This is a genomic window from Dactylosporangium sp. NPDC006015, from assembly GCF_040614215.1.
GTDB classification, from domain to species: Bacteria; Actinomycetota; Actinomycetes; order Mycobacteriales; family Micromonosporaceae; genus Dactylosporangium; species Dactylosporangium maewongense.
Genome location: NZ_JBEXUD010000048.1, coordinates 1 through 55,395, shown reverse-complemented (window position 1 = coordinate 55,395; position 55,395 = coordinate 1). Strand labels below are relative to the sequence as shown.

The following is a 55,395-nucleotide window of genomic DNA, read 5'->3' as shown; positions in this document are numbered from 1 at the left end:
GCGGTGGAAGTCGCCGTTGAGCACGGTGAGCTCGTCGGCGGCGGCCGCGCCCTTGCGGCTCAACGAGGTCATCCGGGCCGCGATCTGCGCGATGGTGTCGAGCTCATCGTCGGTGATGCGCTCCGCGGCCAGCCGGGCACCGTAGCTCTCCAGCATCGCGCGGAGCTCGTAGTTGTCCTCGAGCTCCTGCTCGGACCAGGCGACCACCCGCGCGCCCCGGTTCGGCGTGAACTCGACGAGGCCCTCCGCGTCCAACCGGCGCAGCGCCTCGCGGACAGGTGTGCGCGACACCCCGGCCCGCAGCGCGAGCTCCTCCTCGCGCAGCCGCTGTCCGCGGGCGAACTCGCCGGACAGGATGCCGGCGCGGACGGCCTCATACGCCGTTTCGGCCGCCTTGGCCATCGGCACTCCCCGGTCACTCGTCAGCATGAATCCGGCCGAGTCTAATGCGATAGAGCGACAGATCTCTGCCGTACACCCAGACCGCCACGCCCGCTGATGGGCGCGAGATGGAGCCCGGGAAACTGCGGTGCGCCGGCCGACCACTGACACTAAGGTCGCGCCATGGAGATCCGAAATGTGATGCCGGCCGAAGAGCTGGCTGCCGAGGCGGTCGTCTCGGCGGCATTCGGCGAGCCCCGGGACGGGCGCGTTGTGCAGATGATGCGAGCTCTGCAGACCAGCGGAGCAGCTCGGGCGAGTTTGGTCGCTGTTGTCGACGAGGAGCTGGTCGGGCACGTTGGTCTCTCACGCGGCTGGGTGGACGCTCGACGCGAGCTGGTCGAGGTGGTGGTGCTCTCCCCGCTGTCGGTACGTCCCGACTTCCAAGGCCGCGGCGTCGGCACCGCGTTGGTCGCGGCGGCGCTGGAGACCGCCGGAGATCGTGGCGCGCCAGCCGTTTTCCTTGAGGGCAGCCCGGACTACTACGGACGCCGCGGGTTCAGCTCCGCGTCCGCCTGTGGGTTCGGCCGGCCCTCGACGCGCATCCCGGACCCGGGGTTCCAGGTGGCGCTTCTTTCGTCGTACCAGCCGTGGATGGTCGGCCAGCTGGTCTATCCCGAGGCGTTCTGGACCACTGGCACGGTCGGTCTGCGTGACCCCGAGCTGGAGCAGGTGGAAGCTCAGATCGCGTCGTGGCGTGCGGGCGAACGAGCGCCGGGAGCGGACCAGTAACTCGGGTGTGACCGTGTTCGGCGGTTCCGGTGTCCGGCAGGATGGCGACCGCCCGGTCGTAGATGCGTGGGCCCTTCACGCCCTCGCCGCAGCTGCGCCGCTTCCATGCTGGAGTATCAGATGGCGGACAGGCCGCCGTCGACGACGAGGGTCGTGCCGGTGACGTAGGACGACGCCGGGCTCGCCAGGAACAGCAGCGCCCCGTCGATCTCGGACTGCTCGCCGAAGCGGCCCAGCAGGCTGTGCTCGGCGACCATGGCGCGGAGCTTGTCCTCACCCGTCGCCGTCATCTCGGTGGCGACGTAGCCGGGGCACAGGGCGTTGACCCTGATGCCCTTGCGGCGGGACCACTGCTGCGCGAGATCGCGGGTCAGCCCGATCACGCCCGCCTTGCTCGCGGCGTAGGAGGCCCCCGGGAACCGCGAGGCCACGACGCCGTGGACGCTCGCGACGTTGACGATGGAGGAGCCCGCCGGCATCACCCGGGCGCAGGCCTGCGCCATCCAGAACGAGCCGTTGAGGTTCACGTCGATGACCTGGCGGAAGGAGTCTGGGGTGTCCTTCGAGGCCGGCACGGAGACGGCGAGGCCGGCGTTGTTGACGAGCACGTCGACGCGCCCGAACTCCGCCGTCGCCGCGGCCACCAGGGCCTGGCACTGCTCGGGCACCGCGACGTCCGCCGCCTGGACGAGCACGGTCGCGCCCTGCGCCCGCAGCTCGTCCGCGGCCGCCCGCAGCCGGTCCAGGCGCCGGGCGCCGAGCACGAGGTGGCCGCCGACGGCCGCGACCGCCCGGGCGAAACCCAGCCCGAGCCCGGAGCTGGCGCCGGTGATGACGACCACCCGCCCGTCGAGCCGGAACGCGTCGAGAGGTCCGCTCATCGTCCTGTCCCTTTCTGGTGCTGCACGGTGGCGAGCGCGAGGTCGGCGTACCGGCGGGCCATGGTGGCCTCGTCGACCGGACCACCCGGCCGGAACCAGCCGGCGACGCCCTGGCACATCGACAGGATCGCCCGGCCGCACTCGTCCGGGTGCGGGGTGCGGAAGACGCCCTGCGCCACTCCCCCGCGGATCGCGTCGCGCAGTTCGCCCTCGAGCTCGTCGCGCTGGGCGACGTAGTGCGCCCGGTTCTCCGGGGTGAGGCTGCGCCGTTCGGAGTCGAGGAACGCCAGGTCGCGATGGTGGGCGGTGTACAGGACGATGGCCTCGACCAGCGCGCTGAGCCGGGCCGTGCAGTCGGCGCCGGCCTCGTCGAGCGCGGCCCGGGCGTGGGTGAGCACGATCCGCATCGCGTGGTCGAGCAGCTCCCGGAGCATCGCCTGCTTGTTCTCGAAGTGGTAGTAGAGCGCCGGCACGGTGACGCCCGCCCGGTTGGCTATCTTGCGGACCGACGTGCCGTCGTAGCCGTGCTCGACGATCTCGTCCAATGCCAGCGCCAGCAGCGGATGCAGCTCGAGTGGTGGGTACTCCCGCCAGCCGGACGCGTCGTCGCTCACTGTCATCCCCGCCTCTGTCCCGCTCGCCAAATCCGTCACGAGTGATTGCCTTCGCAGGCCCTCGAAGGCTAGCTTAGCGATCGCTAACTAAGTAGACCAGATACGGAGGTCGTGGCATGGATGTCCGGGGCAAGCAGGCGCTGGTGACCGGAGGCGCGTCCGGGCTCGGCCTGGCGACGGTGGAGACCCTCGCGGCCGCGGGGGCCCGGGTGGTGGCCCTCGACCTGCCGGGCGCCGACCGCGGCCGGCTCGACGCGCTGGGCGACGCGGTCCGGTTCGCCGGCGCCGACGTGACCGACGAAGCGGCGGTGCAGTCGGCGGTCGCGCTCGCCAACGACGACGGCGGCCTCGCCGTCCTGGTCAACTGCGCGGGCATCGGCAACGCGATCCGGACCGTCGGCAAGCAAGGCCCGTTCCCGCTCGCCGACTTCGAGCGGGTCATCCGGGTGAATCTGCTCGGGACCTTCAACGTGCTGCGCCTGGCCGCCGCGGCGATGGCGGAGAACGAGGTGACCGGCGAGGAGCGCGGGGTCATCGTCAACACCGCGTCGGTGGCCGCGTTCGACGGCCAGATCGGGCAGGCCGCCTACTCGGCGTCCAAGGGCGCCATCGTCGGCATGACCCTGCCGATCGCCCGCGACCTGGCGACACTGAAGATCCGCGTCGTCACCATCGCCCCGGGCACCTTCGAGACCCCGCTGCTGGGCCAGCTGGCGCAGGAGGTCCGCGACTCGCTGGGCGCCCAGGTGCCGCATCCGAGCCGGCTCGGCCGCCCGGCGGAGTACGCGCAGCTGGTCGCGGCGATCGTCGCCAACCCGATGCTCAACGGCGAGACCATCCGCCTCGACGGCGCCATCCGCATGGCCCCGCGCTGAGCAGTGCTCACCGACGGGCCCACCGACGGGCCCACCCGACTGCCTCACCGACGGAAGGAAGACATCATGCGTCAAGCGGTCATCGTCGACATCGTCCGGACGGCCTCCGGTAAGGGCAAGCCGGGCGGAGCGCTGTCCGGCGTGCACCCGGTCGACCTCTACGCCACCGTGCTCCGCGCCCTCGCCGAGCGCAACGACCTGGACCCGGGGCGGGTCGAGGACGTCATCACCGGCTGCGTCGGCCAGGCCGGCCAGCAGGCGATGAACATCGGCCGCAACGCGGTGCTCGCCGCGGGCTGGCCGGAGTCGGTGCCGGCCACGACCATCGACCGGCAGTGCGGATCCAGCCAGCAGGCGATGCACTTCGCCGCGCAGGGCGTGATGGCGGGGGCCTACGACATCGTCGTCGCCGGTGGTGTGGAGTCGATGAGCCGGGTGCCGATGGGGGTCAGCACGCTGGGTCAGGACCCGCAGGGGCCCGGGGTCGCCCGGCGCTACCCGCAGGGGCTCGTCGGCCAGGGCGTCTCGGCCGAGCTCATCGCCCAGAGGTGGGGGCTCTCGCGGGAGCGGCTCGACGAGTACTCCGCCCGGTCGCACCGCCTCGCGGCCGAGACCGCGAACGCCGGCGGGTTCGACCACGAGATCGTGCCGGTGCGGGTCGGCGAGGACGGCGACGGCCGGTTCGCGGCGGACGAGACGATCCGCCCGGCGACGAGCCCCGAGGGCCTGGCCGCGCTCCGGCCGTCCTTCGACGCCCCCGAGATGCGCGAGCGGTTCCCGGACCTGGACTGGCGGATCACCGCGGGCAACTCCTCGCCGCTGACCGACGGCGCCGCCGCCACCCTGATCATGGGCGAGGAAGTGGCCGCGAAGCTCGGCCTCCGCGCGCGGGCCCGCTTCCACGCGTTCGCGGTGGCCGGCGACGACCCGCTGCTGATGCTGACGGCGCCGATCCCGGCCACGCGGCAGGTGCTGGCACGGGCCGGCCTGGGCATCGACGCGATCGACGCCTACGAGGTGAACGAGGCCTTCGCCCCGGTACCGCTGGCCTGGCTGGCCGAGCTCGGCGGTGACCTCGAGCGGCTCAACTGCCGGGGCGGCGCCATCGCACTGGGCCATCCGCTCGGCGCCTCCGGCATCCGGCTCATGGCCACGATGCTGCACCACCTCGAGGCCACCGGCGGCCGTTACGGGTTGCAGACCATGTGCGAGGGCGGCGGCCTGGCCAACGCCACCGTCATCGAACGCCTCTGATCGGAAGACATGACCAAGGACCTGTGGGCGCGGCGCCCGTTCTTCACCGGCGACCACGAGGCGTTCCGCGCCACCGTCGCCGCGTTCCTCAGCCGGCACGTCACCGCGCACGTCGAGTCCTGGGACGAGGCGGGCATCATCCCGCGCGAGCCGTGGCTCGAAGCCGGCCGGCAGGGGCTGCTCGGCATCAACGCACCCGAGGAGCACGGCGGCGGTGGGGCCATCTCCGACTTCGGCTTCCGGTGCGCGATGATGGAGGAGTTCGCCAAGGTCGGCGCCACGTCCCTCGGCTCGGGGTTCTCCGCCCACGCCGACATCGTGCTTCCGTACTTCTTCGACCTGGCCACCCCGGAGCAGGCCGCACGGTGGGTGCCGGACCTCTGCTCGGGCCGGCGCATCGGCGCGATCGCCATGACCGAGCCCGGCACCGGCTCGGACCTGCAGGGCATCCGGACGACGGCCCGGCGCGACGGCGACGGCTGGGTCCTCGACGGCGCCAAGACGTTCATCACCAACGGCATCCTGAGCGACCTCGTGATCGTGGTCGCCCGGACCGATCCGGCCCCCGACGCCGGGAGCCGCGCGTTCAGCCTGCTGGTCGTGGAGCGCGGGATGCCCGGCTTCGAACGCGGCCGCAAGCTCGCCAAGGTCGGCCTGAAGTCACAGGACACCGCGGAGCTGTTCTTCGACAACGTGATCGTCCCCGCCGGCAACGTGCTCGGCGAGGTGGGCCGGGGGCTGCATCACCTGATGAGCCACCTGCCGCTGGAGCGGCTGGGGATCGCGGTCGCCGCATGCGCCGGGGCCCGGGCGGCGCTCGGCTGGACCGTCGAACACGTCACGCAGCGGCAGGCGTTCGGCCAGCGCATCGCGTCGTTCCAGAACACCCGGTTCGCCATCGCCGAGATGCTGACCGAGCTGGAGGTGTCCCAGGCGTACGTGGACGACGCCGTGCTGCGGTTCAACCGCGGCGAGCTGAACGCGGTGGACGCGGCCAAGGCGAAGTGGTGGGCGACGGAGATGCACAAGCGCCTCGTCGACCGCTGCGTCCAGCTGTTCGGCGGCTACGGATACATGCTCGAGTACCCCATCGCCCGTGCGTACGCCGACACCCGCGTCACCACCATCTACGGCGGCACCACCGAGATCATGAAACACATCATCGCGCGCGACGTCCTGGAGACACGATGACAGACACGAAGACGACCGTCGAAACCGAACCGGCCGCGTTGTATGAGCGGGCCGGGCACATCGCCGTGATCCGGCTGAACCGGCCCGCGTCACTGAACGCCGTCAACGCGGCACTGTCCACCGCGGCCGGGGAGGCGCTGGAGCGGGCGGCGGCCGACCCCGAGGTGCGGGTCGTGGTCGTGACCGGCAACGGCCGGGCCTTCTGCGCCGGCGCCGACCTCAAGGAGCTGGCGGCCGGACGGTCGATCACCGCGCCGGAGCACCCGGAGTGGGGCTTCGCCGGTATCGCCCGGCACTGGATCGACAAGCCGCTGATCGCGGCCGTCAACGGGTTCGCCATGGGCGGCGGCACCGAGATCGCCCTCGCCTGTGACCTGGTGGTCGCGGCCGAGGACGCCCGGCTCGGCCTGCCCGAGGTCAAGCGGGGCCTGGTCGCCGCCGCGGGCGGGGTGGTGCGGCTCCAGCGGCAGATCCCGCTCAAGCGCGCGTTGCAGATGGCGCTCACCGGTGACGCCGTCGACGTGCAGGAGGCGGCCGAGTGGGGCCTGGTCAACGTGGTCGCCCGGCCCGGAGCCGCGCTCGATGAGGCGATGGTGCTGGCCGAGCGCGTCGCCGCGAACGCGCCGCTGTCGGTGCAGTACACCAAGCGGGTCATGCATCAGGTGGCCGAGTCCGGCTCGGCCTGGGACCCGGAGTGGTCGCGCCGTGAGCCGTGGGCCGTCAACGACGAGGCGGCCGCGCTGGTGTTCGGCAGCCGGGACGCCGTCGAGGGGCCGATCGCCTTCGCCGAGAAGCGGGCGCCGGTCTGGGAAGGCCGGTAGGTCCGTACGGCAGCTGGTGCGCCCGGGTCGGCGTCGCGGAGGCCCGCCTCGGGCCGGGCCGGGCCGTCACGCGATGCGGGCCGCGGCCGGCCTGGCCGAGCGGGCGCCGACCCTCACCATGGGCGGCGCGAAGTCGCGGGTCCGGCGCATCGCCCGCGAAGCACTCCGCCGCGAACGCTCCTACGCGGGAAAGGCTGGCGGTCGTCGCTCCCGCAGCGCGGCCATACCCTCCGCGTAGTCGGGCCCGTCCAGCAGCTCGCCCTGGTCCTCGAGCTCGCGGCGCATGGCCGCCTCGAGCTCGTCGGCCGCCGCCCGCCGGAGGGCCAGTTTGGCGCGCCGGAGCGCCTCGCGTGACGCGCCGGCGGTCCCGGCCGCCAGTGTGCGGGCGGTGTCGAGCAGGTCGGCGGCCGGGACGACGTCCGAGACCAGGCCCCACGCCAGCGCGGCCGGCGCCGGCACGCGCTCAGCGAACAGCGCCATCCGGTTCGCCCGCATCCGCCCGATCGCCGCCGGGAGCAGGTGGCTCGCTCCCCCGTCGGGCACCAGCCCGATGTTGACGAACGGCAGTTGGAACCAGCTCGTGTCGGCCGCCACGACCGCGTCGCAGGCGAGGGTGAACGAGACGCCGACGCCGACCGCCGGCCCGTTCACCGCGGCGACGACCGGGACGTCGGCGCGGATCACGGCGAGGACCGCGTCGTTGGCCGCGGCGACGATCGCGCGGCCGTCCGCGCCGCCGGTCGCCGCGCCGGACGGGGAGACGTCGGCGCCGGCGCAGAAGGCGCGCCCTTCCCCGGTGAGCAGGACGCAGCGCACGCCGGGCCGGCCGGCCGCTTCGCGCAGCCGGCTCCCCAGCAGTCGCATACCCGCGAGGTCGAGGGCGTTGAGCCGGTCGGGGCGGCTCAGGGTGACGGTCGCGACCGGGCCGTCGGTCGTGACCAGGACGGCGTCGTCCGTCATCGTCCCTCCGCCGACACCAGCGGGGAGAGACGGGTGGTGATGAGGTCTTCGGCCTCGGCGACGATGCGCGCGACCAGTTCGGCCACCGTCGGGATGTCGTCGATCAGCGCCTGCGACTGCCCCACGGTCCAGAGCCCTCGCTCCATGTCGCCCGTCTCGTAGACCTCGCGGCCGCGGACCCCGGCGACGAGGTCGCGCACGTCGGCGAACTCACCGCCGGCCCGCAGGATCTCGACGACCTCACGGCTGACGGTGTTCGTCGCGACGCGGGCGGTGTTGTGCAGGGTCCGGAAGATCAGGGTGGTGTCGCGCTCGTTCGCCTCGACGATCTTCCGCTTCACGTTCTCGTGCACCGGGGCCTCCACGGTACAGAGGAAACGGGTGCCCATGTTCACCGCGTCGGCTCCCAGCGCCAGCGCGGCGATCAGGCCGCGGGCGTCGGCGATCCCGCCCGACGCGACGATCGGCACGGAGACCCGGCGGGCCGCGGCCGCGATGAGTATGAGCCCGGGCACGTCGTCCTCCCCCGGATGACCGGCGCACTCGAAGCCGTCGATGCTCACGGCGTCCACCCCGAGCGACTCGGCCTTGACCGCGTGCCGCACGCTCGTGCACTTGTGGATCACCTTGATGCCCGCGGCTTTGAAGGCGGGCATGTGCTCCGCCGGGCTGAACCCGGCCGTTTCGACGGTCCGGATCCCCGACTCGATGATCGCGGCCCGGTATTCGGCGTACGGGGGCGGCGAGATCGCCGGCAGGATCGTGAGGTTGACGCCGAACTCCTGGTCGGTCAGCTCCCGGCAGCGGGCGATCTCCTTGACGAGCGCCTCGGGCGTCGGCTGGGTGAGCGCGGTGAGGAATCCGAGCGCGCCGGCGTCCGCCACCGGGGCCACCAGCTCGGCTCGGCCGACCCATTGCATCCCGCCCTGCACGATGGGGTGCCTGACGTTGAACTCGCGGGTGAAGCGGGTCTCGATCATGCCGGTTGTCTCCTGTCGCACGCCCCGAATTCGGGCGCAAAACTTGATGTTAATATCACTTTTAGTTCTCAAAGCTGGGTGTCGGACGGGGGCAGGGGCGATGCCACGCCAGTACTCCAAAGGGGCGCGCACGGCGGCCACGTTCCTCGAGGCGGCCCGCAAGGAGTTCGCGACCCGCGGTTACCTGTCGACGAAGGTCGAGGACATCGCGCGCACCGCGGGCCGGTCGTCGGCGAGCTTCTACAACTACTTCACCGACAAGGCCGACGTGCTCGCCGCCCTCGCCCAGGCCTTCCACGAGGACACCCGCGCCCAGATCGCGGTGCCGTACCAGGAGGGCCGTCCGCCCAAGGAAGCCATCCGGATGGCGATCACCATCTTCTGGGAGACCTACCGCGACCGGCTCGGCGCGCTCAGCGGCGTGTTCCAGGCGTCGATGGCGGACCCGGCCTTCCTGGAGAGCTGGCGGGACATCCGGCGGTCGGCCATCGACTTCATCGCCCACGGCGTCGAACACGCCCAGAAGGAGGGCTACTGCCCGGGCATCGACGTGCGGATGACCTCGTCCGCGCTGTCCTCGATGCTCGAGCTCTCCTGCTACGTGTGGCTGGCTCAGGGCGGTGACAACGGCGACTCCGTCGTCGACGAAGAGGCGGCGATCGACTCGCTCGCCGGCATCTGGTATCACGCCATCTACTGGCGCCCGGAGGACCAAAGCCCGGCCTAACGATCGGCGCGGCCGAGGACGCGCAGCTCGACCTCGGTGCGCGGGCCCAGCGCCGCGAGGATCGCGGCGAACCGGTCCGGGGCGAGGCCGGCCCTGATCTCGGCGACCAGGGCCCGTTCGTCCGGCACGCCGAGCTCCGCGAAGACCGCCCCGTCGACCTGGCGGCGCTCGGTCCCGGCGGTCAGGTCTCGCTGCACCACTTCCAGCGCGGCGGCACACGCCTTGAGCAGGTATCGGGAGCGCCCGCTGACCTGCGGCAGGAGCTCCGTGCGCAATGTCTCCACGACGGCCGTCAGCAGCTCGTTGTGGTCAGGAACCGCGGCGTGCGATGGCATGTGTACTCCCGTTGTCACCGGAGCAGCCCGAGCAGGTCGTGCTCCACCTCGACCACCCGCCGGCCGACCAGCGCCAGGTCGATCGAGCGGGTCGTCCCGGACAGGTGCCGGTCGGCCTGCTGCAGGCAGCCGACCGCCCAGATCCACGTGCCCAGCACGACCGCCCACGCGAAGTCGGCGTCGGACACGTCCACGCCCGCCGACGCCCGGTATCCGTCGAGGAAGTCCTGGACGTCGCCGAAGCCGCCGACCACGCCCGGCCCGCGGAACCGCCAGCTGCGCACCGCGATCCAGCCCAGATCCTCGAGGGGATCGCCGCGGTGGGCCGACTCCCAGTCGAGGACCCCGACGAGACCGTCGCCGTCGACCACGAAGTTCCCGAGCCGGAAGTCACCGTGGGTCAGGGTCGTCCGGCGGCACGGCGGCCGGCGCTCCAGCAGCCACCCGTAGGCCAGCTCGAGCACCGGCCGGTCGGGGTCAAGCCGGTCGAGGGTCGCCCGGTATTCGACGAGCCGGTCCTCGTCCGGCAGGGCCGCGACGGCGCCCGGATCGACGGTGTGCAGCCGGCCGAGGGCGTCGCCGCACTGACGGGCCAGCCGTGGTCCGGCGGAGCCGGTCGTCAGCACGTCGAGGATCCGCCGCGGCACCGTCTCGCCGTCGAGCCGTTGCAGGACGAGTCCGCCGGGCACGACCGCGATCACTTCGGGCGCCGCGACGCCGGCCGAGCGGGCGGCCCGGATGACGCTCGCCTCGAAGGTGGCGCCACCGCCGCGGCGCTCACCGGGCGGATCGGCCAGGAGGATGAGTTTGCGGCCCGCGGCCTCCAAGGCCCAGACCTCGCGGGACGATCCGCCGGTCAGCCGCTCCAATCCGGTCACCGGCTCGCCGAGGGCAGCGGTGAGGGCTGTCTCGTTCATCGAGCGGCCATCCGGTCCCACGTGCCCGCGGTGAACGGGTCGCGTTTGAGCTCCACCTTGCGCACCTTGCTGGTCGGGGTCTTCGGCAGCTCGTCGAGGAACTCGATGTAGCGGGGGACCATGAACCGGGGCATCGTGGCCGCGAGGAACTCCGACAGCGCCGGGGCATCGAGGTGCGCGTCCGGCATCGGTACGACACAGATCTTGATCTCCTGCTCCCCGTCGTCGGACGGCACGCCGATGGCGGCGCACTCCAGGACGTCGGGGTGGGCGGTGACCATCGACTCGACCTCGAACGACGAGATGTTCTCCGACCGCCGCCGCACCGCGTCCTTCACCCGGTCGACGAGGTAGTAGTTGCCTGTCTCGTCCCGGCGGAAGGCGTCCCCGGTGTGGTACCAGCCGTTGCGCCACGCCCGCGCGGTGTCCGCGGGCCGGCCCAGGTAGCCCTGGTTCATCGTCCACGGCCGGTCGGAGCGCACGATCAGCTCACCGATGTGGCCGGCCGGGACCTCGGCGTCGAAGTCGTCGACGATGCGCAGCTCGTATCCGTCCCGGGCGCGGCCGCAGCTGCGGTGGTCGACGACGTGATCGCCGGTCGCGATCGGCCAGCCGGCCTCGGTCATCCCGTAGTTGGTCCGCATCCGCAGCCCGAACCGCTGCTCGAACGCGGCGTAGTCGGGCAGCAGCGGGCCGCCGGTGATGCTCTCGACCGGGTTGTCGCGGTCGTCCGGGCGGGGCGGCTGCTGCCAGAGGAAGTTCGCCATCGCGTAGAAGGCCCAGGCCCGGTTGCAGGCGTGCGCGCGGACGTCCGGCCAGAAGCGGTCGGTCTTGAAGCCGTCGCGGAAGACGAATGTCCCGCCCCAGTGCGCGACGATCTGCAGCGGCACCTTGCCACCCAGGTGGAACGCGGCGAACGGTGCGTAGAGCACGTCGCCGGGGCCGACGTCGTCGAAGGTGTCGATGCCGGTGATGAGCTGGCCCCACGGCGTAAGCACGCCCTTGGACGGCCCGGTGGTGCCGGAGGTGTAGATGATGGCGGCGGTGTCCCACGGCTTCGGATCGCCGAGCCCGGCCAGCACCGGCGGGCCGTACACCAGCGGCTGCCCGATCTCCAGGACGAAGACCGCGGCGTCGGCGTCCGCGGCCTGCCGGAGCTCGTCGGCGCGGGCCCCGACCGTGACGATCAGGCGGGGCCCGGAGTCGTGCAGCACGTGCCGGAGCATGTCGCCGCGGTAGGCCGGGTTGATCGGCACCTGCACGGCGCGCAGCCACCCGCACGCGATCCACAACGCCTGTTCGTCGACGCACGTGGGCAGCAGGACCGCGACCCGGTCCGACGGCTGCACACCCTGCTGCAGCAGGAGCCCGGCGAACTGCTCGACCCGCCGCTGGAACGCGCCGTAGGTGACCCGGCCCCGTTCGACGTCGATCAGGAAGTCCTGGTCCGCCAGCTCGGTCGCCCGCCGGCGGAGCAGGCCGGGCAGCACGCGGGCCGGGTCCAGCTCCTGAGGCGCGGTCTCACCCACTCGCGACCTCGCTCAGGTAGCTGCGTTCCAGCTTCGACCAGTCCCTGGACAGCTCGGCCGAGGCCCCTTCGGTGATCACCCGGCCGCGCCGCAGCACGTACGCCCGGTCGGCCACCTCCAGTGCCCGCGCCGCCTGCTGTTCGACGAGCAGGACGCCCAGCCCTTCGTCGGCGGCCTGCCGGATGGCCCGCAGCAGCCGGTCGACGACCAGCGGCGCCAGGCCGAGCGAGAGCTCGTCGGCGAGCAGCAGGGCGGGCCGTCCGGCGAGCGCCCGGGCCAGGGTCAGGATCTGCTGCTCGCCACCGGACAGCAGGCCGGCCCGGCGGTCGAGCAGCGGGGTCAGTTCGGGGAACGCGTCGAGCGCGAGGGAGCGTGGCCCGCGGCCGAGGCGCAGGTTCTCGGCCGCGCTCAGCTGCATGAACACCGAGCGTTCCTCGGGCACGAAGGCCATGCCCTCGCGGGCTCGCCGGTGCAGCCGGGCCGAGGCCGGCCTGCCGCGCCACCGCACGGTGCCGGCCAGCGGCTTCAGCTCGCCGGCCAGGGTCAGCAGCGTCGTGGTCTTGCCCGCGCCGTTGGGTCCGAGCAGCGCCACGATCTCGCCGGGCCGCACCACCAGGTCGAGGTCGCGCAGCGCGGCCAGGTCCCCGTATCCGGCGCTGAGCCCGCGGGCCTCGATGAGCGGCTCGCCGTCCGCGGCCGCCGCCCTGGTCGCGGGCGCCGGTTCGCGCTCGATCACCTCGACCGGACCGGTCTGTGCGGCAGCCTCGTCGGCAGTGCCGTCAGCGGTGTCCTGGGTGCCGAGGTACGCGGTGATGACGGCCGGGTCGGATCGGATCTCCGCCGGCGTCCCGGTCGCGATCACCTTGCCGAAGTTGAGGACCGAGACCTGGTCGCTCACGTCCAGCACGACGGAGACGTTGTGCTCCACGAGCAGCACCGCCATCCGCAGCTCGGTGGCGAGCCTGCGGATGAGGTGGCCGAGCTCGGCGGTCTCGGTGTCGTCCAGGCCGGCGGCCGGCTCGTCGAGCAGCAGGACCGAGGCGCCGGTGGCGACGGAGCGGGCGATGGCCAGCAGCCGGCGGCGGCCGTACGGCAGCTCGTCGGGTTTGCGTTCGAGGTCGTCCTCCAGGTGGAACTCGCGGATGGCGGCGAGCGCGGCCGGCGAGTACCGGTCCCGGCCCGGGAGGACGAGGTTGGACAGGAACGCGGGCCAGTCCTGGCGGTCGCCCGCGGCGAGCAGGTTCTCCCGGACCGTCATCGTCTCGAACAGTTCGAGGCTCTGGAAGGAGCGGCTGATGCCGGCCGCGGCCCGGCGCTGGGCCGGCCAGCGGCCGATGTCCTGGCCGTCGAGGGTCATCGTGGCGCCCGGGCCGTCGACGAACCCGGTCAACGCGTCGATCAGGGTCGTCTTGCCCGCCCCGTTCGGCCCGATGAGCCCGTGGACCTGCCCCGGCACGAGGTTGAGTGCCACGTCGTCGAGCGCGGTCACGCCGCCGAAGCGCACCGTCAGCCCGCTCACCTCCACCGGCCGCTCGACGACGCTGAACGCCGTCTCCCCCTCCAGCTCCGCGACGTCGCGCCGGCGCGTCCGGCGGCCGCTGCGCGCCGTGATCCACTTGGGGATCAGCCCGGCGGGCAGCCGCTGCGTGGCCAGGCCGTTGGGCAGCTGCGGCAGCACGATGAGCAGGGTCAGGCCGAGGATCATCTGCCCGACCTCGTTGCGCGAGATGAACTGCGCGAAGGCGGTGCCGGGGAAGAGCTGCGAGATCACCCCGGAGAGCAGTCCGGCCGGGGCGTACATGGCGCCGATGACGGCACCGACGAGGTAGCCGATGCCGCCGATGATCGAGAACACGACCGCGAAGATGGACTGGAAGGCGGTGTACGTCGGCACGAAGGTCACGTTCGGCTGCCGGAACGACAGCAGGACGCCGCCGGCAGCGGCCAGGGCGGCCGAGATGCCGAAGGCGAAGATCTTGGCGCGGGCCACGCTGATGCCGATGCTGGCCGCGGCGCGCTCGTTGGACCGGACGGCCACCAGGCGGCGGCCGGCCCGGCCGCGCCGGAGGTTCGCGACCATCAGGGCGGCCAGGATGAACAGCACCAGGCAGAAGATCGCGTAGCGGCTGGGCCAGAAGTACGTGTCCATGTCGATGCCGAAGATCTTCGGCGAGCCCACGTTGATGCCCGTGAACCCACCGGTGCGCTCGGTCGAGGAGAAGATCTGGTGCTCCAGCACCACGGCCAGGCACAGCGTCACCACGGCCAGGTTCATGCCCCGGGTCCGCAGCGCGGGCAGGCCGACGATGATGCCGACCGGGACCGCGCCCACGACGCCGATCAGCAGCGCGGCCCAGAACGGCACGCCGTGATCGGCGACCAGGCGGGCGGCGATCCAGGCGCCCATACCGGCGAGCGCCATCTGCGCCAGCGACAACTGTCCCGTGTAGCCGGTGACGACCACGAGGGACAGCACGACGAGGCCGAGCGCCAGGGTGATCTCGGTGGCGCTGAGCAGGGCCGGCGGGAACACGAAGTACAGCAGCCCGAGGGCGACGAGCCCGGTGCCGAGCAGCACCGGGGGGCGCACGATGCCGGTGCCGAGCTGGGGCGGGCGCTGGATCGCCTCACCCCGCAGCGGCAGGGAACGCCCGGAGATGACGAGGACGAGGATGATGACGATGAACGGCACCGTCTGGCCCCAACCGTCGGCGTGCTGGCGCGTGCCGATCCAGGCCACCTCGGACTCGAGCATGCCGATCAGCAGCCCACCGGCCATCGTCAGCGGGAAGGACTTGAAGCCGCCGAGCAGGGCGGCGGCGAGGGCCGGCACGATGAGCATCGCCAGGTTCTCCACCTGCAGCGTGCCGATGCTGACGATGAGCACGGCCGACACCACGCTGAGCGCGCAGCCCACCATCCAGTTCACAGTCGCGATGGTGTCCGGGGAGATGCCCAGCGCCGAGCTCGCCCGCCCGTTCTCGGCCACGGCCGAGGTGGCGAGGCCGAAGCGGGTGGAGCGGTACACGACCGTGAGCACGACGGCCAGCACCAGCCCGACGCCGAGGATGGCGAGCCGGTCGGTCCCGATCCGGATGCCCGGCAGCACGGTCGTCGACCCGTCCGGCAGGATCGAGGAGACGATCCGGGCCTTCCCCACGCCGAACAGGTACTGACCCAGGCCGAAGAGGAACGCGAAGACGCCCAGTGTCGCGATGAGCCGCGACACCGGCGGCGCGTCCCGCAGTGGTCGCATGACGAGCTGATGGATCAGCGCGCCGATGGCCAGGCCCACGCCGATGGCGAGCAGCGCCGCCACCGGCGTGGCCATGCCGGCCTCGCGTTGCAGGTAGAAGACGTAGGCGCCCACCATGCCGACCGCGCCCTGGCTGAAGTTCAGAATCCCGGAGCCGCGGTAGATCAGCACGATTCCGAGGGCGGACAGGCCATAGATCGCGCCGGCCCCGAGCCCGAGTACGGCGAACCTGATCACGTCAGTCAGCATGTGTGGGCCCGGTCCTCAGCTCTTCGGCGGAGTGGTGCAGTTCTGGCCGGTGTAGGCGTCGCGGAAGGTGTCGTACACCGGCAGTTCCTTGCCGCCGCTGTACTTCACGATGAAGGCGCAGGAGGTGAAGATCCGCGGGTATCCGCCCACGTTGCCCTTCTGCCACTGGATCGGCGGGGTGAGGCCGATGTCGATGCCGCTCATGGTCGGCAGCGCGTCCCACAGGGCGGTGTTGGTCGGGTCGGGCACCTTCTTGGCCGCCTCGGCGAAGGCGAGGACGGCGGCGTAGGCGTTGAGCCGGAAGCCCCGCGTCTCGCTGATCCCCTGCTTCGACATGGCCGCGACGTAGTTCTTGGTGGCCGTGTTCTCGTACGACGGCGGCAGGTAGCCCAGTGCCTCGTAGAGGCCGTCCGAGGCTGTCCCGAGCGCGTCGGCGACCTTCTCCTTCTGCGTGCCGATGATGCCGATCGCGATGTTCGGCGCGTCCTTCTTGAGCTGCTTGATGAAGGCGGTCGAGTCGGTGCCCGGCAGCACGGTCAGGATGGCGTCGGTGCCGCCCGCGAGGACGGCCTGGACGTAGGGCGCCATGTCCGCGGCGCCGGTCGGCACGGGCACGTCGTTGAGGATCTTCTGACCGGCGGACGTGAGGCCCTGGTTGGCGAAGCCGCTGAACGCCCCGCCGCCGTCGATCTGGATGCGGGCCATGCTGATCTTCTTGAAGCCCTGCGCGGCCAGCGCGTTGGCCAGCGACGCGGTCTGGATCGGCGTGCTGCCGTCGAGGGGGAACTGCGCGATCTCCGTCAGGTCCGTGCCGGAGGTGACGGCACCGATGATCGGGATCTTCGCCTCCCGCAGGATCTTCTCGTGGCCCTTCTGCAGGGTGAGCTCGCCGACCACGGCCGACACCCCGAGGCTCTGGGCCTGGCGGGCGCAGTTGTCCGCGATGTTCGGGTCGTTGCCGGTCTTGCAGACGGTCATCTCGATCGGCCGTCCTTTGATGCCACCGTTCGCGTTCACCTGCGCCAGACCGGCATTCGCGCCGTCGACGAGCTCGGGGGCGGCACCCGAACCGGTCTCGTCGTAGATCAGCATGACCTTCACCGGGTTGCCGGCCGATGAGCCGCCGCCCGGGGCGGCGGCGGGTGACTTGGTCTTGTCGTTGCTGCAGGCGGATAACGCGAGTGGCAGAACAAGCATCGCCGCAGCGAGGCGGGTCCGCAGCGTCCTCATGGATGCCTCCATCAAGGCAAAGGGGATTGGGGGGTGTGAGCTGATACTGACATCAGTTTCAGATAAAGGGAACAGGAGACCGCTCAGGCTTTCGCGGCCGTCTTCACCACAGGCGCGGCCGGCTCGTGGCGGACGTCGTCGGGGGTCAGCTTCCGCGTCCAGGCCGCGAACTCCAGCAGGATGCCGTCGGGGTCGAAGAAGTACAGCGAGCCGACGTAGACGCCGTCGTGCATGCGCCGCGCGATCGTGGACGGGCTGTCGTCATGGAACACGACGTGCCCGACCTCCACGCCCTTGGCCTGGAGCCGCTCGCGGTACTCGTCGAACTTGTCGACCGGAATCTGCAGGGCGACGTGGTTCATCGACGCGACGGCGCTGGCGATGTCACCGACCCCGGGCAGCGCACCGGGATGGGTCACACCGGGCACCTTGTCCGGCGCACCCGGGAACCAGAAGAAGGCCAGGGCGTTGCCGCCGCCGCAGTCGAAGAAGAAGTGCTGCCCCATCCCGTTCGGCAGCTCGACCGTCTTGATCAACGGCAGGCCGAGCACGTTGGTGTAGAAGTCCACCGTGCGGCGCATGTCGCTGCACACCAGCGCGAGGTGGTTGATGCCGCCGATCTCGAATTCTCGCTCGGCCATGATGCGCCCTCCAGGGTTCAGTTGATTGAGCCGATCCCGGCCCGGTCGGCCACCAGTTCCAGGTGCAGTGCCGCACCGCCGGCGAGCTGACCGTTGGTGTGGGCCCGCTTGAGAAAGATGTGCGCGGGGTGCTCCCACGTGAAGCCGATGCCGCCGTACGTCTGGATCGCGCCCTCGGCCGCCGCCAGATAGGCGTCGGCGGCGGCGAGCTTCGCGACCGCGGCGGCCAGCGCCGAGTCCGGGGCGTCGGCATCCAACCGGCGCACCGCGTGGTCGACCGCCGCCACCGCCCCGTCGAGCTGACTCGACACGTCGGCCAGGCGGTGCTTGACCGCCTGGAACGAGCCGATGGGGCGGCCGAACTGCATACGCTGCCGGGCGTGGTCGACGGCGCCCCGCAGCACGGCCCGGGCCCCGCCGATCGAGTCCGCCGCGACCAGCGCGGCGAGCTCCGACCGCAGCCGCTCGGCCTTCCACTCGCCGTCGCGGCCGAGCGGCGTCGTCACCGCCCCGTGGAACTCGACATGCCACAGGACGCGCGACGGGTCGAGCGTGGGCAGCGGGCGCCGGACGACACCGCGGGCATCGGCCGGCACCACGAACAGATCCGGACCCGTCGCGATCACGAAGGTGTCGGCCGCTCCCCCCTCGAGCACGTAGGTACGCCCGCCGTCGGCCGGCACGAGCGCGACCCGATGCCGGCCGCTGACCGCGCCCGCCAGGAGCCGGTCCCGTTCCGGGGACGCGGGCGCGGCACGCAGCGCCCGCAGGCCGAACATGTGGCCCAGCAACGGCGTGGCGGCCGGCACGGCGCCGCACTCCTCGATCGCCACCGCCAGGTCCTCGAGCCCGAGCTCGGCGACACCGAGATCGAACAGCGCATCCCAGTTCCCGCCGGGTGTACAGCGGGCGACCACGGCGGCCACCGAGGAGCGCCACTGGTCGCGCTCGGCGGCGCTGAGCTGACTCATGGCCGGCTCATGACCGCAGCGCGGCGGCGGCCTGGCTGTCGAGGTACTCGTCGATGCGCGAGATCCGCCCGCCGGTCACCGTCACCACCAGGCACGCGGGGATCTCGAGCTCGGTGCCGTTGGGCGCGGTCCCCCGCAGCACGTGCTGCTCCACGTAGCCGGTCGGCGTCGCGTGGCGCACCACGTCCTCGTAGCGCTTGTCGCCGACCTTGCGGTGCAGCCAGTTCAGCACCTTGAGGTTCTCGTCGACGCGCTGCTCGTGCTGATCGTCGTTGTGCCAGACCACCACGTCGGGCGTGTAGATCTCGTCGCGCAGGGCGTCGAGGTCGTTGGCGTCGATCGCCGAGGCCAGCCGCTCGGCCAGCGCGAGCGAGACATCCGCCGGGCTGGTTCGGTAGTCGCTCGTCGTCATCGAAACTCCTTTTCCGTCAGTTGTCGCAGTGCGTGGTCAGCGCACGATCTCCGACCACGGCGCCTGGTCCCGGTAGTCGCCGCGCAGCAGTCGCTTGGCGACCACCATCCGGTGCACCTCGTCCGGGCCGTCGTAGATGCGCGCGTAGCGGGCGTCGCGGTACATGCGCTCGAGCGGCGTGTCCTCGGTGACGCCCAGCGCGCCGTGCACCTGCAGCGCGCGGTCGACGACGTCGTGCAGCATCTGCGCGCCGAAGAACTTGATCAGGGAGATCTCGATCCGGGCGTCCTGACCGGCGTCGATCTTCCGCGCCGCGTCCAAGGTCATCAGCCGGGCCGCCTGGATGTGCGCGGCCGACTCGGCGATGTAGCGCTGGACCTCGCCCTTCTCCGACAGCAGCGAGCCGTGCGCGAAGCGGGTCTTGACGCGGTCACACATCAACTCGAAGGCGCGCTGGGCCTGCCCGAGCCAGCGCATGCTGTGGGTGATCCGGCCCGGCCCGAGCCGCGCCTGGGCCACGGCGAAGCCGCCGCCCCGGGGCCCCAGCAGGTTCTCGGCCGGCACCCGCACGTTGTCGTAGCGGACCTCGCAGTGGTTGCCGCCGTAGTGGCCCATGGTCCGCACGACCCGCTCGATGTTGTAGCCGGGCGTGTCGGTGGGCACGAGGATCATCGAGAACTGCTGGTGCTTGGGCGCGTCCGGGTCCGTCTTGGCGAAGAGGGTGGTGTACATGGCGCGGTTGGCGCCGGAGGTGAACCACTTGTGCCCGTTGATCACCCACTCGTCGCCGTCGAGCACCGCAGTGGTCTGGATCAGCGTCGGGTCGGAGCCGGCGACCTCGGGCTCGGTCATGCCGATCGTCGGTCCGGTCACGCCCTCGAACAGCAACGGGATCCACTGCTTCCGCTGGGCCTCGGTGCCGAACTCCAGCAGCATCAGACAGTCCTGAAAGGACAGTGTGCCGAGGGCTTCTGTTCCCCAGTACGAACGCCCGACGATCTCGTTGACCATGACGTAGTCCATGAACGGCAGGCCGCCGCCGCCGATCGCAGCCGGGTGCCCGAGCGCCCAGACGCCCCGCTGCTTGGCCAGGCTCTTCAGCTCGGCCATCGCCTCGGCACTGCTCGCGTCGTTGCGATCCAGGACCGGTTCCCGCGGGATCAGCTCCTCGTCGACGAACCGCCGCACGTCGTGGCGCTGCTGGGCGAAGTCTCGGCTCGGCACGGACGCCACCTCCGAATTAGCTAATTCTAACATCAGTTTTAGTTTTACATCGACGCTGCCGCGCTGGTCAATGGCCGTAACGGTCAGCGCGGGATCTGCGCCCAGGGCGTGTCTCGGGGCAGGCCGGGCTCCTTGGGAAGCCGCAGCAGGCGCTCCCCGATGATCGTGCGCATGACGTCCGACGTTCCGCCGGCGATCGTGTAGGCCTGCGACTGCAGCCAGGTCCACACCGGGTCGTCCGGGGCCGGCCCGCCGGCCCGCACGGCGTCGGCGTCATAGACGAGCCCGGCCGGGCCGAGCAGTTCCATCGTGAAGCGGGCGATGCGCTGCTCCAGCAGGGCCCGGCGCAGCTTGAGACCGGACGCGCCCGGCCCGGGCCCGCCTTCGGCCCGCGTCCGCTGATCCCGCAGCGCGGACAGGCGCAGCACCTCGGCCTCGACCCACAGCCGGGTCAGCTCGACCCGCCGGTCCGGGTCGGACCCGGTCCGGCGCCAGGTGTCGACCGCCAGGGCGATGGCCCCCGACCCGCGCTCCCCGACCGACCCGCCGATCGCGGCCCGCTCGCTCGCGAGCATGGTGGTGGCGACCGCCCATCCGCCCCCGACGTCGCCGAGCCGTGCGTCGTCGCCCAGCCGCACCCCGTCCAGGAAGACCTCGTTGAAGTGCGCACCCCCGGTCAGGTCGCGCAACGGCCGCACCTGCACGCCCGCGGCCCGCATGTCGATCAGGAACGCGGTCAGCCCGGCGTGCTTCGGGGCGCCGGGGTCGGTGCGGGTCAGGGCCAGCCCGAAGCGGGCGGTGTGCGCCAGCGAGGTCCACGTCTTCTGCCCGTCGACGACCCACCCGGCGCCGTGCCGGTCGTCGCGTACGGCCCGCGTGGCCAGCCCGGCGATGTCCGACCCGGCGCCGGGCTCGGAGAACAGCTGGCACCAGATGTGCTCGGCCGTGAAGATCGGCCGGAGCAGCGCCCGCTGGGCCGGCGTGCCGTGGGCCATCAGCGCCGGCGCGACCATGCCGATGCCCATGGGGTTGCGCTCCCAGGACTCCAGCCGTCCGGCCGCCGCGAGCAGCGCGTCCACCTCGGCCTGACGGTCCGGGCCGAGGCCGAGCCCACCGCCCCCGGCGGGGTGGTGGACCCAGGCCAGTCCGGCGTCGAACTGGGCCCCCAGCGCCGCGGCCCGGTCGGCGCCGTCGGTGTCGCGAATGAAGCCGGCGACGCGCCGCCGGAGTTCGTCCTCGTTCACCGGATCAGTGACTCCCGTCCGGCCCAGTACCGGTCCTTCAGCTTGCGCTTGTAGAGCTTGCCGGTGGGCAGCCGGGGCAGCTCGGTCACGAAGTCCACGGAGCGGGGGCACTTGTAGTGGGCGATCGACGCCCGGCAGAAGGCGATCAGCTCCGCGGCGGTCGCCGGCCCGGCATCCACACCGGGGGCGAGCTGCACGACCGCCTTGACCACCTCCCCCAGATCGTCGTCGGGGACGCCGATCACCGCGGCGTCGTACACCTTCTCGTGGGTGATCAGGAGGTTCTCCGTCTCCTGCGGGTAGATGTTGACCCCACCCGAGATGATCATGAAGCTCTCCCGGTCGGTGAGGTACAGGTACGCCTCGTCGTCCAGGTAGCCGATGTCGCCGACCGAGCTGGCGCCGAGCTCGACGTCGCGCGTCGCCGCCGTCTTGCCGGGGTCGTTGAAGTACTGGAAGCCGGCCGGCCCCCGGAACCACACCGTGCCGGTCACGCCGGGCGGGCACAGGCTCCCGTCCTCGGCCCGGATGAGCAGTTCGCCACTCGCGGCCCGGCCGACGGTGCCCGGGTGGTCGAGCCACTCCCTCGAGGTGCAGAACGTGTAGCCGATCCCCTCGCTGGCGGCGTAGAACTCCAGGATGATCGGGCCCCACCAGTCGATCATCTGGCGCTTCACCTGGGGTGGGCACGGGGCCGACGCGAGGATGACCGTGCGCAGCGACGAGACGTCGGCGCGGCGGCGGCGCTCCTCCGGCAGCTTCAGCAGGCGGGAGAACATCGTCGGGACCAGCTGCGAGTGCGTGACGCGGTGGGCGGCGACGAGGTCCAGGTACCGCTCCGCGTCGAACGACTCCATGACGACCGCGGTCCCACCCGCCCGCAGCGTCATGGACACGCTGCCCTGCGGGGCCGAGTGATACAGCGGAGCCGGCGACAGGTAGACGCTGGACCCGTCGAGCCCCCACCGCTGGCTCTGGATGCGTGACCCGAGAGGCTCCTCGGACGGGTGCGCGACCGCGAGCGCGTGGTAGATGCCCTTCGGGCGCCCAGTGGTGCCGGACGAGTAGAGCATGGCCATGCCCAGCTGTTCGTCGGGAATCGGATCCGGCGGCAGGCCGGCGACGGCCCCGTCGTAGGACTCGAACGGCGCCGGCGGGTCGGCGCAGTCGGCCATCAGCCACCGTTCGACGCGGGGACACCGCCCCGGCAGCTGCCGGGCGAGGTCGAGCTTGGCGGCCGACGTGACCACGATCCGAGCGGAGCTGTCGTTGATGATGTACGCGGCCTCGTCCGGGGACAGATAGTGGTTGATGCAGGTGTAATACAGGCCGCTGCGTTCGGCGGCCGCCTCGCTCTCCAGCAGGCGCGGGTTGTTCTCCATGAGCATCGCCACGTGGTCGCCGAAGCGCAGGCCGCTGCGCCGGAAGAGATGCGCCAACCGGTTCGCCTCCGCCTCGTACTCACCGTAGGTGATCCGCGTGCCGGCCTCCGCCATGATGATCGCCACCCGGTCCGGACGGTCCTGCGCGATGTGTGCGGCGTACATCATCGGAGTGTGCCGCAGTCGTCGATTGTGTGCAATAGTGCAGACGAGCACCGCCGAAACGCCAGTTCTACGTGCTCCTGCCATCAGATTGTGCACATTCAGGGGAGCAATCGTGACGAAGCACGGTTCTTCAGGTCCGTTGTCGGGCGTCCGGGTCCTCGAGCTCGGCAGCTTCATCGCGGGACCGTTCGCGGGTCAGCTGCTGGCCGACTACGGCGCCGAGGTGATCAAGATCGAGCCGCCCACCGGGGGTGACCCGATGCGCCGATGGGGTGTCGTGCAGGACGGCCAGAGCCTCTGGTGGCCGGCCATCGCCCGGAACAAGAAGTCGGTCGCGCTGGATCTGCGCGACCCGGACGGCCAGGCCGTGCTGCGAGCCCTCGCCGCGCGCTGCGACGTCGTCCTGGAGAACTTCCGGCCAGGCACCCTCGACGCCTGGGGCCTGGGCTACCAGACCCTCGCCGACATCAATCCCGGCATCATCGTCGTGCACGTCTCCGGACTGGGGCAGACCGGCCCGCGGTCGCGCGAGGCGGGCTTCGGCAGCATCGGCGAGGCCATGGGTGGCATCCGGTTCACGACCGGTGACGCCGGGTCGCGCCCGGCCCGGACCGGCATCAGCCTCGGCGACTCCCTGGCCGCGCTGTTCGCCGTGGTGGGAACTTCCACAGCGCTGGTCGAGCGCGCGGCGAGCGGCCGCGGCCAGGAGGTCGACGTCGCCATCTACGAGGCGGTCGCGGCGCTCATGGAGTCCACGATGGTCGACTACGAGCGGGCCGGCATCCTGCGCACGCGAACCGGCAGTGTCCTGCCGGGTGTCGCACCGTCCAATGTGTACCGCACCGCCGACGGGGCCGACATCGCGATCGCGGGCAACGCCGACGCGGTCTACCGCCGGCTCTGCGACGCCATGGGCCGCCCGGAGCTGGCGACCGACCCGCGCTTCGACGACCACGAGGCCCGCGGCCGCAACTCGGCCGTGCTCGACGAGGAGATCGAACGCTGGACCACCTCGCTCCCCGTACCGGACCTGCTGCGGATACTCGCGGACAACGGCGTGCCGGCGGGAAAGATCTACACCGCCGCCGACATGGTCACCGACGCGCACTACGCCGCCCGGCAGATGGTGCTGCGGCCGGAGACCGCCGGCGGCACCGCGGGGCCGATGGCCGGCATCGTCCCGAAGTTCAGCCGCACGCCGGGCGAGGTGTCCGCGGTGGGGCCGCGCCTGGGCGAGCACACCCGCGCCGTGCTCGATGAACTGGCCGGGGTGGACGACAAGACGTGGGACGACCTCCTGCAGCGCGGGATCGTGGCGCAGTGAGCCCGCGCCGGACGGCCGTCGTCACCGGGGCCGGGCGCGGCCTGGGCCGGGCCTACGCGTTGGCCCTGGCCGCCGCCGGGCACGCCGTCATCGTGAACGACCTCGGTGCCGACGACGGACCCGCCGGAGCGGTCGTCGCCGAGATCGAGTCCGCGGGCGGCACCGCCGTCCTGAGCCGGCACGACGTGACGGACTTCGCCGCCACCAGCGAACTCGTCGGGCTCGCCGTCGACACGTTCGGCGGTCTCGACGTGGTGGTCGCCAACGCCGGCATCCTGCGCGACCGGACCCTGGCGTCGATGACCGAGGCCGAATGGGACGACGTCATCGCGGTACACCTCAAGGGCACCTTCACCGTCGCCCATCACGCCGCCGCCCACTGGCGGGCAAGGGCCAAGGCGGGCGCGGACGTCGACGGCCGGCTGATCACCACGACCTCCGCCTCCGGCCTGTTCGGCAACATCGGACAGTCGAACTACGCGGCAGCCAAGGCCGGCATCGCCGCGTTCACGCTCGTGGCGGCCCAGGAGCTGCGGCCGTACGGCGTGAGCGCCAACTGCGTGGCCCCGAGCGCCCTCACCCGCCTGACCGAGGCGCCGCTGCGCCGCTACGAGGGCGAGATCACCGACCGCCGGCGCGCGGAGCTCGACCCGAACTGGGTGGCGCGCGTCGTCGCCTGGCTCTGCCGGCCGGACACGCGCGACATTACCGGCCGCGTCTTCGACGTCCGCGGCCCGCAGGTCGGCATCGCCTCGGGCTGGCACCTCGAGCCGACCTTCACCCAGCCCGACGACCTCGACGAGCTCGACCGGGCCCTGCGGTCGGCCATCGCGGCCGCCCCGCCCGCCGCGGACATGGAAGGACAGCGTCATGACTGACGGACCATTGCGCGGTGTACGGGTCCTGGAGCTGCTCGGGATCGGACCCGAGCCCTTCGCGGGCATGCTGCTGGCCGACCTGGGCGCCGACGTGCTCGCGCTGCGCCGCCCCGGCCAGGTGCCCGGCGGCGGCGGGCTGGAGCGGGGCCGGCCCGTGGCCGGCGTCAACCTGAAGGACGCCGGGACCGCGGACGTCGTGCGCGGACTGCTGCCCTCCGTGGATGTGCTCCTGGAGGGATACCGCCCGGGCGTCGCCGAGCGGCTCGGGCTCGGCCCGGAGGACTGCCACGCCATCAATCCGCGTCTCGTCTACGGCCGGATGACCGGATGGGGGCAGACCGGACCGCTGGCCGACACGGCCGGGCACGACATCAACTACATCGCCGTCACCGGGGCCCTGCACGCCGCCGCGCGGGCCGGCCAGCCGCCGACGCCTCCGGCCAACCTCCTCGGCGACTTCGGTGGCGGCGGCATGTACCTCGTCACGGCGGTGCTGGCCGCGCTCGTCGAACGCGCGCGCACCGGCACCGGACGGGTGCTGGACGTGGCGATCACCGACGGCACCACCTACCTCGCGTCGATGCTGTACGGCATGCACCGCGACGGGCAGTGGCGGGACGAGGCCGGCACGAACCTGCTCGACACCGGCGCGCCCTACTACGACGTGTACGCCTGTGCCGACGGCCGCCACGTCGCGATCGGCGCCCTCGAACCCCAGTTCTTCGCGGCGCTGGCCGACCTGCTCGGGCTCGGCCCGCAGCTGCGCGAGGATCGCGACGATCCGGCCCGCTGGCCCGCGCTGCGCGCGGCGATCGCCGCGGCGGTGCTCACCCGGACCCGCGACGAGTGGGCCGCCCTCGCCGCCGGCACCGATGCCTGCCTTACGCCGGTGCTGACCCTCAGCGAGGCACCGCGGCACGGCCAGGCGGTGGCCCGCGCGGCCTTCGCCGACGGGATGCCCCGGCTTCCCCTCGGCCGCGCGGCGGCGACGGCGTCGGCCGCAGACGTCGTGCGGGCCTGGGGTGCGCCACCCGAACTGGCCGCCACGGTCACGCAGTGGCCGTCGACTCCAACTCGCTGACAAGGGGATCCACATGCATGACGCGGTGATCGTCGACATCGTCCGCTCCGCGTCGGGCCGCGGCAAGCCCGGCGGCGCGCTGTCCGGACTCCACCCCGTGGACCTGCTCGCCACCGTGCTGCGCGCGCTCGTCACGCGCACCGGAATCGAGCCCGCGCTGATCGACGACGTCATCACCGGCTGCGTCGGCCAGGCCGCCGAGCAGGCGGCCAACATCGGGCGCAACGCCGTGCTGGCGGCGGGCTGGCCGCTCACCGTCCCGGGCACGACCGTCGACCGGGCCTGCGGCTCGGGGCAGCAGGCGATGCACTTCGCCGCCCAGGGCGTGATGGCCGGGGCGTACGACATCGTCGTGGCGTGCGGGGTCGAGTCGATGAGCCGGGTCCCGATGGGCACCGCGATGGTCGGGGGCGCCGATCCGTTCGGCCCGGGGGTGGCCGCGCGGCTGGCCGGGAACGGCCTCGTGTCGCAGGGCATCGCGGCCGAGCTGGTGACCGCCCGCTGGGGCCTCACCCGCGCGCAGCTGGACACCTACGCCGCCCGTTCGCACGCGCTGGCCGCGAGGGCCGCCGCCGGGGCCTTCGCCAACGAGATCGTCCCGGTCGACGTGCCGGGCCGCGACGCTCCGCTGACGCAGGACGAGACCATCCGCCCGGCGACCTCGCCGGACGGCCTGGCCGGGCTCAGGCCCGCCTTCTACGACGCCGCCTCCGGCGAACGGTTCCCGCAGATCGGCTGGCACATCACCGCCGGCAACTCCTCGCCGCTGACCGACGGGGCGGCCGCAGCACTGATCATGAGCGCGGCGCGGGCGGCCGAGCTCGGGCTGCGGCCCCGGGCGCGGTTCCACGCCTTCGCCCTGGCCGGCGACGATCCGGTCATGATGCTGACCGCGCCGATCCCGGCGACCCGCAAGGTGCTGGCCAAGGCCGGCCTGACCATCGATGACGTCGACGCCTACGAGGTGAACGAGGCGTTCGCGCCGGTCCCGCTCGCCTGGGCGGCCGATCTCGGGGCGGACCCGGAGCGGCTCAACCCGCGCGGCGGCGCGATCGCGCTCGGCCATCCCCTCGGCGGCTCCGGGGTGCGGCTCATGGCGACCCTGGTGAACCACCTCGAACAGACCGGCGGCCGATACGGACTGCAGACCATGTGCGAGGCCGGCGGCCAGGCCAACGCCACCATCGTGGAACGGCTCTAGAACGGCTCTAGAACGGCACTTCGAACACCGCGGTGCCGGCGAGGTGGACCTCGCCGGTCTGCCGGGTCGCCTGGACCGCGACCGTGCAGACGGTGTGCGTCGCGGTCTCCTCGACGGCGGTGACCTCACCGGTGTAGGTGATGATGTCGCCCGGCCACGCGATGGCGCGGAACTGCACCTCGAACCGACGGACGTTGTCGGGGCCGAGGCGGTCCGCGACGAACGCGGCCAGGACACCGGCCTGCCGCATCCCGACGGCGAACACCGACGGGAACCCGGCGGCACGCGCGAACTCGGCGTCGTGATGGATCGGGTTCATGTCACCGGACGCGCCCTGGTAGCGCACGAAGTCGGTGACGGTGAGCGGGCCCTGCACCAGCGGCGCCCCCAGAGGGCCCACCGCCGGGCGCGACGCCGTCATTCGGCCGGCGCCGATGCCGTCGGGGCCTGCTCCGTCACGACGAGCGTGGCCCGGGCCTCGGCGACCAGCCGTCCGTCGGCGTCGCGGAACTCGGTGACGATGTCGGCGAACTCGAGCATGCCGCCGCGCCGGCCCTGCTTGGAATAGACGCGATCGATGCGCTGGCGGCCGTGCAGCACGGTGCCCGCCCGTGGCGGCGGCCCGTGGAACACGTACTGCTGGCCGCCGTGGAGGACCCGCGACAGATCCGGCGGCTCGTCACCCCACGGTGAACTGGCGTCCGTGGTCCAGAAGGCGCTCGACGCCAGGAAGGTGGGCGGGGAGATCGGGTCGTCGCCGCAGTACAGCGGATGCTCCGAGCCGACGGCCGCGGCGAACTCGCGGATCTTGCCCCGCTCGACCGTCATCGTGAACTCGGCACCCGACCGGCCCTCGAACTTCGACATCTGACCCATGTGTACATCGCCTCTTCCCACACGGTTGAGCCATGCAGCCGTGCTCGATTGTACACAATTCATCGGCCGTGCAGCACCTCGTCGTGCCTACGGAAACCGCCCGGCGCGCAGCAGCTGGCCGGGCAGCGGCCGGCCGAGCACCTCGGTGATCCAGGCCGAGACGGACAGCAGCGCGTCGAGGTCGACGCCGGTGCTCACGCCCTGGCCTTCGAGCAGGTAGACGAGGTCTTCGGTGGCGATGTTGCCGGTCGCGTTCGGCGCGAACGGGCAGCCGCCGATACCCGCGACGGAGCTGTCGAGCACCGACGCCCCCGCCTCCAGTCCCGCGATCGCGTTGGCATACCCGGTGTTCCGGGTGTTGTGCAGGTGCAGCCCGAGGGGGATCCCGAGCCCGGCCGCGCCGGTGAGCAGGCGGGTGACCTGCCGCGGCACCCCGACACCGATCGTGTCGGCGAAGATGAGCTCGTCCGCGCCGGTCGCCGCGGCCCGCTCCGCGATGGCCAGCACCCGTCCCGGGTCGACCACTCCTTCGAAGGGGCAGCCGAACGACGCGGCCAGCGTGATGCTGGCCCTTCGGCCGTCGGCGTGCGCCGCGGCCACGATCGCGGCGGCCTCGGCGAGCGACCGCTCAACGGCACGTCCCTGGTTGCGCTGGTTGAACGTCTCGGTCACGCAGAAGGCCATCCGGGCCTCCACGCACCGCGTCGCCGCCAGCCGTGTGTATCCGCGCTCGTTGAGCACCAGAGCGACATGGTCGACGCCGTCCACCGGCCGCACCGCAGCGCAGACCTCCTCCGCGCCGCTCATCTGCGGTACCCGGGCGGGATTGACGAAGCTGACCACCTCGACGCTCGTCAGCCCGGTGGCCGACAGCCGGTCGACGAACTCCGCGCGCACCCGGGGGCTCAGATGGTCCGGCTCGTTCTGCAGGCCGTCACGTGGGCCCACCTCGCAGATTCTGACGGTCACGGGCTCCCCCTGGTTTCGTGCTGGCGGGCATCCGCACGACACCCTCTTGACCACCAACGGCCGCCAACCTACCGTCCATTCGCTGGTTTGTACACAATCTAGGCCGGCACGGCATGCCGGCACAAGAATCGTCCGGCGTCGGTCCTGTCAGGGGCCGGTCTTGTCGGGGCGCCAGTCCGTCCACCACAGGTCGGCGATCCGGGCCGCCAGCCGCGGCGGGATCTCCTCGTAGTCCTTCTCCCCGCTGCGGGCGTTCCTGATGAAGGCCGACGTGCGTTCCCAGTGCATGCTGCGGACCAGCACCTGGTCGTGGCGGTGGCCCTGCTCGTCGAGCCACTGCCGCAGCAGGCCCATCGGGTCGTCCGCCGGGTACCTGGGACGGTCGACGCTGGCGAAGTACGTAGCCGCCCGCCGGCCTGTGGCAGACGACGGCGGTGCCGCCGACATCGCCAGCTTCGCGGCGGCGTCGGCCACCTCCGGCGGTACCGAATCCGGCGCCTGAAATCCCGCGAACTCGATGTGCCGGACCATGTCGTCGTCGGGCGCGCTGCCCCGGGACCGCAGGTAGTACGCGGACGCGTCCTGCCACACCCACACCCCGTCGGTCCGGTAGCTCAGCGGCACCGCGCGGCCCGCGCCCGGGTCCAGCGGATCGGCCTCGAGGCCCGAAACCCGCAGGACCACCGGCGCCGACTCCAGGTAGCCGGCCAACGCCTCCCGCTCGGCCGGGTCCAGCACGCGACGGCGGTCGGCCGAGAAGTACGGCACGCCGTCGTCGTCGACCGCGTCGAACACCGCGGCCACGAGCGGCGGGGCGGCCCGTTCATCCGGCACGCCGGTCACCGCTGGGCCTTCCTGTCGTTGTCGACCCAGCGCCCGCTCATGCCGACAGCCTATGGACAACCGCCGCTGCGCACCGCCCCGCCGCGGGCCGCGCTGTTCGTCCCCCGCGGGCGGGAGCGGGGTACGGTGCTTCGGTGAGCGGATCGACGGCGGTGCCGGACCCGGCCCAGCGAACGCGGGCGATGCTGGTGCTCGCCGAGCCCGACCTCGGCGCCAGCGCGTTCCGGCTCGACGCGGCGCAGCGTGCGCTCGACGCGGGCTGGGCGGGCACGATCGCCGAGCTGCTCGCCGTGCTGCGCGGCATCGATGAGCCGGGACGCGACGAGGTGGTGACCGACCACGCCGAGGCGCTTCGGGAGCAGCCGCACTACGGCTACCTCCTCGCCGTGGAGCGTGCGCTCGCCGAGCACGGGGTGCGGGTCATCGCCCGTACCGTCGAGACAGCCCACTCCCTGCAGGGTCAGCTCACCGTCGACCTGGCCGCCTCGGTGCCCGCGTTCCCCGACAGCCGCCGGTTCGACGTCGTCTGGGACGGCACCGGCGGCTGGTCGTTCCGCCTCGACCGCCGCACCGTCTCCTACTCCGACGGGCGGCGCGGCCGGTCCGTGTACTGGCAGCAGGGCCTCCTCCCCGAACCGGCCGCGGTCGCCGGCTGGATCGCCCGGGCGCTCGCCGGCGACCTGTCACTGCCGGCGCGACAGGGGTGGCACCTGGACTCCGGCGAGCTCATGACGGCGCTCCGGGCGCACGACTCCCCCACACTCGCCGACCCGGCGGTGCCGACCCGCACGTCGCTGGTACGGCCCGGCAGCCTCGACCAGATCCTGCAGCGCGGCTTCGACCGCACCCTGCCACCCCCGCCACGGGCCGGCGACGACGTCTACGTGCCGTCACGGTTCTGGCGCGACCTCGCCCCCGGCGCCGAGCTCCACGGCGGCCTCACCCAGATCGTCGAGGTCCGGGAGCGCCCCGGCGAGCTGGACTGGTACGAGGTGACCATCACCGTCGGCGAGTGGGAGGAGAACTTCGACTGGGACTGGCTCGCGGGGAAGCAGGCCGAGTTCCGCCAGCAGTACGGCGACGCCCGCGCCACCCTGGAGGGGTGGTAGCTCGGCTCACGGCTGGATCGCGGAAAGAATGGCAGTAACGATTCTGGAGGAGTGCTGATGCGGCGGTTCGAGGGCAAGGTCGCGCTCGTCACGGCGGCGGCACAGGGCATCGGGCGGGCCGTCGTCCGGCGGATCGCCGCCGAGGGCGGTGCGGTGGTCATCACCGACCTGCAGGAGGACGCGGTCGCAGCACTGGCCGAGGAGATCGGCGCGGAGCACGCGCTCGGCGTCAAGGTCGACGTCACCTCACGCCCCGACGTCGACGCCGCGGTCGCCGCGACGGTCGAGCGGTTCGGCCGGCTCGACCTGGTGGTGAACAACGCGGGCGGCTGCATCGTCACCACGATGCCCGAGGACACCTCGGCCGAGGACTGGCACCGCCAGCTCGACTTCACCCTCGTCGGCGCCGCCCGCTGCATCCAGGCGGCCATCCCACACCTGGTGAAGACCCGCGGCAACGTCGTCACGATCAGCTCGGTCAACGCCATCGCGGCCTTCGGCAACGTGGAGTACGCCGCAGCCAAGGCCGGCCAGATCGCGATGTCGCAGAACTACGCCGCCCGGTACGGCCCGCTCGGCGTGCGCTTCAACGTCGTCGCCCCCGGCACCATCCGGACACCGAACTGGGACGACCAGCCGGGCGCGCTGGACCAACTCAGAGCGATGTACCCGCTCGGCCGCGTCGGCGAACCGGAGGACGTCGCCGCGGCGGTCGCATTCCTCGGCTCCGACGACGCCGCCTGGATCACCGGCCACACCCTCCCCGTTGAGGGCGGCGTACTGACCGGCCCCAACCCGATCGACCTGAGCCCACCCGACACCCTCCACCAACGCCTTTAGCAACCGCGAAACCTCAAGGCCTAGACGCGCTTACGTTGATCTTGACGGTTCGGCGGCGCGGTGGTGCTGGCGGCTGACTGCGGGGTTCTACTGTGGCTGGGTGATACGCACAGTGAGAAGGCGATGGCCGCCACGCTGCTGCCCACACTGTCGTCGGACTGGTTGCTGATGGCCGACCGGTGCTTCTACAGTTTCGAGGCGTTCAGCGCGGCAGCGCTTACTGGCGCGGCGTTGTGTTGGCGGGCGCCGACCCAGCTGCGTCTGCCGGTGCTGGAAGTTCTGTCCGATGGCACCTATCTGTCCGTGCTGATCGACCCGCAGATCCGGGGTCAGCACCGTGCGCGGCTGCTCGCGGAGGCAAAAAGCGGCGCCAAGCCGGATCCCGCTGCCGCGCATGTGGTCCGCATCATCGAGTACGACATCCCGAATCGCGACAGCAGCGAATTGATCGTTCTGATCACCAATATTCACGACCCGGCCGATGTCACCGCGGCCGAGCTGGCCGGCAGCTACCAGCAACGCTGGGAAGCCGAGGCACCCAACGGCCAGCTCAAGATGTTTCCGCGCGGTCCCGGCAGGGTGCTGCGCTCACGCAGCCCGGACCTGGTTCATCAAGAGGTCTGGGCCTACCTGCTGGTCCAGCACGCGATCAGCGCCCTGATCTGCCAGGCTGCCAGCGGCGCCGACATCGACCCGGATCGAGTCAGCGTCATCAAAGCGGCGCGCGCCGCCCTGAGCCGGCCCTCGTCCAGTTCTACCCACTACAGCCAGGATCTTGCCCGCTCATGTGGTCATGATGCCGCAGGAGCCTGAGCTCAACATCCGCGAGGCTTCATTGCGATGAGGTCATTCGTGCTGTGTCACGTTGATGACCGTGCCGCTCGGGTCTCGGACGAAGAAGCGGCGCAGACCCCACTCCTCGTCCGTGAGGGGGTAGACGATCTCGGCTCCGGCCTCGACAGCGCGGCTGAACACGGCGTCGACGTCGTCGACCTCGATGGAGATGTCGGGGTGCACGCCGGCCTTGACGTCCAAGCTCATGACGCTGAGTTGCACCTCACGACGGTCCGTCCCGAAGAACAGGATCCAGTCCAGACCGGCCTGCTCCTGCAGCCCGACCACCGTCGTGTAGAAGGCCCGACTCTCATCGAAGCGATCGGATCGGATGTTGGGCTTGATCCGCTTGACAGCCATGCCCCGAGTCTATGGCGTGACGAATGAGCAGGCACCGGCATGTCAGCGCCCAGGAAGGCTTGGCCCGGGTCCGGAGTCGCCGCCGGTTGGGCCCTTCCAGCGGTACAGGTGTTCGGGGCGACCGGTCGCGCCGTAGCGCAGGCTCATCAATGCCAGACCGTCCTGCTCGAGAGCGGCTAGGTAGCGTTGCGTGGTGGCTCGCGCGATGCCGAGTTCGGCTGCGATCTCCGCGGCGGTTCGTGCCGTGTGGGGCAGCACCTGGAGGCGTTCCGCGACGAGCCGGGCGGTGACGCTTGAGTGTCCCTTCGGCGTGACCGTGCGGTCGCCGGAGTGCAGGTGGCGTCGGCAGCGGTCAATGTCTTCCTGGTTGAACGTGCCGCCGGACGACATGGCGAGCGCTGTTCGGTAGCGGCTGTACGCGGTGAGGCGGTCGACCAGCTGTTCGGCCGTGAACGGCTTGAGGAGGTAGTTCAGTGCGCCGTGTGCGAACGCTTTGCGGACGGCGGCCGCATCGGACATCGCCGTCAGCATGATGGTGTCGACGTCGGTCTCGGCCAGCACCGTGAGGCCCGAGTCGTCGGGCAGGTAGGTGTCGAGCAGCATCAGGTCAGGTTGCTCATGGGCGAGCATCCGGCGGGCGTCGGCCGCCGTCAGGGCCGTTCCGACGACCCGGAATCCGGGCACCCGGTCGGTGTAGCTCACGTGGACCTTAGCGACCCGGAAGTCGTCCTCCACCACCAGGACTCGGATCATCAGTCGACCTCCGCTGTTCGGTCAGCGGGTGTGCGACGGGACCACATCTCCGGCTGAACCAGCCACGCCTCGCCGCTGAGTTCGTGAACCGCGCGTCGGCTGCAGCGGGCCCAGATTAGGTTTGCACGTCGCGTCGTGTCAATCGCGTCGCTCGTCATGCAGGCACGACGAGCGACGCAGGGACCGGACCCCGGGCCATCTGCCATCCGTGAACCGCCGCGAGCAAAACGCGCGAAACCTCCAGAACGTCAATTGCCTTCGCAACAACGGCAAGGCTGGAAGCCAGCTGGCCGGCTCCATACCCTCCTCCGCAACACCCGGTGAAACACCCCTGTAATCGCCGGGCAACACAAGGAGGAGACGTGACCCAACCCGTGATCGAGTTGAGGGAGGCAACCAAGCGCTTCCGCGGCTCGACCGGAATCATGACAGCGGTTCAGAACCTCACCATGACCATTCGCCCCGGCGAATTCGTGGCGGTGGTCGGCCCGACCGGCTGCGGCAAATCCACCACGCTGTCATTGGTTTCGGGCCTCGAACCGGCATCTTCCGGTGAGGTTCTGGTGGGCGGCAAGCCGGTGCAAGGAATCCCGGCGGGCATCGGCTACATGTTCCAGCAGGACGCGATCATGCCGTGGAAGAACGTGCTGGACAACGTCGCCGCCGGACCGCGTTTCCGTGGCGTGCGCAAGGCTGACGCGCGTGCCGTCGCGACGACCTGGGTCGAGCGGGTCGGCCTCGCCGGCTTCGAGTCCTACTACCCCCATCAGCTTTCCGGTGGCATGCGCAAGCGGGTAGCGCTCGCGCAGACGCTCGTCAACGAACCGAAGATCATTCTGATGGACGAGCCGTTCAGCGCGCTGGACGTACAGACGCGCAGCCTGATGCAGGACGAGCTGCTGCGACTGTGGGCCGGCACCGGCGCGGCCGTGATCTTCGTGACGCACGACCTCGAGGAGGCGATCGCACTCGCCGACCGGGTCGTCGTGCTGACCGCCGTCCCGGCGACCATCAAGGCCGACTTCGTGATCGATCTTCCTCGACCCCGTGACGTCGAGGAGATCCGTCTCACCACGGCGTTCCTCGACATCTACCGCGAGATCTGGGACTGCCTGCGCGAAGAGGTCGCCCGAGCGAGAAGGGGAGCGACGCTCAATGCTGCCTGACACCGACGTACCGCGGCACCCGACGCGGGCACCGTCCGCAGACGCCGAACGCGCGGCGGTCGCGGCCGCGCGCAGATCACGGCACCGCCATCTCGCACTGGTCTGGGGCGTCCGGCTCCTGCTGGTCACGGTCGGCCTGTCGGCGTGGGAACTCGCCGCGCGCTACTGGGTCGACTTCGACGGGCGGACCCACTTCAGCAAGCCGCTGGACTGGAAGGACCACGCCCAACGCTGGGGCATCGACCAGTTCTTCTACTCCCAGCCCTCGCAGATCTGGCAACGCCTGCACGACTGGTTCACCGTCGGGCCGAGCAGCGGCCCGATCTGGGAGCACATCGGCGTCACCCTCTGGGAGGCGACGTCGGGCTTCGTCATCGGGTCGATCGCCGGCGTCGTGCTCGGCATCCTGCTCGGCCGGGCCCGCTTCGCCGCGGAGGTGCTCGCCCCGTTCATCAAGGCCGCCAACGCCATTCCGCGGATCGTGCTCGCGTCACTGTTCGTCATCTGGTTCGGCCTCGGCCTGTCCTCCAAGATCGCCACCGCCGTCGTCCTCGTCTTCTTCGCGGTCTTCTTCAACGCGTTTCAAGGCGCCCGCGAGGTGGACCGCAACCTGGTCAACAACGCCCGCATCCTGGGGGCGAGCCGGACGAAGGTGCTCACCTCCATCGTCATCCCGAGCGCCACATCCTGGATCCTGGCCTCGCTGCACGTCGCCTTCGGCTTCGCGCTGATCGGCGCGGTCGTCGGTGAGGTCATCGGCGCCAAGCGCGGCCTCGGCCTGCTGATCGCCCACTCCCAGGGCACCTTCGACGCGGCCGGGATCTACGCCGGAATGATCATCATCACCGTCGTCGCCCTCGGCGCGGAGTGGCTGCTCACCGCGCTCGAGAAACGCCTGCTCCGCTGGCGCCCGCCTTCGGCGAGCGAAGCCAGCCATGTCTAGCGACCATCCACAAAGGAGTGACTGGAACATGCGGAAGTTCTTGACAACCATCCTCGCCGTCGGCCTCTCGGCCGGCCTGGCGGCCTGCAGCACGGCCGAAAGGCCGACGGCCCCGAACACCGAAGGTCCGCTGGCGAAGGTCCGGATCGGCGTCGGTGGCATCAACAAGGTCATCTACCTGCCCGCGATGCTCACCGAGCGGTTGGGCTACTTCGCCGCCGAGGGCCTGGAGGTCGAGCTCTCCGACGAGCAGAACGGTGTCAACCAGGAGAACGAGATGCTGGCCGGGCACCTTGACGGGGTGGTCGGGTTCATGGACCACGCCTACACCCTGCAGCTCAAGGGCAAGTGCGTCCGGAGCGTCGTACAGTTCGCCAACACGCCGCTGGAGAAGGTCATGCTGTCGTCCAAGGACGCGGCGACGGTGAAGACGATGGCGGACCTGAAGGGCAAGAAGGTCGGGTTCACCAGCAAGGGCTCCTCCACCAACGCCCTGATCAACTCGCTGATGGCGAAGGCCGGCGTCAAGGAGGGCGACTTCGTCGGCGTCGCGGCCGGCGCCGGCTCCACGTTCGTCGCCGCGATCGAGAACGGCGGCATCAACGCGGGCATGACGACGCCACCCACGTCGACCACCCTGCTGAGCAAGGGCACCGCGACGACCCTGGTCGACCTGTCCACTGTGGACAGCACGAGGAAGGCGCTCGGCGGGCTCTACCCGGCCAGCTCCCTCTACATGCCGTGCGACTGGGTGGCAGCCCACCCGCGGGAGTCCCAGAAGCTGGCCAACGCCTTCGTCAAGACCCTGCGGTACATCGGGAGCAGCTCTGCGGAAGACATCGCCGCCAAGATGCCGGCCGACTACGCGGGAGGCAACCCGCAGCTGTACGCGGCGTCGATCAAGGAGACCAAGGACGGGTTCACCACCGACGGCGTCATCGACCCCGACGGCGCCCGCAACGTCATCGAGGTCCTCGCCGCCGGCATCCCCGAGGTCGCCAGCGGCAAGGCGTCCATCGACGTGGCGAAGGGGTACACGACCGAGTTCGTGACCAAGGTCCCGAAGGCGTGACCGGTCGTTCAGCGACCTGATCCGCAGCGATCACTCGACGGTCGGCGGGTCCCACCATTGCGGACCCGCCGACCTGTCACGATCAGTCCTGGTCGGCTCCCGTGTCGGCAGCCAGCACAGCCGGCAGGCGGGCGGCGAACACCGCGCCCTCGCCGTCGCCGCCGGACTGGGCCAGCCATACCGCGCCACCAAGCGCGCGCACCGACTGCTGGACGATGGCCAGTCCGAGCCCCCGGCTGTCGCCGGCCCGCGTCGACACGCCCTGTTCGAACATGCGGTCCGTCATCGACGACGCGATGCCGTCACCGGAGTCGGCGACGCTCACGTGCAGGGTGTCCTGTTCGCCCGCGAGCACGATCTCCACCCAGGCCGGGCGCGTCGCGCCCAGACGTGCGGCGTCGATCGCGTTGTCGAGCAGATTGCCCAGAATGGTGATCACCTCGACCGGGGCCGTCACCCGCCGGGCCACCCAGCTGCCCTCACTGATGTCCAGGCCCACCCCCTTCTCGGCGGCGATGGCCCGCTTCGCCGCCAGGAACGCCCGCAGGTACGGGTCCAGGATCGCCTGGTCGTCCGCATCCGTCATGACGACCGACGAGGCCGACACCATGTGGAGATACTCCACCGCCTCAACGTGGTGCCCGGTCTCGAGCAGACCGGCGATCAGATGCAGCCGGTTGGAGAACTCGTGCCGCTGCGCCCGCAGGCCCTCCGTCAGTGTCCGGACGGCGTCGAGCTCACTGACCAGCTTCTCGAAGTCGGTGCGATCACGCAACGTGAGCACCCGGCCGAGACTTCGCCCCTCACGCCAGACCTGCCTGCGGGTGGCGACCAGCACCCGATCGCCGGCGACGGTGACGAGGTTGTCCGCATCGCCGTCGTCGGACAGTGCCGATCGGACACCGACGGGCAGGTCGATGTCGGCCAGCGTGGCACCCACCGGCGAATGGATGCCCAGCAGCCGTTCGGCCTCCCCGTTGTAGACGGAGATGCGGCCGGCGGCGTCCACCGCGAGCATCCCCTCACCGATGCCGTGCAGCACGGCCTCCCGCTCCTGCAGGAGCTCGGCGAGCTCATGGGGCTCCAGGCCGAGCGTCAGCCGCCGCAGCCGCCGCGTCAGCAGCGCCGCCCCCGCCACGCCGAGCGCCAGCGCCGCCAGGGTGTACAGGCCTGCCACCGCCACGATCCCCCGCCAGCGCGTCTGGATGTCGTCCAGGTCGATGCCGACGCTGACGATGCCGATCACCTGACCGGTCTGATCGCGTAGTGGCACCTTGGCCCTGGCGGAGTCGCCGAGCGTGCCCCGCTGGACGGTCACCACGTCGCGACCGGCCAACGCCTCAGAAGGATCGGTGCTCACCCGGTGCCCCACCTCGCCCGGGATCGGGTGTGACAGGCGTATGCCGTCCTTGTCGGTGACGACGACGAAGAGCACGTGAGTGCTGAGGCGCACCGACTCTGCCCGCGCCTGGACCACGCCGTCCGGATCGTGCCGGCCGGTGCGAGGGTCGACCCGGCTCGCGGCCTCCACGATGTCCGGGTCCGTGGCGACGGAATGCGCGACAGCGAGGGCTCGCTCGCCGTACTGCACGGTCAGCTCACCATCCAGCAGCCAGCCGAAGACGAACAGCCCGACACTCACCACAAGCGTGATCACGACGACCTGCAACAGCAGCGTCTGGCGCGCGAAACTCAACCGCGGGCGAAGCATGCCACGACGGTACGGCGGCACACGACCCGCCGCGAACGGCCCCCAGAGCGAGGGGCGGCGCTACCCGTCCGGGCGCCATGCAGCCGTCGGCTACGGCGACATCACCCCGCCGGCGGCGGAACAGGGCGCGTCTCTTTCAGCGAACTTTCAGGACGGCGGGCCTACGTTTCCACGGCATTCTGCGGATTCGACGCCTACGGCGCCGTCATGAGGGAGAGCTGTGTCCGTAACCACCAACAGGCTCGTGGCTCCAGGCGGGTGGCAGACCAAGGTGCCCGCGATCACCGCCACATTCTGGGTCATCAAGGTGCTGTCCACGACGATCGGGGAGACCGTCGCGGACTACCTCGCCGTGAGCGTCGGCCTCGGGCCCGCGGTGACCGACGCGATCATGCTCGCCCTGCTGGTGACCGCGCTGGTCGTGCAGTTCCGCACCCGCAGGTACACGCCCTGGATCTACTGGCTCTGTGTGGTGCTGGTGAGCATCGTCGGCACCCAGATCACCGACTTCTTCACCGACATCCTGGGCGTGCCGCTCCATCTCAGCACCGCCGTGTTCGCGGTCCTGCTGGCGGCGGTGTTCGCGATCTGGTACCGGCAGGAACGCACGCTTGCCATTGCCTCCATCAACACGCCTCGCCGCGAGGGCTTCTACTGGGCGGCGATCCTGACCACGTTCGCGCTCGGGACCGCCGCGGGCGACTTCGCCACCGAGGCGCTCAACCTCGGCTTCCGCAACGGCACGTTGCTCTTCGGCGGGCTGATTCTGGCGACGTGGATCGCGTTCCGGCTCGGCGCCGGGCAGGTGTTGACGTTCTGGATCGCCTACGTGCTCACCCGGCCGCTCGGGGCGTCGCTCGGCGATCTGCTCACCCAGGACAAGGACCTCGGCGGGCTGGCCCTCGGCGCGAGCGTCACCAGTCTGCTGTTCCTGGCGGCCATCCTCGTGCTCGTCGTCCGCGAGCAGCTCCTGGTCGGCCGCCACGGAGTCGCCGAGAAGAACGCCGGACCGAGCGGCGGCCGCGGCCAGGACCACGCCTGGGCCGGTGTCTGCGCCCTGGCGGTCGTCGTGGCCGGGTTCGGGCTCAGCCTGGTGCAGGGATCGTCGCCGGGCACGGACCCGCAGGCCGACGCCGCCCAGACCACGGCCACCGGGGCGAGCGCGTCCGCCCCGGTGGCCCAACTCGTACACCCGACGACCAAGCTCGGCAACCTCAGCAAGTTCGCGGCGATCGTCTCCGACGTCCAGGACAAGGTCACCTCGAACGACCTCGCGGGCGCGAAGACCCGCGTCAAGGACCTCGAGGTGGCTTGGGACAACGCCGAGGCAGGGCTCAAGCCGCGAGACGCCACCAGGTGGCACGAGGTCGACGACCGGATCGACGCCACGCTCACCGTCCTGCGTGCGGCGCATCCCACCCAGGCCGCCTGCGCATCCGCGGTGGCCGACCTGATGAAGACGCTGAACACCTTCGACGGGGTCTGACGGGGCGGCAGTTTGCCGACTGCGGGTCCGCACCGACTGATGCGGACCCGCTCACGCACGACCCGTCGATCATGCCGCCGATGTACCTAGGGACGCGCGCCGCTCAGGCGGGCGGGGTGTAGGCCGGGAGGTTGGCCGTCACCAGGTGCTGCTCGAAGCTGAAGACGTTCGGGTCGCGGGCGTCGATGGTGGCGCTCACCCAATGGTTCTGGGCCTCGCCGAAGGTGGTCACCCTGGTGAAGTTCTCCACCACGTTCGGTCCCGCCAGACCGGCCGCGTTCGTCGTCGCGTAGTCGGTGAGGGGCTTGTCCGTCTCGAAGCTGTGGCTGTCGCCGTTGACCAGGACCACCCGGCCGTTGAAGGTCGTGGTCTGCAGGAACAGTTCCCTCTTGGTGTCCGCGTAGTGGGTCAGCACCGCGGTCGGGTCCCACATGTCCGCCTGCGTGATGATCATGATGCCCTTGCTGCGGGCGGCCTTGGCGGCCGCGAAACCGGCGCGCAGCCATTCGAGGTTCGCGGCGTTGCGGGCCGCGTACTCGGCCTGCCCCTGCTCGGCCGGGCCGTTCTTGCCGCCGTCGGCGAAGTTGTTGTCACTGCCGGGGATGTTGACGGTGATGAACGTGACCGGGCCGCGCGTCCAGCGGGCGTTCTCCGGGTAGGCAGCGCTCTGCTGGACCACGCTCATCGGGCGCCGACCCTGGCTGAGGTTCGTGGTGAAGAAGATCGAGCGCAGGTACGCGAGCCGGTCGCTGGAGTCCGACACCAGGCCGCCGACGGTGCTCGGGCGGTCGCAGTCGGTCCACTCGTTGTCGCCGGGGGTGTAGACCACCGGCGCCTGGAACTGCCCGAAGAGACCCTTCGCGTCCTTGTACACGTCCGGGTGGGCGGCGTCGGCGACCGCCTTGTCCGGAGTCGGGTTGGCCGGGTTGGTCGGGTGCGGGTCGGCGTAGCAGGGCTCGCTGCCGTTCTTGATGTCGCCGTCGAAGACCGAGAAGGCGAGGTGGCTCGCGTTCATGTCGGCGACGACGTTGCCGATGTGGGACCGGCCGTAGTCGCCGTACGGCATGTCGCCGAACAGGCCCACGTCGAACGTGTCGCCGTGGCCGCGGTCGTCGTGACCGCCGTCGGCGATCGCCGGCGACGGGCCGCCGCCCGTCAGGACCACGCCCAGGATCAGGGCGGCGCCGGCCGCGGTCAGGCCGAGGGACAGTTTGGTACGCATCGCGACTCCTCCGGGAACGATCTGCCCCCGGAGTGTCGTCCGCCTCGGTTACGCCCCGGCGGCACTCGACCAATACTCCTACAACTTGTAGGTGAACGGCGGGCGGCCCGGGCGGCCGCTCCCCTGTGGTTACGAGACCAGGCCGCGGCGGAACGCCTCGGCGACCGCGCCGGCCCGGTCGCGTACCCCGAGCTTGTCGTAGATGTGCAGCAGGTGGGTCTTGATGCTCGCCTCGCTGATGAGCAGGCCGGCGGCCGCCTCGCGGTTGCTGGCGCCGTCGGCGATGAGCTTGAGCACCTGCAGCTCGCGCTGGCTCAGCGTGCCCGACACCGGGCGGCGGACCCGGCCCATCAGCCGCCCGGCCACCGCCGGCGCCAGCACCGACTCGCCCCGCGCGGCGGAGCGCACCGCGCGCAGCAGGTCCTCCACGGGGGCGTCCTTCAACAGGTACCCGGTGGCGCCGGCCTCGATGGCGGGCAGCACGTCGTGGTCGGTGTCGAACGTGGTCAGCACCAACACCCGGACCTCCGGTGCCCGCTGCCGCAGCCGCCGGATCGCCTCGGCGCCGTCCACCACCGGCATGCGCAGGTCCATGAGCACGACGTCCGGCCGCAGCTCGACGGCCCGCTCGACCGCCGCGGCGCCGTCGCCGGCGACGCCGACGACCTCGAACTCGGCGGTGCCGGCGAACGCGCCCCGCAGCCCGTCGCGCACGATCGGATGGTCGTCGACGATGAGCAGGCGGATGGGCGGGGTCACGTCGGCCTCGTTTCCGGGGTCAGAGCCGGCACGGTGACGTTGAGGGTGGTGCCGTCGCCGGGTTCGCTTTCGATGGTGAGGGTGCCCTGCACGCGCTCCGCCCGCTGGCGCACGCCGTGCAGGCCGAAGCCGCTGCCGTCCGCGCCGCCGCCGGGCGGCACCGCCGCCGGGTCGAAGCCGGCGCCGTCGTCGCGCACGTCGAGCATCACCACGTCGTCAAGATAGGACAGGGTGACGGCCACCCGGGCGGCGCCGGCGTGCTTGGCCACGTTGGCCAGCGCCTCCTGCGCGGCGCGGAACAGCGTGACCTCGATCTCGGTGTGCAGCGTGCGCGCCTCGCCGGTGGTTTCCAGCTGTACCGGCACGCCCGAGGTCCGCGACCACCGCGCGGCGAGGTCGGCGACGGCGTCGGGCAGCCGGACGTCCTCCAGCTCCTGCGGGCCGAGCGCGGCGACCGAGCGGCGGGCCGCCGCCAGGCTCTCCCGGGCCAGCGTGTGGACCTGGTCGACGTGGTGGCGCCACAGCCGCGGGTCGTCGCGGACCCGCTCGGCGGCCTGCAGCTGCGTGATGATGCCGGTCAGCCCCTGGGCGAGGGTGTCGTGGATCTCGCGGGCCATCCGCTGCCGCTCGTGGTGGATGCCGGCCTCGCGGGCCTGCTCGAGCAGCTGCGCGTGCAGGCCCGCGTTCTCGGCGAGCGCGGTCCGCAGCTGCGCCACCGCCCGGTGGCGCTGCTCGGTCTCGTCGCTGAAGCGGTACCCGAGATAGCCGAACCAGCCGATGAGGAACGTCTGCAGGGCCACGATCAGCACCACCATCGTGGCCCACTCCGGGGTGTCGGGCACGCCGCCCGGCAGCACGTTGACCAGGCAGGAGGTCAGGAAGATGCTGACGAACGCCCACCGCGGCGGCAGCACCTCGTAGGCCTGCACGAAGCCGATGGTGCCGAAGACGAAGAAGGCCGGCTGCCAGGACATCAGTACCGCCGCCAGGGCCAGCTGCCCGCCGACGTACACCAGCATCGGGCCGGTCCGCTGCGTCCACGACGCCGGGCGCAGGGTGTACATACCCAGCGCCCAGGCGGCGGTCACCGCGACCAGGGCCACGGTGACCAGCCGGTCGCCCGCGCTCTGGCCCGGGCTCAGCAGGACCAGCACCGCCGACACGCCGAGCAGGATGTACGGCAGGGGCACCAGGAGCCGCCGCAGGCGCAGCCGCGACTCCAACGTCTCGGGCAGCTCGGCCGGCACGCTCGTCATGCCCCTACCCCACCGTAGATTTACTCCCAGCGGAAGCATCGGATCGCGAGCAGCGCGGCGAGCACCGCGTAGGCGGCCAGCACCGCGACGGCCTGGCCGGACGGCCAGCCGCCGTCCGTGGTGTCGCGCAGCCCCTGGACCGCCGCGCCGAGCGGGGTGAAGTCGCTGACGCGCACCAGCTTGTCCGGCATCACCTCGCGCGGCACCCACAGGCCGGCGAAGAACATCAGCGGGAAGAAGAGCGCGGTGCCGATGCCGCTCGCCGCACGGCTGGAGGGCGTCACCGCGCCGACGAGCAGACCCAGCCCGAACATCGCCGCCGCGGTGAGCAGGAACACCAATCCGAGCCCGAGGACCTGTCCCGGCGGGCGCACGTCGAAGGCGAGGCCGGCCACCACGTACAGCACCAGCAGCGTGGCGACGGCGAGCAGTGCCTGCACCGCGACCTGGGCGGCGAGCACCCGCCCCGGGCCGATCGGCGTCGTGGCCAGCCGGCGCAGCACGCCCTTCTCCCGGTACTGCCCGAGGAACAGCGGCGTCACGAACAGCGCCATGGCGGCCAGGCCCATGATCGCGATGATCGGCACGTACAGGTCGATGACGCGCAGCCCGTCCAGCGCCGGATCCGCGCGGCGGAACGGCGGAACGCTGCCCAATGCCACGAGGAGCACCACGGGGAAGGCGGTGCACCAGATGTAGGCGCTCGGTTCGCGCAGGAACAGCCGCAGCTCTGCCGTGGTCATTCGGTACAGTGCTGACACCTCAGGCTCCCTGCTCGTCCGGTTGCGTCTCGGCCTGGCGCCCGGTCAGCGCCAGGAATGCGTCGTCCAGGCCGGACTGCTCCACCCGCAGCTCGGCGGCGATGATCTGGTTGCGGGCCAGCACGGCGGTCACTGCGTGCACCAGGTTGCCGGTGCCGGTCACGATCACCTGCGGGCCCTGCCGGGTCACCCCGGTGACCTCGGGCAGCTCGGTGAGCAGCCGGTCGTCCAGCGGGCTCGCCGGGCGGAACCGCATCCGCTGCGGCGCGTCGACCTTGGAGACGAGCCCGGCCGGGGAGTCGAGCGCGACGACCCGGCCGGCGTCGATGAGCGCCACCCGGTCGCAGAGCCGCTCGGCCTCGTCCATGAGGTGGGTGACGAGCACGACGGTCACGCCGCGCGAGCGGACCTGCTCGACCACGTCCCAGGCGTCGCGGCGGGCCTGCGGGTCCAGGCCCGTGGTCAGCTCGTCGAGCACCGCCACCCGCGGGTTGCCGACGAGCGCGAGCGCGATCGACACCCGCTGCTTCTGCCCGCCGGAGAGCTTGCCGAAGCGGGTGCGTCGCTGCTCGGACAGGCCGAGGTCGGACAGCAGCGCCTCCCAGTCGGCCGGGTCGCGGTAGAAGCTCGAGTACAGCCGTAGTGCCTCGGCGACGGTGATCCGGTCGGGCAGGTGACTCTCCTGCAACTGCATGCCCAGCTGGTGCCGCAGCTCGCCCCCGTCGCGGCGCGGATCCAGCCCCAGCACGCTGATCGTGCCGCCGTCGGGCCGACGCAGCCCGGCGATGCACTCGACCGTGGTGGTCTTGCCCGCGCCGTTCGGGCCGAGGATCCCGAAGATCTCGCCCTCCCGCACGGCGAACGAAACGCCGTCGACCACGTCGCGCTCACCGTACCGCTTCCGCAGGTCGGTGACTGTGATGATGTCCACGCCCTTCAGCCTGCGCCACGGCGCGCCGCGGCGGATCGACCGCGCGACACCTCAGTCGGTGGGCCTCCGTATCAACCGATCGGTGGATGCGCTCAACCGTCCGGTGACGTGCTTCCACACCGCTTCCACGGCCTTTGCACCGGGCTTGCACCGCGGCTCGGCAGGGTGTTCCACAGAGGTAGCACGGTGCTCCTCGGGTATGTCAGGAGGCTCGGATGAGGGGAATCGTCGAGGGCATGGGCGGCCGGTTGCTGGCCATGTTCGTGCCCAAGATCAGTGCGTCGGCGGGCTGTGGCAGCTGGCCGTCGTGCTGGCAGTGCATCAGCCGGTGCGGGCGGGCGCTGCCCTGCGACGCCTGCACCGTCGGGGAGATCGACAAGCCCGGTGAATGGATCCTGTGCAAGGGCTGCTGATCAGCTGAGGCCGCGGGGCGGCTGACCGCTGCCGCCGTGCGGCTTCCCGTCTCCGGCCGAGGTCGCGACGCCGGTGCTCCGACGTGGAATCCACGGTCGGAGACGGGTGGTCGGGCCTCGGCCGGGGCGGCCGGGCGCCAACGAGTCGAAGCGAAGGGATCTCCGATGCACTATCTGGCCATCACCGTGCGCTGCGCGATCGGGCTGGTGTTCCTGGCGTCCTCGGTCGGCAAGTTGTGGGGACGGGGCGCGTTCCCCGCGTTCGTCGCCTCCCTGCGCGGCGTCGGCCTGCTGCCGCGACGCCTGGTCCGGCCGGCCGCGATCGTCCTGGTGGTGGCGGAGGGCGTGCTGTGCGCGGCGCTGGCGGTGCCCACGGGGCTCGTCCCCGGCCTCGCGCTGGTCGGTGCGGCCCTGCTGCTGGGCGTCTTCACGGTGGGGGTGGCGGTCGCGGTACGACGGGGGACCGCGAGCACCTGCCGCTGCTTCGGCGCCTCCACCGAGCGGCTCGGCCGCCGGCACGTCGTCCGCAACATACTGCTCACCGGTCTGGCGACGGGGGGAGCCGCCGCGGCGTTCGCGGCGGCTGCGTCACCACCCGGCTCCCTCCGGCCGGCGGGGCTGCTGCTCGCCGGCTTCGCCGGCCTGCTGCTGGGCTTCCTGGCCACCAGATTCGACGACCTGGCGGCCGTGTTCCGCGGGGTCGAGCACGATCCGCGACTCACCACTACGTTTAGGAGCAACAGATGACCGTTCTTGTCGCGGCCGTTCTGGTCGTTGGCCTGCTCAGCACGGTGAACTTCCTGCTCACGTTCGGTGTGCTCAAGCGTCTGCGGGAGCACACGGCGCTGCTGTCCAACAATGCCGGGCCCTCCGCCGAGCTGGGCATCGCCGACCCGGTGGGCGACTTCGCCGCGGTCGACACCGATGGCGTGCCGGTACGCCGCGAGCTGCTGCGTGGGGAGACCTTCGTGGCCTTCGTCTCCACGTCCTGCGACTCCTGCCGGGAGAAGCTGCCCGAACTCGTCGAGCACGCCCGGCGGGTGCCCGGCGGCCGGGATCAGGTGCTCGCCGTCGTCGCGGACGGTGCCGGCGACGCCGACGGGTTCGCCGAGCGGCTCGCCGCGGTGGCGCGGGTGGTGGTCGAGCCGAAGGGCGGTCCCCTCAGCAACGCGTTCCGGGCCTTCACCTACCCCACCATGATGTGGGTAGGCCCGGACGACGCCGGCCGGGTGGTTCGGATCAAGCAGACGGCGCCGGCCCCGGCATGACCGGGTGGCGGACACGGCGGGGCGGCGTCGAGGCGCCGTCACCGGCGCGGTCGGCACGGCGGATCCGCACGGCCTGCCTGCTCGTCGGCCGCGCCGCCCCGGTGACCCTGCTGGGGTACGTCGTGCTCACGCTCGGCGCCGGTGCGCTGCCCGTACTGATGGCGTGGCTGACCAAGGGAATCCTGGACGGGCTCGCCGGCGACGCGGCGCCGAGGACCCTGACCCAGCTCGGACTGGCGCTCGCCGTCGCAGGCATGGTGGCGGGATCGGCGCCGCAGCTCACCCAGTTCCTGCGGGCGGAGCTGGACCGGTCGGTCGGCCTGCTCGCGCAGGAACGGCTGTTCACGGCGGTGGACCGTTTCGTCGGCCTCGACCGGTTCGAGGACCCACAGTTCCTGGACCGGCTCCGGCTCGCCCAGCAGACCGGTGGCAGCACCCCGAGCCAGGTCGTGGACGGTGTGCTGGGCACCGCCCGGACGGCGGTCACCGTCACCGGCTTCCTCGGGTCGCTCTACCTGTTCAGCCCGATGCTGGCCGTGCTGGTGCTGGCGTCGGCGGTGCCGATGCTCGCGACCGAGATGCTGCTCGCCCGCTACCGGGCCGGGATGCAGTGGCGGATCGGGCCGGCGGAGCGCCGCGAGTTCTTCTACAGCCAGCTGCTCTCCACCGCCGCGGCGGCGAAGGAGGTGCGGCTGTTCGGCACCGGCGGCCACCTGCGGGCCCGGATGCTGGCCGACCGCCGGACGGTCAACCGGGCCAAGCACCTCAACGACCGCCGCGAGCTGGTGGCGCAGGTCAGCCTGGCGCTCGTGGCCGCGGTCGTCGCCGGCGTCGGCCTGCTGTGGGCGGTCCGCGCCGCGGCGGCCGGCCGGATCACGGTCGGTGACGTCACCGTCTTCGTCGCAGCGGTCGCCGGTGTACAGAACGCGCTGGCCTCACTGGCCGCGGAGATCGCCCGCGCGCACCACGCGTTGCTGATGTTCGACCACTACGTGGCGGTGACGACGAGCCCGCCCGACCTGCCCGTCGCCCCGGTCGCCCGGCCGGTCGATCAGCTGCGGCGGGGTATCGAGCTACGGGACGTGTGGTTCCGGTACTCCGCCGGGACGCCGTGGGTCCTGCGTGGGGTGAACCTGTGGATCCCGGCCGGCGCCACCCTCGCGGTCGTCGGGCTCAACGGCGCCGGCAAGTCGACGCTGGTCAAGCTGTTGTGCCGGTTCCACGACCCCAGCCGTGGCCAGGTGCTCTGGGACGGGGTGGACATCCGCGAGGTCGACCCGGTCCAGCTGCGGCGCCGCATCGGCGCCGTCTTCCAGGACTACATGCACTACGACCTGACCGCGGCGGAGAACATCGCGCTGGGTGATCTCACCGCCCTACCTGACCGGGAGCGGATCACCGCCGCCGCCCGTGCCGCCGGCGTCCACGACGTGCTGACCGCGCTGCCGCACGGGTATGACACCCTGCTGTCCCGGATCTTCTACCAGGAAGCGGACAAGCAGGACCCGACCACCGGCGTGGTCCTCTCGGGTGGCCAGTGGCAACGGCTGGCGCTCGCCCGCGCCTTCCTGCGGGACCGGCCGGACCTGCTGATCCTCGACGAGCCCTCGGCCGGGCTGGACGCCGCGGCCGAGCACGAGATCCATCACCGCCTGCTGCGGTACCGCGCGGGCCGCACCAGCGTGCTGATCTCGCACCGGCTGGGCGCCCTCCGCGACGCCGACCTGATCGTCGTCATCGCCGACGGCGGCGTGACGGAGCGAGGCACGCACGATTCCCTGATGGCGGCCGGCGGCACCTACCGCAGGCTGTTCGACCTGCAGGCGTCCGGCTACGGCGAACACGCCGAGGGCGCGCTGACGACGGAGGCGAGATGATCGTGTGGATGCTGATCTACGGGGTGTCGGCGGCCCTGGCCGGCGCGGTCCTGCTCGGACGGTGCCTGGCACGTCGTCTCGTCGCGGTGACCGTGCACGGCGCCAGCATGGAGCCGACGTACCGCGACGGCGACCGGGTGCTGGTCCGGCGGGGCGGCATGCCGGCCGTGGGACAGGTGGTGGTCGTGGAGTACCCGTCCCTCGACGGCACGTGGCACTTGCCGCTGCTGCCCGACGGCGCCCCGGCGGCCGAGGTGGGCCGGCGCCGGTGGCTGATCAAGAGGGTGGCGGCGGTGCCCGGCGATCCGGTGCCCCGAGACCGGGTGCCGGCGCTGGCCGGGGAGCGGGTGCCGCCGGGCATGGTCGTGCTCCTGGGCGACAATCCGGGCTCGAGCTTCGACTCGCGGCGGATGGGCTACTTCTCCGGCGCGCGGGTGCTGGGCGCGGTGCTCAACGCCCGTCGCTCGCCCTCGACCTGACCGGCGGCCGCCAGCCTGGTCCGGGCGCTGCACAGCTCCAGCTTGGCCCGCACGGCCTCGGCGCCGTCGGTGCGCAGCTCGGTCATGATCGCGTACGCCCGTCCCCAACTGGCCGCGGCGGCCGTCATGTCACCCAGGGCGTGGTGGCAGTCACCGAGATGCGCCAGGGCCTCGGCTTCCTTGAAGCGGTGCCCGACGTTCAGGCCCAGTGCCTGCTCGTAGCATTCGACGGCGATGATGTACTCGCCCAGGTGCTGGTAGGCGTAGCCGAGGGTGTCCCAGGTGTTCACGGCCCCGGCGTCGTCGCCCAGTTCGGCGTGCAGGGACAGCGCCTGCCGGCAGTATCCGATGGCCTGCCGGTAGTCGCCGACCTGCGCGAGATCCCAACCGACCGCGTTCAGTGCCCGGGCCTGCCCGCCGCGGTCGCCGCCCCGCGTGAACAGGTCGAGCGCGACCTGGTCGTGGTGTGCCGCCGCCCGCCGGTCCCCCTGCAGCTCACACAGCCAGCCGAGGCTCAGGTGGATGTACGCCTGGCCGTTCGGATCCGCGGCATCGGCGAGATCGGCCAGCGCCCGGTGCAGCTGGAACCGCGCCTGTTCCGACCGCCCGAGCCCGGCGAGCGCGTGGGAGAGCTCCCTGCGGCACTGGGCCTGCGCCGGCCGGTCATCGAGGCGGGTCGCCGCCGACAGGGCCAGGGACTGGGTGGTCAGCACGTCGTGCCAGTAGCTGCCCCGGCCGAGGTACGTCGCCGTCGCCCAGGCCAGCTGCCAGGCGTGCCGGTCGAGACCGGCCTGGGCGGCGCAACCGACCATGGCGATCAGCGTCTGGTGCTCCGCGGTGAACCAGGCGAGGGGGTCGACCTCCGCGATGTCCTCGGGCGTCACGCCCTCCTCCGGTGCGGCCATCGCCACCGGTTGCCGGTGCGGCATCAGCGCCCTGTCCCCCGCGACGGCGGAATGCAGGTAGTGGTCCAGCATCCTGCGCCGTGCGGCAGCCCGCTCGGGCTCGGCCTCGCTCAGTTCACCCGCGTACGCCCGGAGCAGATCGTGCATGACGTACCGGCCCGGCACCCGTTCCCCGGTCAGGTGGGCACCGGTCAGCTCGGCGAGCAGGGCGTTGGCCGCGCGCCGGCCCACCCCGGCCACACTGGCCGCCGAGGCGGCGGTGAACTCCGGGCCGGGATGCAGGCCGAGCAGCCGGAACAGCCGGGCCGCCGCCGGGGTCAGCGCCCGGTAGGACCAGGAGAACACGGCGCGGACGTCCACCGACGAGTCGCTGTCGGCGAGCCGGTCCAGCACCCCGGCCCCGGCCAGGTCATCGGCGAGGGCCTGGAGGGTGAACTGGGGGTTGGCGGCGGCCCGGGCGGCCGCGATGGACAGGGCCAGCGGGAGTCCCGCACAGAGCCGGGCGATCTCGGAGACGGCCTCGGGTTCCTTCCCGGCGCGGTCGGCGCCGATCCGGTCGCCGACCAGCTGGCCGGCCTCCTCCTCGTCCAGCAGGCCCAGCGTGAGCGGGTGGGCGCCGTCGACGGCGATCAGGGACGACATCCGGTTCCGGCTGGTCACCACCGTCACGCACGTGGTCGAGGCGGGAAGCAGCGGCCGGACCTGGTCGGCGTCGTGAGCGTTGTCGAGGACGATCAGGATCCGGCGGTCCCGCAGGTGGGCCTGGTACCTGGCCATCTGCGCGTTGAGGTTGGCCGGGATCTGCTCCGGTGCCACGCCGAGCGCCTCGAGGAAGACGCGCAGCACCTCGGTCGGCGCCAGCGCCGCGGCACTGGCGTCGAAGCCGCGGAGGTTGGCGTAGAGCTGCCCGTCGGGGAACCGTGGGGCCAGCCGGTGGGCCAGCCGCAGACTCGCACTCGTCTTGCCGACCCCGGCCGGACCGAGGACCAGCAGCACCGCCGACCGCGGCTCGTCGCGGCCGACCAGCCGGTCCTCCGCGGTGGACAGTTCCTGCGCCCGGCCGACGAAACGCGGCAGGTCCGGCGGCAGCATCCGGGGCACCGAGGACCGGCCGGCCGGCCCGCCGGCCGGTTGCCGCACCTCCCGCCGCAGGATGTCGCGCTGCAGGCGGTGCAGCTCCGGCGCGTCGATGCCCCGGCCACCCAGCAGCGCCAGACCGTGCCGGCACACCTCCGCGGCCTCGTCGGTCCGGCCGTCGCGGTACAGGGTGAGGGCGAGCATGCAGCGCAGGCCCTCGTCGTACGGGTCGGCGGCCACCGCGCCGATCAGGTCGCCGATCGCCTCGGCGTGCCGCCCCGACTCGTTGACCGCCTCCGCGTAGGCGAGCAGCGCCGCGCGGTGCACTGCTCTCAGGCGGGCGATCTCGACCAACGCGAAGGGTCTGTCGGCGAGGTCGGCGTACGGCTCGCCGTGCCAGTCGTCGAGCGCGGTACGCAGGACAGCGACGGCCCTGTCGGTCTGCTCGGCGTCGCCGAGCGCCAGCAGCCGGCGGCTCTCCCGGACCGACTCCTCGAACCGGACGGCGTCGACGCACGCCGGCTCCAGGTCCAGCCGGTACCCCGCCGCGGTCCCGTGGCCGGCCGTGGCGATGAGCCCTTTGCCGCGCTGTCCCCGCTCACCGGGTTCGAGGGCGCGCCGCAGGTGGGCGACGTGGCTGCGGAGGGTGGCCCGCGCGGCGTCCGACACGTCGTCGCCGGCCAGCAGCGTCGCCAGCCGCCGGCTCGGCACCGGCTTGCCCAGCTCCAGCAGCAGGATGGCGAGCAGCGTGGTGAGCTGCGGCCCCAGCGGGACCGGGACACCGTCCCGGCGGAGCTGCACGGGGCCCAGGACGGAGACGTCGATCCGTCCACCCGCGACCTGCTCGCTCACCCGCACGTGCCCGGGTCACCGGCCGGGACCGCCGCGCCTTTGGCTACCCCGGTACGCAGCAGATCCACCTCAGCCATAGTCGCTGGTTGATTCAGGTGATTTGCATTGTATAGGCGCTGTTCGACCACCGGCACCATGCCGCCGACCGGCTCCCGCCACGAACCGCCGGCCGTCGCCGTCTCCAGTCAGCTCGAACATCGCGGCGTCGACGGGCACGCGCCGCAGGAGGGCTTCTGCCGCACCGTCATCCAATGTGGACGGTACGGCGACATGGCTATGTCGCCGGCCGAGCGCCTCGCCGTCACCGCTCCATACGGGCAGCGCTGGCCGGGTCTCGCCGCGCCGCAACCGGTCGGCGACGATCCTGACCTGCACGCCGACGAGTGCGTGAGCTTCATGCTGGCCGGCAACCCCGGGCTACGGCTCGGCCTGGTCGCCACCGCCCGTGGCACCGACTCCATCACCGCAGCCGGATGGCAAGGCCCGGCGAACTACGACAACGACACGGCGAAGCTCTCCGCCGTACTGCGCTCCTGGGAACACCGGTTCGCCACACGCGTCATCGGCGTCGGGTTCGCCGAGCTGTACCTGAGCGTCGCAGTCCCACCGACCGACCACGCCGTCGCCCTCACCATCGCGGCGGAGCACTTCGCGTTCTGTCCCGACAACGTCTGGCAGGGCAACGCACCGGACCTCACCACCTACGCCGGCCGACTCATCGATGCGCCCATCTGGTCATTCTGGTGGGACTGAGGTTCCGCCGCCGGCACTGGGTGGCTTGCGCCCCCCAGCGTGGCGTGGACCGGCGACGGTTAACTGTTGACAAACTTAACTGATTGACGTTCCCTGATGGGAAGGTCGACGCCGGTGGGCGGACCGGTCGTCAACGGATGACTCACGTCTGCCGAAGGAGCAACATGACCCTCCGAAGAAGACTGGCGGTCCTGGCGGCCGCCCTCCTCACCGCCCCGCTGTTCGCCGTGATCCTCTCGGCCACGCCGGCCAGCGCTCACGGCTGGGTCACCAGCCCACCGAGCCGCCAGGACCAGTGCGCCACCGGTGTCGTCGCGAACTGCGGCTCCATCCAGTACGAACCGCAGAGCGTCGAGGCGCCCAAGGGCTCCCGCAACTGCAGCGGCGGGAGCAGCTACACGGTGCTCGACCAGGACAACAAGGGCTGGCGCGTCACGAACATCAGCAGCTCGCAGACGTTCACCTGGCGCAACACCGCCATGCACCGCACGCTCAACTGGCAGTACTACGTCGACGGCAACCTGCACCAGACGTTCACCAACGGCAACGCGCAGCCGCCGCAGATCGTCAACCACAACGTCACCGGGCTGCCCAGCGGACGGCACAAGATCCTCGCCGTCTGGAACATCTACGACACGGCGATGGCGTTCTACTCCTGCGTCGACGTCAACGTGGGTAGCGGTGGTGGCGGCGGTGGCACCACCCCGCCCCCGCCGCCGACCGGTAACTGCGGCGCGGCGTGGAGCGCCTCGGCCGTCTACACCGGCGGCATGACCGTCTCGCACAAGAGCCGCAAGTACACCGCGCGCTGGTGGACCCAGGGCGAGGAGCCGGGCACCACCGGGGAGTGGGGCGTCTGGCAGGACAACGGCGCCTGCTGATCCGGCACACGTACTGATGAAGAACAGGCCGTCCGGCCCGGGGCATCCCGGGCCGGACGGTTCCGAGCACCCGATCGAGCGGAGCCCTCGCCGATGAACCTGCGCAGCCAGAACGTCGTGGCCGTTGTCGCGGTGGCCGCGGTTGTCGCCGGTCTCGGCCTGGCGGCGTGTTCCGGCCCGTCGCCCAGTTCCGGACCTGCGCCTGCCGCGGCGCCGGCATCCGCCGGCAGCGACCACCAGCACGCCGCCGGCGGACCGGTGGGGTCCGGCGCGCCGGGCGGGACGGTCGTCGTGCACGCCGCCGACGAGTTGCGCGCCACGCTGACCCAGCTCGTGCCGAAGTTCGAGGAGGCATTCCCGGGTGTCCGGGTCGCGGTGGAGTACGGCCGCGGCTCCGAGCACGCCGGGCACATCCTCGCCGGCGCGCCGGTCGACGTGTTCGTGTCCGCGGACGCGGTCGCCACCACCCAGGTCACGGCCGGGCACGCCCGCGGTGAGCCCGCCGTCGTCGCCCGCGACCCGATCGTCATCGCCGTCGCGCCGAGCGCCGGGATCGCCGGTCTCGCCGACCTTCCCGGCAGGCGGGTGGCGTTGTGCGCCGAGACCACCCCGTGCGGCCGGGTGAGCCGCGCCGCGCTCACGGCCGCCGCCGTCGACGTGCGCCCCGTCTCCGTCGATCCGGACCCGGCCACCGCGCTGACACGGGTCCGCTCGGGTGCCGCCGACGCCGCGCTCGTCTACCGCACCGACGTCGTCGCGTCCGGCAACGACCTGCGTGCCCTCGACTTCTCCCAGGCGCTGCTCATCGCCGACCAGTACACCGCCATCAAGGTCTCGACCGGCCCCAACACGGTCGGCGCCGACGCGTTCGTGGCGTTCCTCGGCTCCGCCCTGGCGCGGCACATCTTCGCCGACGCCGGCCTGTCACCCACCTGACCTACGGATGAGCAAGCAGGAAAGTAACCGCCTCTTACATTTAACAGTGTTAACTGATAGTTTCCTCGCCATCGATCCATCGATGGCGAGGAGTCCAATGAGCTCTCAACGTCGTAAATTCGCACTGGCAGCGGGCATGGCCGCCACGGTCATGACGGCAATCGTGCTCGTCCCCACGCTCCAGGCACAGGCCGGCAGCGCCGCCGTCCAGGCCGCCTGCACCGCCCCGGTCTGGGCCGAAGGTAACACCTACACAGTCGGCACCCAGGTCACGTACCAGGGCCACACGTACCGGGCGCTGCAGACCCACACCGCCTACCCCGGGACCGGCTGGACCCCGTCCACCACGCCGTCGCTGTGGACAGACCTCGGCACGTGCACCGGAGGCGGCGGCCCGACCACTCCCCCGCCGACCACGCCGGCCGGCACGCCGTCCGCTCCCGGTAACTTCCGGGTGACCGCGACCACGAACACCAGCTTCACCCTCGCCTGGAACGCCTCGACCGGCACCGTCACCGGCTACCGCGTCTACGAGGGCAGCACCGTGC

General features: G+C 71.7%; 55 protein-coding genes (1 of these 55 only partly in view). 26 read left to right on the top strand and 29 right to left on the bottom strand.

All coding sequences use genetic code 11. The annotated features are described in order from the left end of the window. Positions 1-402, bottom strand: the 5' portion of a protein-coding gene (locus tag ABZ321_RS47735; protein WP_354903025.1) for a GntR family transcriptional regulator. 255 nt of this gene lie to the left of the window's left edge; the window shows 402 of its 657 coding nt (coding positions 1-402); its start codon is at positions 400-402; the stop codon falls past the left edge of the window. A 162-nt stretch (positions 403-564) separates the two neighbouring features. Between ABZ321_RS47735 and ABZ321_RS47730 the strand changes: the two genes are divergently transcribed. Beyond that, positions 565-1,173, top strand: a complete 609-nt coding sequence (locus ABZ321_RS47730; protein ID WP_354903024.1) for an N-acetyltransferase — start codon at positions 565-567, stop codon at positions 1,171-1,173. 116 nt (positions 1,174-1,289) lie between these two features. On the opposite strand, the gene ABZ321_RS47725 is transcribed toward ABZ321_RS47730, so the two are convergent. Beyond that, positions 1,290-2,054 carry an SDR family oxidoreductase gene (locus ABZ321_RS47725; protein ID WP_354903022.1) on the bottom strand — a complete coding sequence of 255 codons (765 nt, stop codon included), beginning with the start codon at positions 2,052-2,054 and terminating at the stop codon, positions 1,290-1,292. Then, positions 2,051-2,674, bottom strand: a complete 624-nt coding sequence (locus tag ABZ321_RS47720; protein ID WP_344513045.1) for a TetR/AcrR family transcriptional regulator — start codon at positions 2,672-2,674, stop codon at positions 2,051-2,053. Before ABZ321_RS47720 ends, ABZ321_RS47725 begins: the two co-directional genes overlap by 4 nt. A gap of 110 nt (positions 2,675-2,784) precedes the next feature. Here ABZ321_RS47720 and ABZ321_RS47715 point away from each other — a divergent pair, with 110 nt between their 5' ends. The 4 genes from ABZ321_RS47715 to ABZ321_RS47700 all read left to right on the top strand — a co-directional run bounded on the left by ABZ321_RS47715 (position 2,785) and on the right by ABZ321_RS47700 (position 6,809). Next, a complete protein-coding gene (locus ABZ321_RS47715) occupies positions 2,785-3,543 on the top strand; it encodes a 3-hydroxyacyl-CoA dehydrogenase (protein ID WP_344513047.1) in 759 nt (252 codons plus the stop codon). 66 nt (positions 3,544-3,609) lie between these two features. After that, the gene (locus ABZ321_RS47710; protein ID WP_354903021.1) at positions 3,610-4,797 is read left to right on the top strand and encodes a thiolase family protein; all 1,188 of its coding nucleotides are present in this window, start codon (positions 3,610-3,612) and stop codon (positions 4,795-4,797) included. Between the two features lie 9 nt (positions 4,798-4,806). Next, a complete protein-coding gene (locus tag ABZ321_RS47705) occupies positions 4,807-5,988 on the top strand; it encodes an acyl-CoA dehydrogenase family protein (RefSeq protein ID WP_354903019.1) in 1,182 nt (393 codons plus the stop codon). After that, the gene (locus tag ABZ321_RS47700; RefSeq protein WP_354903018.1) at positions 5,985-6,809 is read left to right on the top strand and encodes a crotonase/enoyl-CoA hydratase family protein; all 825 of its coding nucleotides are present in this window, start codon (positions 5,985-5,987) and stop codon (positions 6,807-6,809) included. Before ABZ321_RS47705 ends, ABZ321_RS47700 begins: the two co-directional genes overlap by 4 nt. A 180-nt stretch (positions 6,810-6,989) precedes the next feature. Here ABZ321_RS47700 and ABZ321_RS47695 read toward each other — a convergent pair whose 3' ends face one another. Together ABZ321_RS47695 and ABZ321_RS47690 are read right to left on the bottom strand one after the other, a co-directional pair. Next, positions 6,990-7,769 (bottom strand): enoyl-CoA hydratase-related protein, encoded by a 780-nt coding sequence (locus ABZ321_RS47695; protein WP_354903017.1) that lies wholly within the window; start codon positions 7,767-7,769, stop codon positions 6,990-6,992. Continuing rightward, positions 7,766-8,770: a nitronate monooxygenase gene (locus ABZ321_RS47690; RefSeq protein WP_354903015.1), complete on the bottom strand. Its 1,005-nt coding sequence runs from the start codon at positions 8,768-8,770 to the stop codon at positions 7,766-7,768. The genes ABZ321_RS47695 and ABZ321_RS47690 overlap by 4 nt, the downstream gene beginning before the upstream one ends. Positions 8,771-8,849: 79 nt before the next feature. On the opposite strand from ABZ321_RS47690, the gene ABZ321_RS47685 reads away from it, so the two are divergent. Then, entirely contained in the window at positions 8,850-9,476 is a 627-nt protein-coding gene (locus ABZ321_RS47685; protein ID WP_344513056.1) for a TetR/AcrR family transcriptional regulator, read from the top strand. Here ABZ321_RS47685 and ABZ321_RS47680 read toward each other — a convergent pair. The 11 genes from ABZ321_RS47680 to ABZ321_RS47630 form a co-directional block, all read right to left on the bottom strand. Continuing rightward, on the bottom strand, positions 9,473-9,811 hold the full coding sequence (locus ABZ321_RS47680; protein ID WP_344513058.1) for a DUF6285 domain-containing protein: 339 nt from the start codon (positions 9,809-9,811) through the stop codon (positions 9,473-9,475). The genes ABZ321_RS47685 and ABZ321_RS47680 overlap by 4 nt on opposite strands. A 14-nt stretch (positions 9,812-9,825) precedes the next feature. Continuing rightward, positions 9,826-10,728, bottom strand: coding sequence for a phosphotransferase family protein (locus ABZ321_RS47675; RefSeq protein ID WP_354903013.1), 903 nt, complete (start codon positions 10,726-10,728; stop codon positions 9,826-9,828). Continuing rightward, positions 10,725-12,257: an AMP-binding protein gene (locus ABZ321_RS47670; RefSeq protein WP_354903012.1), complete on the bottom strand. Its 1,533-nt coding sequence runs from the start codon at positions 12,255-12,257 to the stop codon at positions 10,725-10,727. The genes ABZ321_RS47675 and ABZ321_RS47670 overlap by 4 nt, the downstream gene beginning before the upstream one ends. Beyond that, on the bottom strand, positions 12,250-15,762 hold the full coding sequence (locus ABZ321_RS47665; RefSeq protein WP_354903010.1) for an ATP-binding cassette domain-containing protein: 3,513 nt from the start codon (positions 15,760-15,762) through the stop codon (positions 12,250-12,252). Before ABZ321_RS47665 ends, ABZ321_RS47670 begins: the two co-directional genes overlap by 8 nt. 15 nt (positions 15,763-15,777) lie before the next feature. Continuing rightward, on the bottom strand, positions 15,778-16,992 hold the full coding sequence (locus ABZ321_RS47660; RefSeq protein WP_354903009.1) for an ABC transporter substrate-binding protein: 1,215 nt from the start codon (positions 16,990-16,992) through the stop codon (positions 15,778-15,780). Between the two features lie 83 nt (positions 16,993-17,075). Further along, positions 17,076-17,633, bottom strand: coding sequence for a VOC family protein (locus ABZ321_RS47655; RefSeq protein ID WP_344513068.1), 558 nt, complete (start codon positions 17,631-17,633; stop codon positions 17,076-17,078). Positions 17,634-17,650: 17 nt separating this feature from the next. Continuing rightward, on the bottom strand, positions 17,651-18,604 hold the full coding sequence (locus ABZ321_RS47650; RefSeq protein WP_344513069.1) for an acyl-CoA dehydrogenase family protein: 954 nt from the start codon (positions 18,602-18,604) through the stop codon (positions 17,651-17,653). A 7-nt stretch (positions 18,605-18,611) separates the two neighbouring features. Then, positions 18,612-19,016, bottom strand: coding sequence for a nuclear transport factor 2 family protein (locus ABZ321_RS47645; RefSeq protein WP_354903007.1), 405 nt, complete (start codon positions 19,014-19,016; stop codon positions 18,612-18,614). A gap of 36 nt (positions 19,017-19,052) precedes the next feature. Beyond that, on the bottom strand, positions 19,053-20,240 hold the full coding sequence (locus tag ABZ321_RS47640) for an acyl-CoA dehydrogenase family protein (protein WP_344513073.1): 1,188 nt from the start codon (positions 20,238-20,240) through the stop codon (positions 19,053-19,055). A gap of 83 nt (positions 20,241-20,323) precedes the next feature. After that, on the bottom strand, positions 20,324-21,484 hold the full coding sequence (locus tag ABZ321_RS47635) for an acyl-CoA dehydrogenase family protein (protein WP_354903006.1): 1,161 nt from the start codon (positions 21,482-21,484) through the stop codon (positions 20,324-20,326). Further along, positions 21,481-23,031: an AMP-binding protein gene (locus ABZ321_RS47630; RefSeq protein ID WP_354903005.1), complete on the bottom strand. Its 1,551-nt coding sequence runs from the start codon at positions 23,029-23,031 to the stop codon at positions 21,481-21,483. The genes ABZ321_RS47635 and ABZ321_RS47630 overlap by 4 nt, the downstream gene beginning before the upstream one ends. 112 nt (positions 23,032-23,143) lie before the next feature. Here ABZ321_RS47630 and ABZ321_RS47625 point away from each other — a divergent pair, with 112 nt between their 5' ends. The 4 genes from ABZ321_RS47625 to ABZ321_RS47610 are packed head-to-tail and all read left to right on the top strand — an operon-like array spanning position 23,144 to position 27,515. After that, positions 23,144-24,355, top strand: coding sequence for a CoA transferase (locus ABZ321_RS47625; RefSeq protein WP_354903004.1), 1,212 nt, complete (start codon positions 23,144-23,146; stop codon positions 24,353-24,355). Beyond that, a complete protein-coding gene (locus tag ABZ321_RS47620) occupies positions 24,352-25,233 on the top strand; it encodes an SDR family NAD(P)-dependent oxidoreductase (RefSeq protein ID WP_354903003.1) in 882 nt (293 codons plus the stop codon). Before ABZ321_RS47625 ends, ABZ321_RS47620 begins: the two co-directional genes overlap by 4 nt. Next, entirely contained in the window at positions 25,226-26,314 is a 1,089-nt protein-coding gene (locus ABZ321_RS47615) for a CaiB/BaiF CoA-transferase family protein (protein ID WP_354903002.1), read from the top strand. Before ABZ321_RS47620 ends, ABZ321_RS47615 begins: the two co-directional genes overlap by 8 nt. 13 nt (positions 26,315-26,327) lie before the next feature. Continuing rightward, entirely contained in the window at positions 26,328-27,515 is a 1,188-nt protein-coding gene (locus ABZ321_RS47610) for an acetyl-CoA C-acyltransferase (RefSeq protein WP_354903001.1), read from the top strand. A 7-nt stretch (positions 27,516-27,522) separates the two neighbouring features. On the opposite strand, the gene ABZ321_RS47605 is transcribed toward ABZ321_RS47610, so the two are convergent. From ABZ321_RS47605 to ABZ321_RS47590, 4 genes are all read right to left on the bottom strand, one after another. After that, on the bottom strand, positions 27,523-27,891 hold the full coding sequence (locus tag ABZ321_RS47605) for a MaoC/PaaZ C-terminal domain-containing protein (protein WP_354903000.1): 369 nt from the start codon (positions 27,889-27,891) through the stop codon (positions 27,523-27,525). A 41-nt stretch (positions 27,892-27,932) separates the two neighbouring features. Next, positions 27,933-28,382, bottom strand: a complete 450-nt coding sequence (locus tag ABZ321_RS47600) for a MaoC family dehydratase N-terminal domain-containing protein (RefSeq protein ID WP_354902999.1) — start codon at positions 28,380-28,382, stop codon at positions 27,933-27,935. Between the two features lie 96 nt (positions 28,383-28,478). Further along, a complete protein-coding gene (locus ABZ321_RS47595) occupies positions 28,479-29,360 on the bottom strand; it encodes a hydroxymethylglutaryl-CoA lyase (RefSeq protein ID WP_354902998.1) in 882 nt (293 codons plus the stop codon). A 147-nt stretch (positions 29,361-29,507) separates the two neighbouring features. Beyond that, on the bottom strand, positions 29,508-30,194 hold the full coding sequence (locus ABZ321_RS47590) for a hypothetical protein (protein WP_354902997.1): 687 nt from the start codon (positions 30,192-30,194) through the stop codon (positions 29,508-29,510). Between the two features lie 143 nt (positions 30,195-30,337). Here ABZ321_RS47590 and ABZ321_RS47585 point away from each other — a divergent pair, with 143 nt between their 5' ends. The 3 genes from ABZ321_RS47585 (at position 30,338) to ABZ321_RS47575 (ending at position 32,965) form a co-directional block, all read left to right on the top strand. Further along, positions 30,338-31,312: a DUF6292 family protein gene (locus ABZ321_RS47585; protein WP_354902996.1), complete on the top strand. Its 975-nt coding sequence runs from the start codon at positions 30,338-30,340 to the stop codon at positions 31,310-31,312. 57 nt (positions 31,313-31,369) lie between these two features. Next, complete coding sequence (locus ABZ321_RS47580; protein WP_354902995.1) at positions 31,370-32,152, top strand: SDR family NAD(P)-dependent oxidoreductase; 783 nt, start codon at positions 31,370-31,372, stop codon at positions 32,150-32,152. Between the two features lie 123 nt (positions 32,153-32,275). Beyond that, positions 32,276-32,965, top strand: a complete 690-nt coding sequence (locus ABZ321_RS47575; protein WP_354902994.1) for a hypothetical protein — start codon at positions 32,276-32,278, stop codon at positions 32,963-32,965. A 33-nt stretch (positions 32,966-32,998) separates the two neighbouring features. On the opposite strand, the gene ABZ321_RS47570 is transcribed toward ABZ321_RS47575, so the two are convergent. Together ABZ321_RS47570 and ABZ321_RS47565 are read right to left on the bottom strand one after the other, a co-directional pair. Next, entirely contained in the window at positions 32,999-33,346 is a 348-nt protein-coding gene (locus ABZ321_RS47570) for a VOC family protein (protein WP_354902993.1), read from the bottom strand. Positions 33,347-33,388: 42 nt separating this feature from the next. Next, the gene (locus ABZ321_RS47565) at positions 33,389-34,099 is read right to left on the bottom strand and encodes a response regulator (protein WP_344513103.1); all 711 of its coding nucleotides are present in this window, start codon (positions 34,097-34,099) and stop codon (positions 33,389-33,391) included. Between the two features lie 362 nt (positions 34,100-34,461). On the opposite strand from ABZ321_RS47565, the gene ABZ321_RS47560 reads away from it, so the two are divergent. Genes ABZ321_RS47560 through ABZ321_RS47550 form a run of 3 tightly spaced genes read left to right on the top strand, consistent with a single transcriptional unit; the run spans position 34,462 to position 37,280 of the window. Then, positions 34,462-35,265 carry an ABC transporter ATP-binding protein gene (locus ABZ321_RS47560; RefSeq protein WP_344513105.1) on the top strand — a complete coding sequence of 268 codons (804 nt, stop codon included), beginning with the start codon at positions 34,462-34,464 and terminating at the stop codon, positions 35,263-35,265. Continuing rightward, complete coding sequence (locus tag ABZ321_RS47555) at positions 35,255-36,208, top strand: ABC transporter permease (protein ID WP_344513107.1); 954 nt, start codon at positions 35,255-35,257, stop codon at positions 36,206-36,208. The genes ABZ321_RS47560 and ABZ321_RS47555 overlap by 11 nt, the downstream gene beginning before the upstream one ends. 28 nt (positions 36,209-36,236) lie before the next feature. Further along, positions 36,237-37,280: an ABC transporter substrate-binding protein gene (locus ABZ321_RS47550; RefSeq protein WP_354902992.1), complete on the top strand. Its 1,044-nt coding sequence runs from the start codon at positions 36,237-36,239 to the stop codon at positions 37,278-37,280. A gap of 82 nt (positions 37,281-37,362) precedes the next feature. Here the strand turns inward: ABZ321_RS47550 and ABZ321_RS47545 are convergent, their stop codons facing one another. Beyond that, a complete protein-coding gene (locus ABZ321_RS47545; protein WP_344513111.1) occupies positions 37,363-38,991 on the bottom strand; it encodes a sensor histidine kinase in 1,629 nt (542 codons plus the stop codon). Positions 38,992-39,235: 244 nt separating this feature from the next. Between ABZ321_RS47545 and ABZ321_RS47540 the strand changes: the two genes are divergently transcribed. Continuing rightward, entirely contained in the window at positions 39,236-40,477 is a 1,242-nt protein-coding gene (locus ABZ321_RS47540) for a hypothetical protein (RefSeq protein ID WP_354902991.1), read from the top strand. A gap of 103 nt (positions 40,478-40,580) precedes the next feature. Here the strand turns inward: ABZ321_RS47540 and ABZ321_RS47535 are convergent, their stop codons facing one another. The 5 genes from ABZ321_RS47535 to ABZ321_RS47515 all read right to left on the bottom strand — a co-directional run bounded on the left by ABZ321_RS47535 (position 40,581) and on the right by ABZ321_RS47515 (position 45,406). Next, positions 40,581-41,699 carry a hypothetical protein gene (locus ABZ321_RS47535; RefSeq protein WP_354902990.1) on the bottom strand — a complete coding sequence of 373 codons (1,119 nt, stop codon included), beginning with the start codon at positions 41,697-41,699 and terminating at the stop codon, positions 40,581-40,583. A gap of 129 nt (positions 41,700-41,828) precedes the next feature. Continuing rightward, on the bottom strand, positions 41,829-42,458 hold the full coding sequence (locus tag ABZ321_RS47530; protein WP_344513118.1) for a response regulator transcription factor: 630 nt from the start codon (positions 42,456-42,458) through the stop codon (positions 41,829-41,831). Further along, complete coding sequence (locus ABZ321_RS47525; RefSeq protein WP_354902988.1) at positions 42,455-43,714, bottom strand: sensor histidine kinase; 1,260 nt, start codon at positions 43,712-43,714, stop codon at positions 42,455-42,457. The genes ABZ321_RS47530 and ABZ321_RS47525 overlap by 4 nt, the downstream gene beginning before the upstream one ends. Positions 43,715-43,734: 20 nt before the next feature. Continuing rightward, positions 43,735-44,475 (bottom strand): ABC transporter permease, encoded by a 741-nt coding sequence (locus tag ABZ321_RS47520; RefSeq protein WP_344513122.1) that lies wholly within the window; start codon positions 44,473-44,475, stop codon positions 43,735-43,737. 1 nt (position 44,476) lies between these two features. Next, a complete protein-coding gene (locus tag ABZ321_RS47515; protein WP_344513124.1) occupies positions 44,477-45,406 on the bottom strand; it encodes an ABC transporter ATP-binding protein in 930 nt (309 codons plus the stop codon). 215 nt (positions 45,407-45,621) lie between these two features. Between ABZ321_RS47515 and ABZ321_RS47510 the strand changes: the two genes are divergently transcribed. From ABZ321_RS47510 to ABZ321_RS47490, 5 genes are all read left to right on the top strand, one after another. Next, entirely contained in the window at positions 45,622-45,819 is a 198-nt protein-coding gene (locus tag ABZ321_RS47510) for a hypothetical protein (protein ID WP_344513126.1), read from the top strand. A gap of 165 nt (positions 45,820-45,984) precedes the next feature. After that, the gene (locus tag ABZ321_RS47505; RefSeq protein WP_354902986.1) at positions 45,985-46,566 is read left to right on the top strand and encodes a MauE/DoxX family redox-associated membrane protein; all 582 of its coding nucleotides are present in this window, start codon (positions 45,985-45,987) and stop codon (positions 46,564-46,566) included. Beyond that, positions 46,563-47,087: a hypothetical protein gene (locus tag ABZ321_RS47500; protein WP_344513129.1), complete on the top strand. Its 525-nt coding sequence runs from the start codon at positions 46,563-46,565 to the stop codon at positions 47,085-47,087. The genes ABZ321_RS47505 and ABZ321_RS47500 overlap by 4 nt, the downstream gene beginning before the upstream one ends. Then, a complete protein-coding gene (locus tag ABZ321_RS47495; protein ID WP_354902984.1) occupies positions 47,084-48,964 on the top strand; it encodes an ABC transporter ATP-binding protein in 1,881 nt (626 codons plus the stop codon). The genes ABZ321_RS47500 and ABZ321_RS47495 overlap by 4 nt, the downstream gene beginning before the upstream one ends. Continuing rightward, entirely contained in the window at positions 48,961-49,443 is a 483-nt protein-coding gene (locus ABZ321_RS47490; RefSeq protein WP_344513132.1) for a S26 family signal peptidase, read from the top strand. The genes ABZ321_RS47495 and ABZ321_RS47490 overlap by 4 nt, the downstream gene beginning before the upstream one ends. Here ABZ321_RS47490 and ABZ321_RS47485 read toward each other — a convergent pair. Then, positions 49,380-52,277 carry a BTAD domain-containing putative transcriptional regulator gene (locus tag ABZ321_RS47485; protein ID WP_354902981.1) on the bottom strand — a complete coding sequence of 966 codons (2,898 nt, stop codon included), beginning with the start codon at positions 52,275-52,277 and terminating at the stop codon, positions 49,380-49,382. The genes ABZ321_RS47490 and ABZ321_RS47485 overlap by 64 nt on opposite strands. 135 nt (positions 52,278-52,412) lie before the next feature. Between ABZ321_RS47485 and ABZ321_RS47480 the strand changes: the two genes are divergently transcribed. From ABZ321_RS47480 to ABZ321_RS47465, 4 genes are all read left to right on the top strand, one after another. Next, positions 52,413-53,030 carry a DUF4253 domain-containing protein gene (locus tag ABZ321_RS47480; protein ID WP_354902979.1) on the top strand — a complete coding sequence of 206 codons (618 nt, stop codon included), beginning with the start codon at positions 52,413-52,415 and terminating at the stop codon, positions 53,028-53,030. A 164-nt stretch (positions 53,031-53,194) separates the two neighbouring features. Further along, a complete protein-coding gene (locus tag ABZ321_RS47475; RefSeq protein ID WP_354902976.1) occupies positions 53,195-53,911 on the top strand; it encodes a lytic polysaccharide monooxygenase in 717 nt (238 codons plus the stop codon). 93 nt (positions 53,912-54,004) lie between these two features. Continuing rightward, the gene (gene modA, locus ABZ321_RS47470; protein WP_354902974.1) at positions 54,005-54,847 is read left to right on the top strand and encodes a molybdate ABC transporter substrate-binding protein; all 843 of its coding nucleotides are present in this window, start codon (positions 54,005-54,007) and stop codon (positions 54,845-54,847) included. 136 nt (positions 54,848-54,983) lie between these two features. Continuing rightward, on the top strand, positions 54,984-55,395 hold a 412-nt coding region (locus ABZ321_RS47465), incomplete at its 3' end, for a carbohydrate-binding protein (protein ID WP_354902972.1).

What these genes read in the sequence shown, in the direction of transcription:
- ABZ321_RS47730 (WP_354903024.1), top strand. Translation starts at nt 565, where the DNA reads ATGGAGATCCGAAATGTGATGCCGGCCGAAGAGCTGGCTGCCGAGGCG.
- ABZ321_RS47725 (WP_354903022.1), bottom strand. Translation starts at nt 2,054, where the DNA reads ATGAGCGGACCTCTCGACGCGTTCCGGCTCGACGGGCGGGTGGTCGTC.
- ABZ321_RS47720 (WP_344513045.1), bottom strand. Translation starts at nt 2,674, where the DNA reads ATGACAGTGAGCGACGACGCGTCCGGCTGGCGGGAGTACCCACCACTC.
- ABZ321_RS47715 (WP_344513047.1), top strand. Translation starts at nt 2,785, where the DNA reads ATGGATGTCCGGGGCAAGCAGGCGCTGGTGACCGGAGGCGCGTCCGGG.
- ABZ321_RS47710 (WP_354903021.1), top strand. Translation starts at nt 3,610, where the DNA reads ATGCGTCAAGCGGTCATCGTCGACATCGTCCGGACGGCCTCCGGTAAG.
- ABZ321_RS47705 (WP_354903019.1), top strand. Translation starts at nt 4,807, where the DNA reads ATGACCAAGGACCTGTGGGCGCGGCGCCCGTTCTTCACCGGCGACCAC.
- ABZ321_RS47700 (WP_354903018.1), top strand. Translation starts at nt 5,985, where the DNA reads ATGACAGACACGAAGACGACCGTCGAAACCGAACCGGCCGCGTTGTAT.
- ABZ321_RS47695 (WP_354903017.1), bottom strand. Translation starts at nt 7,769, where the DNA reads ATGACGGACGACGCCGTCCTGGTCACGACCGACGGCCCGGTCGCGACC.
- ABZ321_RS47685 (WP_344513056.1), top strand. Translation starts at nt 8,850, where the DNA reads ATGCCACGCCAGTACTCCAAAGGGGCGCGCACGGCGGCCACGTTCCTC.
- ABZ321_RS47680 (WP_344513058.1), bottom strand. Translation starts at nt 9,811, where the DNA reads ATGCCATCGCACGCCGCGGTTCCTGACCACAACGAGCTGCTGACGGCC.
- ABZ321_RS47675 (WP_354903013.1), bottom strand. Translation starts at nt 10,728, where the DNA reads ATGAACGAGACAGCCCTCACCGCTGCCCTCGGCGAGCCGGTGACCGGA.
- ABZ321_RS47665 (WP_354903010.1), bottom strand. Translation starts at nt 15,762, where the DNA reads ATGCTGACTGACGTGATCAGGTTCGCCGTACTCGGGCTCGGGGCCGGC.
- ABZ321_RS47660 (WP_354903009.1), bottom strand. Translation starts at nt 16,992, where the DNA reads ATGAGGACGCTGCGGACCCGCCTCGCTGCGGCGATGCTTGTTCTGCCA.
- ABZ321_RS47655 (WP_344513068.1), bottom strand. Translation starts at nt 17,633, where the DNA reads ATGGCCGAGCGAGAATTCGAGATCGGCGGCATCAACCACCTCGCGCTG.
- ABZ321_RS47650 (WP_344513069.1), bottom strand. Translation starts at nt 18,604, where the DNA reads ATGAGTCAGCTCAGCGCCGCCGAGCGCGACCAGTGGCGCTCCTCGGTG.
- ABZ321_RS47645 (WP_354903007.1), bottom strand. Translation starts at nt 19,016, where the DNA reads ATGACGACGAGCGACTACCGAACCAGCCCGGCGGATGTCTCGCTCGCG.
- ABZ321_RS47630 (WP_354903005.1), bottom strand. Translation starts at nt 23,031, where the DNA reads ATGTACGCCGCACACATCGCGCAGGACCGTCCGGACCGGGTGGCGATC.
- ABZ321_RS47615 (WP_354903002.1), top strand. Translation starts at nt 25,226, where the DNA reads ATGACTGACGGACCATTGCGCGGTGTACGGGTCCTGGAGCTGCTCGGG.
- ABZ321_RS47610 (WP_354903001.1), top strand. Translation starts at nt 26,328, where the DNA reads ATGCATGACGCGGTGATCGTCGACATCGTCCGCTCCGCGTCGGGCCGC.
- ABZ321_RS47600 (WP_354902999.1), bottom strand. Translation starts at nt 28,382, where the DNA reads ATGTCGAAGTTCGAGGGCCGGTCGGGTGCCGAGTTCACGATGACGGTC.
- ABZ321_RS47580 (WP_354902995.1), top strand. Translation starts at nt 31,370, where the DNA reads ATGCGGCGGTTCGAGGGCAAGGTCGCGCTCGTCACGGCGGCGGCACAG.
- ABZ321_RS47575 (WP_354902994.1), top strand. Translation starts at nt 32,276, where the DNA reads ATGGCCGCCACGCTGCTGCCCACACTGTCGTCGGACTGGTTGCTGATG.
- ABZ321_RS47570 (WP_354902993.1), bottom strand. Translation starts at nt 33,346, where the DNA reads ATGGCTGTCAAGCGGATCAAGCCCAACATCCGATCCGATCGCTTCGAT.
- ABZ321_RS47565 (WP_344513103.1), bottom strand. Translation starts at nt 34,099, where the DNA reads ATGATCCGAGTCCTGGTGGTGGAGGACGACTTCCGGGTCGCTAAGGTC.
- ABZ321_RS47555 (WP_344513107.1), top strand. Translation starts at nt 35,255, where the DNA reads ATGCTGCCTGACACCGACGTACCGCGGCACCCGACGCGGGCACCGTCC.
- ABZ321_RS47550 (WP_354902992.1), top strand. Translation starts at nt 36,237, where the DNA reads ATGCGGAAGTTCTTGACAACCATCCTCGCCGTCGGCCTCTCGGCCGGC.
- ABZ321_RS47545 (WP_344513111.1), bottom strand. Translation starts at nt 38,991, where the DNA reads ATGCTTCGCCCGCGGTTGAGTTTCGCGCGCCAGACGCTGCTGTTGCAG.
- ABZ321_RS47535 (WP_354902990.1), bottom strand. Translation starts at nt 41,699, where the DNA reads ATGCGTACCAAACTGTCCCTCGGCCTGACCGCGGCCGGCGCCGCCCTG.
- ABZ321_RS47525 (WP_354902988.1), bottom strand. Translation starts at nt 43,714, where the DNA reads ATGACGAGCGTGCCGGCCGAGCTGCCCGAGACGTTGGAGTCGCGGCTG.
- ABZ321_RS47510 (WP_344513126.1), top strand. Translation starts at nt 45,622, where the DNA reads ATGAGGGGAATCGTCGAGGGCATGGGCGGCCGGTTGCTGGCCATGTTC.
- ABZ321_RS47505 (WP_354902986.1), top strand. Translation starts at nt 45,985, where the DNA reads ATGCACTATCTGGCCATCACCGTGCGCTGCGCGATCGGGCTGGTGTTC.
- ABZ321_RS47500 (WP_344513129.1), top strand. Translation starts at nt 46,563, where the DNA reads ATGACCGTTCTTGTCGCGGCCGTTCTGGTCGTTGGCCTGCTCAGCACG.
- ABZ321_RS47495 (WP_354902984.1), top strand. Translation starts at nt 47,084, where the DNA reads ATGACCGGGTGGCGGACACGGCGGGGCGGCGTCGAGGCGCCGTCACCG.
- ABZ321_RS47490 (WP_344513132.1), top strand. Translation starts at nt 48,961, where the DNA reads ATGATCGTGTGGATGCTGATCTACGGGGTGTCGGCGGCCCTGGCCGGC.
- ABZ321_RS47480 (WP_354902979.1), top strand. Translation starts at nt 52,413, where the DNA reads ATGCCGCCGACCGGCTCCCGCCACGAACCGCCGGCCGTCGCCGTCTCC.
- ABZ321_RS47475 (WP_354902976.1), top strand. Translation starts at nt 53,195, where the DNA reads ATGACCCTCCGAAGAAGACTGGCGGTCCTGGCGGCCGCCCTCCTCACC.
- modA (WP_354902974.1), top strand. Translation starts at nt 54,005, where the DNA reads ATGAACCTGCGCAGCCAGAACGTCGTGGCCGTTGTCGCGGTGGCCGCG.